This window comes from Pseudomonas sp. LAIL14HWK12:I10 (genome assembly GCF_900184205.1).
Taxonomy (GTDB): Bacteria; Pseudomonadota; Gammaproteobacteria; order Pseudomonadales; family Pseudomonadaceae; genus Aquipseudomonas; species Aquipseudomonas kermanshahensis.
On record NZ_FXWU01000014.1, the window covers coordinates 1 to 53,998 of the forward strand.

General features: G+C 59.9%; 65 protein-coding genes (1 of these 65 cut by a window edge). 50 read left to right on the forward strand and 15 right to left on the reverse strand.

Translation table 11 applies throughout. The annotated features are described in order from the left end of the window. Positions 1-269 (forward strand): transposase (locus QOS90_RS23935; protein WP_283600567.1); only part of this gene is annotated, 269 nt, incomplete at its 5' end. A gap of 270 nt (positions 270-539) precedes the next feature. On the opposite strand, the gene QOS90_RS23940 is transcribed toward QOS90_RS23935, so the two are convergent. From QOS90_RS23940 to QOS90_RS23970, 7 genes are all read right to left on the reverse strand, one after another. Then, on the reverse strand, positions 540-803 hold the full coding sequence (locus QOS90_RS23940) for a pyocin activator PrtN family protein (protein ID WP_056806571.1): 264 nt from the start codon (positions 801-803) through the stop codon (positions 540-542). After that, a complete protein-coding gene (locus tag QOS90_RS23945; protein WP_056806574.1) occupies positions 800-1,048 on the reverse strand; it encodes a hypothetical protein in 249 nt (82 codons plus the stop codon). Before QOS90_RS23945 ends, QOS90_RS23940 begins: the two co-directional genes overlap by 4 nt. Continuing rightward, positions 1,045-1,542: a hypothetical protein gene (locus QOS90_RS23950; RefSeq protein ID WP_056806577.1), complete on the reverse strand. Its 498-nt coding sequence runs from the start codon at positions 1,540-1,542 to the stop codon at positions 1,045-1,047. Before QOS90_RS23950 ends, QOS90_RS23945 begins: the two co-directional genes overlap by 4 nt. Before the next feature lie 83 nt (positions 1,543-1,625). Continuing rightward, entirely contained in the window at positions 1,626-1,871 is a 246-nt protein-coding gene (locus tag QOS90_RS23955) for a pyocin activator PrtN family protein (protein ID WP_019096608.1), read from the reverse strand. Continuing rightward, on the reverse strand, positions 1,868-2,377 hold the full coding sequence (locus QOS90_RS23960) for a hypothetical protein (RefSeq protein ID WP_070087206.1): 510 nt from the start codon (positions 2,375-2,377) through the stop codon (positions 1,868-1,870). The genes QOS90_RS23955 and QOS90_RS23960 overlap by 4 nt, the downstream gene beginning before the upstream one ends. Beyond that, positions 2,374-2,538 carry a hypothetical protein gene (locus tag QOS90_RS23965; RefSeq protein WP_156676014.1) on the reverse strand — a complete coding sequence of 55 codons (165 nt, stop codon included), beginning with the start codon at positions 2,536-2,538 and terminating at the stop codon, positions 2,374-2,376. The genes QOS90_RS23960 and QOS90_RS23965 overlap by 4 nt, the downstream gene beginning before the upstream one ends. Before the next feature lie 139 nt (positions 2,539-2,677). Beyond that, positions 2,678-3,382, reverse strand: coding sequence for a LexA family transcriptional regulator (locus QOS90_RS23970; RefSeq protein ID WP_056806586.1), 705 nt, complete (start codon positions 3,380-3,382; stop codon positions 2,678-2,680). A 97-nt stretch (positions 3,383-3,479) separates the two neighbouring features. On the opposite strand from QOS90_RS23970, the gene QOS90_RS23975 reads away from it, so the two are divergent. From QOS90_RS23975 to QOS90_RS24000, 6 genes are all read left to right on the forward strand, one after another. Then, the gene (locus tag QOS90_RS23975) at positions 3,480-3,713 is read left to right on the forward strand and encodes a transcriptional regulator (protein WP_082477177.1); all 234 of its coding nucleotides are present in this window, start codon (positions 3,480-3,482) and stop codon (positions 3,711-3,713) included. A 206-nt stretch (positions 3,714-3,919) separates the two neighbouring features. After that, positions 3,920-4,408, forward strand: coding sequence for a phage regulatory CII family protein (locus QOS90_RS23980; RefSeq protein ID WP_056806589.1), 489 nt, complete (start codon positions 3,920-3,922; stop codon positions 4,406-4,408). Further along, entirely contained in the window at positions 4,401-4,604 is a 204-nt protein-coding gene (locus QOS90_RS23985) for a TraR/DksA C4-type zinc finger protein (RefSeq protein ID WP_019096614.1), read from the forward strand. Before QOS90_RS23980 ends, QOS90_RS23985 begins: the two co-directional genes overlap by 8 nt. Further along, the gene (locus tag QOS90_RS23990; RefSeq protein ID WP_085274128.1) at positions 4,601-7,369 is read left to right on the forward strand and encodes a bifunctional DNA primase/polymerase; all 2,769 of its coding nucleotides are present in this window, start codon (positions 4,601-4,603) and stop codon (positions 7,367-7,369) included. The genes QOS90_RS23985 and QOS90_RS23990 overlap by 4 nt, the downstream gene beginning before the upstream one ends. 325 nt (positions 7,370-7,694) lie before the next feature. Beyond that, positions 7,695-8,243, forward strand: coding sequence for a hypothetical protein (locus QOS90_RS23995; protein WP_082477179.1), 549 nt, complete (start codon positions 7,695-7,697; stop codon positions 8,241-8,243). 207 nt (positions 8,244-8,450) lie between these two features. Next, positions 8,451-8,798 carry a phage holin family protein gene (locus QOS90_RS24000; protein WP_044046940.1) on the forward strand — a complete coding sequence of 116 codons (348 nt, stop codon included), beginning with the start codon at positions 8,451-8,453 and terminating at the stop codon, positions 8,796-8,798. 15 nt (positions 8,799-8,813) lie between these two features. Here the strand turns inward: QOS90_RS24000 and QOS90_RS24005 are convergent, their stop codons facing one another. Next, positions 8,814-9,062, reverse strand: coding sequence for a hypothetical protein (locus QOS90_RS24005; RefSeq protein WP_056806593.1), 249 nt, complete (start codon positions 9,060-9,062; stop codon positions 8,814-8,816). Between the two features lie 116 nt (positions 9,063-9,178). On the opposite strand from QOS90_RS24005, the gene QOS90_RS24010 reads away from it, so the two are divergent. From QOS90_RS24010 to QOS90_RS24170, 33 genes are all read left to right on the forward strand, one after another. Continuing rightward, a complete protein-coding gene (locus QOS90_RS24010; RefSeq protein WP_056806595.1) occupies positions 9,179-9,523 on the forward strand; it encodes a hypothetical protein in 345 nt (114 codons plus the stop codon). 166 nt (positions 9,524-9,689) lie between these two features. Continuing rightward, complete coding sequence (locus tag QOS90_RS24015; protein WP_085274129.1) at positions 9,690-10,271, forward strand: terminase small subunit; 582 nt, start codon at positions 9,690-9,692, stop codon at positions 10,269-10,271. Positions 10,272-10,275: 4 nt separating this feature from the next. Further along, the gene (locus tag QOS90_RS24020; RefSeq protein WP_085274130.1) at positions 10,276-12,312 is read left to right on the forward strand and encodes a phage terminase large subunit family protein; all 2,037 of its coding nucleotides are present in this window, start codon (positions 10,276-10,278) and stop codon (positions 12,310-12,312) included. Between the two features lies 1 nt (position 12,313). After that, a complete protein-coding gene (locus QOS90_RS24025; protein WP_039613470.1) occupies positions 12,314-12,520 on the forward strand; it encodes a phage head-tail joining protein in 207 nt (68 codons plus the stop codon). Then, the gene (locus QOS90_RS24030) at positions 12,517-14,007 is read left to right on the forward strand and encodes a phage portal protein (RefSeq protein WP_085274131.1); all 1,491 of its coding nucleotides are present in this window, start codon (positions 12,517-12,519) and stop codon (positions 14,005-14,007) included. Before QOS90_RS24025 ends, QOS90_RS24030 begins: the two co-directional genes overlap by 4 nt. After that, positions 14,004-15,161 (forward strand): head maturation protease, ClpP-related, encoded by a 1,158-nt coding sequence (locus QOS90_RS24035; RefSeq protein WP_085274132.1) that lies wholly within the window; start codon positions 14,004-14,006, stop codon positions 15,159-15,161. The genes QOS90_RS24030 and QOS90_RS24035 overlap by 4 nt, the downstream gene beginning before the upstream one ends. Further along, a complete protein-coding gene (locus tag QOS90_RS24040) occupies positions 15,158-15,505 on the forward strand; it encodes a head decoration protein (protein WP_085274133.1) in 348 nt (115 codons plus the stop codon). Before QOS90_RS24035 ends, QOS90_RS24040 begins: the two co-directional genes overlap by 4 nt. 60 nt (positions 15,506-15,565) lie before the next feature. Continuing rightward, positions 15,566-16,561: a major capsid protein gene (locus QOS90_RS24045; protein ID WP_085274134.1), complete on the forward strand. Its 996-nt coding sequence runs from the start codon at positions 15,566-15,568 to the stop codon at positions 16,559-16,561. Positions 16,562-16,563: 2 nt separating this feature from the next. Further along, complete coding sequence (locus QOS90_RS24050) at positions 16,564-16,878, forward strand: head-tail joining protein (protein ID WP_085274135.1); 315 nt, start codon at positions 16,564-16,566, stop codon at positions 16,876-16,878. Next, on the forward strand, positions 16,875-17,537 hold the full coding sequence (locus QOS90_RS24055) for a hypothetical protein (protein ID WP_085274136.1): 663 nt from the start codon (positions 16,875-16,877) through the stop codon (positions 17,535-17,537). Before QOS90_RS24050 ends, QOS90_RS24055 begins: the two co-directional genes overlap by 4 nt. Beyond that, positions 17,530-18,075, forward strand: a complete 546-nt coding sequence (locus QOS90_RS24060) for a hypothetical protein (protein WP_085274137.1) — start codon at positions 17,530-17,532, stop codon at positions 18,073-18,075. Before QOS90_RS24055 ends, QOS90_RS24060 begins: the two co-directional genes overlap by 8 nt. Continuing rightward, the gene (locus QOS90_RS24065; RefSeq protein ID WP_039613462.1) at positions 18,056-18,622 is read left to right on the forward strand and encodes a phage baseplate assembly protein V; all 567 of its coding nucleotides are present in this window, start codon (positions 18,056-18,058) and stop codon (positions 18,620-18,622) included. The genes QOS90_RS24060 and QOS90_RS24065 overlap by 20 nt, the downstream gene beginning before the upstream one ends. A gap of 85 nt (positions 18,623-18,707) precedes the next feature. After that, on the forward strand, positions 18,708-18,929 hold the full coding sequence (locus QOS90_RS24070; RefSeq protein ID WP_085274138.1) for a hypothetical protein: 222 nt from the start codon (positions 18,708-18,710) through the stop codon (positions 18,927-18,929). Between the two features lie 6 nt (positions 18,930-18,935). Beyond that, positions 18,936-19,262 (forward strand): GPW/gp25 family protein, encoded by a 327-nt coding sequence (locus QOS90_RS24075; protein WP_085274139.1) that lies wholly within the window; start codon positions 18,936-18,938, stop codon positions 19,260-19,262. Beyond that, the gene (locus QOS90_RS24080) at positions 19,259-20,149 is read left to right on the forward strand and encodes a baseplate assembly protein (protein WP_085274140.1); all 891 of its coding nucleotides are present in this window, start codon (positions 19,259-19,261) and stop codon (positions 20,147-20,149) included. The genes QOS90_RS24075 and QOS90_RS24080 overlap by 4 nt, the downstream gene beginning before the upstream one ends. Continuing rightward, positions 20,142-20,780, forward strand: a complete 639-nt coding sequence (locus QOS90_RS24085; RefSeq protein WP_085274141.1) for a phage tail protein I — start codon at positions 20,142-20,144, stop codon at positions 20,778-20,780. The genes QOS90_RS24080 and QOS90_RS24085 overlap by 8 nt, the downstream gene beginning before the upstream one ends. Beyond that, a complete protein-coding gene (locus tag QOS90_RS24090; protein WP_085274142.1) occupies positions 20,777-21,295 on the forward strand; it encodes a hypothetical protein in 519 nt (172 codons plus the stop codon). Before QOS90_RS24085 ends, QOS90_RS24090 begins: the two co-directional genes overlap by 4 nt. Further along, on the forward strand, positions 21,285-24,125 hold the full coding sequence (locus tag QOS90_RS24095; RefSeq protein WP_085274143.1) for a phage tail protein: 2,841 nt from the start codon (positions 21,285-21,287) through the stop codon (positions 24,123-24,125). The genes QOS90_RS24090 and QOS90_RS24095 overlap by 11 nt, the downstream gene beginning before the upstream one ends. Positions 24,126-24,175: 50 nt before the next feature. Then, positions 24,176-25,750, forward strand: coding sequence for a phage tail protein (locus QOS90_RS24100; RefSeq protein WP_085274144.1), 1,575 nt, complete (start codon positions 24,176-24,178; stop codon positions 25,748-25,750). Between the two features lie 71 nt (positions 25,751-25,821). Then, the gene (locus QOS90_RS24105) at positions 25,822-26,982 is read left to right on the forward strand and encodes a phage tail sheath subtilisin-like domain-containing protein (RefSeq protein ID WP_085274145.1); all 1,161 of its coding nucleotides are present in this window, start codon (positions 25,822-25,824) and stop codon (positions 26,980-26,982) included. A 12-nt stretch (positions 26,983-26,994) separates the two neighbouring features. Then, positions 26,995-27,504 (forward strand): phage major tail tube protein, encoded by a 510-nt coding sequence (locus QOS90_RS24110; RefSeq protein WP_085274146.1) that lies wholly within the window; start codon positions 26,995-26,997, stop codon positions 27,502-27,504. A gap of 11 nt (positions 27,505-27,515) precedes the next feature. Continuing rightward, entirely contained in the window at positions 27,516-28,103 is a 588-nt protein-coding gene (locus QOS90_RS24115; protein WP_085274147.1) for a phage tail assembly protein, read from the forward strand. A gap of 150 nt (positions 28,104-28,253) precedes the next feature. Continuing rightward, on the forward strand, positions 28,254-31,043 hold the full coding sequence (locus tag QOS90_RS24120) for a phage tail tape measure protein (protein WP_085274148.1): 2,790 nt from the start codon (positions 28,254-28,256) through the stop codon (positions 31,041-31,043). 12 nt (positions 31,044-31,055) lie between these two features. Further along, on the forward strand, positions 31,056-31,934 hold the full coding sequence (locus QOS90_RS24125) for a phage tail protein (protein ID WP_085274149.1): 879 nt from the start codon (positions 31,056-31,058) through the stop codon (positions 31,932-31,934). Further along, the gene (locus tag QOS90_RS24130; protein WP_085274150.1) at positions 31,909-32,115 is read left to right on the forward strand and encodes a tail protein X; all 207 of its coding nucleotides are present in this window, start codon (positions 31,909-31,911) and stop codon (positions 32,113-32,115) included. Before QOS90_RS24125 ends, QOS90_RS24130 begins: the two co-directional genes overlap by 26 nt. 24 nt (positions 32,116-32,139) lie before the next feature. Then, positions 32,140-33,183: a phage late control D family protein gene (locus QOS90_RS24135; RefSeq protein WP_085274151.1), complete on the forward strand. Its 1,044-nt coding sequence runs from the start codon at positions 32,140-32,142 to the stop codon at positions 33,181-33,183. Positions 33,184-33,218: 35 nt separating this feature from the next. Then, on the forward strand, positions 33,219-33,788 hold the full coding sequence (locus tag QOS90_RS24140; protein ID WP_085274152.1) for a glycoside hydrolase family 19 protein: 570 nt from the start codon (positions 33,219-33,221) through the stop codon (positions 33,786-33,788). After that, a complete protein-coding gene (locus QOS90_RS24145; protein ID WP_085274153.1) occupies positions 33,788-34,342 on the forward strand; it encodes a lysis system spanin subunit in 555 nt (184 codons plus the stop codon). The genes QOS90_RS24140 and QOS90_RS24145 overlap by 1 nt, the downstream gene beginning before the upstream one ends. Before the next feature lie 151 nt (positions 34,343-34,493). Next, positions 34,494-35,288 (forward strand): DNA adenine methylase, encoded by a 795-nt coding sequence (locus tag QOS90_RS24150; RefSeq protein WP_085274154.1) that lies wholly within the window; start codon positions 34,494-34,496, stop codon positions 35,286-35,288. 109 nt (positions 35,289-35,397) lie between these two features. Further along, positions 35,398-35,643 carry a hypothetical protein gene (locus QOS90_RS24155; RefSeq protein WP_085274155.1) on the forward strand — a complete coding sequence of 82 codons (246 nt, stop codon included), beginning with the start codon at positions 35,398-35,400 and terminating at the stop codon, positions 35,641-35,643. 675 nt (positions 35,644-36,318) lie between these two features. Further along, a complete protein-coding gene (locus QOS90_RS24160; protein WP_085274191.1) occupies positions 36,319-36,606 on the forward strand; it encodes a type II toxin-antitoxin system TacA family antitoxin in 288 nt (95 codons plus the stop codon). After that, the gene (locus QOS90_RS24165; RefSeq protein ID WP_256577531.1) at positions 36,564-37,085 is read left to right on the forward strand and encodes an N-acetyltransferase; all 522 of its coding nucleotides are present in this window, start codon (positions 36,564-36,566) and stop codon (positions 37,083-37,085) included. Before QOS90_RS24160 ends, QOS90_RS24165 begins: the two co-directional genes overlap by 43 nt. A 381-nt stretch (positions 37,086-37,466) precedes the next feature. Next, positions 37,467-37,754, forward strand: coding sequence for a hypothetical protein (locus tag QOS90_RS24170; RefSeq protein WP_085274156.1), 288 nt, complete (start codon positions 37,467-37,469; stop codon positions 37,752-37,754). Positions 37,755-37,844: 90 nt separating this feature from the next. On the opposite strand, the gene QOS90_RS24175 is transcribed toward QOS90_RS24170, so the two are convergent. Continuing rightward, positions 37,845-39,098, reverse strand: a complete 1,254-nt coding sequence (locus QOS90_RS24175; RefSeq protein WP_143491103.1) for a hypothetical protein — start codon at positions 39,096-39,098, stop codon at positions 37,845-37,847. A 155-nt stretch (positions 39,099-39,253) separates the two neighbouring features. Continuing rightward, positions 39,254-39,460, reverse strand: a complete 207-nt coding sequence (locus QOS90_RS24180; protein WP_085274158.1) for a hypothetical protein — start codon at positions 39,458-39,460, stop codon at positions 39,254-39,256. A gap of 466 nt (positions 39,461-39,926) precedes the next feature. Between QOS90_RS24180 and QOS90_RS24185 the strand changes: the two genes are divergently transcribed. Beyond that, the gene (locus QOS90_RS24185; protein ID WP_218190608.1) at positions 39,927-41,723 is read left to right on the forward strand and encodes a DUF262 domain-containing protein; all 1,797 of its coding nucleotides are present in this window, start codon (positions 39,927-39,929) and stop codon (positions 41,721-41,723) included. 1,048 nt (positions 41,724-42,771) lie between these two features. On the opposite strand, the gene QOS90_RS24190 is transcribed toward QOS90_RS24185, so the two are convergent. From QOS90_RS24190 to QOS90_RS24210, 5 genes are all read right to left on the reverse strand, one after another. Further along, the gene (locus tag QOS90_RS24190) at positions 42,772-43,287 is read right to left on the reverse strand and encodes a hypothetical protein (RefSeq protein WP_143491104.1); all 516 of its coding nucleotides are present in this window, start codon (positions 43,285-43,287) and stop codon (positions 42,772-42,774) included. Positions 43,288-44,396: 1,109 nt separating this feature from the next. Beyond that, complete coding sequence (locus QOS90_RS24195; protein WP_085274160.1) at positions 44,397-44,834, reverse strand: acetyltransferase; 438 nt, start codon at positions 44,832-44,834, stop codon at positions 44,397-44,399. Positions 44,835-45,047: 213 nt separating this feature from the next. Beyond that, positions 45,048-45,749 carry an arsenical resistance protein ArsH gene (gene arsH, locus QOS90_RS24200; protein ID WP_027596595.1) on the reverse strand — a complete coding sequence of 234 codons (702 nt, stop codon included), beginning with the start codon at positions 45,747-45,749 and terminating at the stop codon, positions 45,048-45,050. Between the two features lie 9 nt (positions 45,750-45,758). Further along, positions 45,759-46,229: an arsenate reductase ArsC gene (locus tag QOS90_RS24205; RefSeq protein WP_027596594.1), complete on the reverse strand. Its 471-nt coding sequence runs from the start codon at positions 46,227-46,229 to the stop codon at positions 45,759-45,761. 28 nt (positions 46,230-46,257) lie between these two features. Continuing rightward, positions 46,258-46,605 (reverse strand): metalloregulator ArsR/SmtB family transcription factor, encoded by a 348-nt coding sequence (locus QOS90_RS24210; protein WP_027596593.1) that lies wholly within the window; start codon positions 46,603-46,605, stop codon positions 46,258-46,260. A gap of 440 nt (positions 46,606-47,045) precedes the next feature. Here QOS90_RS24210 and QOS90_RS24215 point away from each other — a divergent pair, with 440 nt between their 5' ends. The 9 genes from QOS90_RS24215 to QOS90_RS24255 all read left to right on the forward strand — a co-directional run. Continuing rightward, positions 47,046-47,303 (forward strand): hypothetical protein, encoded by a 258-nt coding sequence (locus tag QOS90_RS24215; protein WP_085274161.1) that lies wholly within the window; start codon positions 47,046-47,048, stop codon positions 47,301-47,303. Between the two features lie 115 nt (positions 47,304-47,418). Next, positions 47,419-47,706 carry a DUF3077 domain-containing protein gene (locus QOS90_RS24220; RefSeq protein WP_027596591.1) on the forward strand — a complete coding sequence of 96 codons (288 nt, stop codon included), beginning with the start codon at positions 47,419-47,421 and terminating at the stop codon, positions 47,704-47,706. 249 nt (positions 47,707-47,955) lie between these two features. Next, positions 47,956-49,050: a dimethylsulfone monooxygenase SfnG gene (sfnG, locus tag QOS90_RS24225; RefSeq protein ID WP_085274162.1), complete on the forward strand. Its 1,095-nt coding sequence runs from the start codon at positions 47,956-47,958 to the stop codon at positions 49,048-49,050. A 130-nt stretch (positions 49,051-49,180) separates the two neighbouring features. Then, positions 49,181-49,780, forward strand: a complete 600-nt coding sequence (locus tag QOS90_RS24230; protein WP_085274163.1) for a DUF2491 family protein — start codon at positions 49,181-49,183, stop codon at positions 49,778-49,780. 12 nt (positions 49,781-49,792) lie between these two features. Further along, positions 49,793-50,218, forward strand: coding sequence for a DUF350 domain-containing protein (locus QOS90_RS24235; protein ID WP_027596588.1), 426 nt, complete (start codon positions 49,793-49,795; stop codon positions 50,216-50,218). A 16-nt stretch (positions 50,219-50,234) separates the two neighbouring features. Next, on the forward strand, positions 50,235-50,963 hold the full coding sequence (locus QOS90_RS24240; RefSeq protein ID WP_050580804.1) for a DUF1190 domain-containing protein: 729 nt from the start codon (positions 50,235-50,237) through the stop codon (positions 50,961-50,963). A gap of 2 nt (positions 50,964-50,965) precedes the next feature. After that, positions 50,966-52,123, forward strand: a complete 1,158-nt coding sequence (locus QOS90_RS24245; RefSeq protein ID WP_085274164.1) for a glutathionylspermidine synthase family protein — start codon at positions 50,966-50,968, stop codon at positions 52,121-52,123. A gap of 264 nt (positions 52,124-52,387) precedes the next feature. Beyond that, a complete protein-coding gene (locus QOS90_RS24250) occupies positions 52,388-52,870 on the forward strand; it encodes a formate dehydrogenase subunit gamma (RefSeq protein ID WP_027596585.1) in 483 nt (160 codons plus the stop codon). Beyond that, a protein-coding gene (locus QOS90_RS24255) for a formate dehydrogenase beta subunit (RefSeq protein ID WP_085274165.1) crosses the window boundary here: on the forward strand, positions 52,864-53,998 show its 5' portion. It continues 425 nt past the right edge of the window; the window shows 1,135 of its 1,560 coding nt (coding positions 1-1,135); it begins with the start codon at positions 52,864-52,866; its stop codon lies off the right edge, out of view. The genes QOS90_RS24250 and QOS90_RS24255 overlap by 7 nt, the downstream gene beginning before the upstream one ends.

Genomic DNA, 53,998 nt, shown 5'->3' on the forward strand with positions numbered 1-53,998 from the left:
ATCTGCGAGTGAGTGACTCTGGGCAGAAAACAGGACGACGCCGACTGACAAAACGGGGTTGCTCAGAAATCCGTCGCTTGCTGCACAATGCAGCGATGGCCGCTAGCAAGTCTACGGCCTGGAAAGGCATCTATGAACAACACCGCAACAGCGGCAAGGCAACGACCCAGGCCCTCGTGATCCTGGCAAGAAAGCTTGCTCGCGTAGCATTCGCCCTGATGAAAAATCAGGACGAATATGTCACCAAAGCGAGCAAACCGGCTTGCTGAAAACCATAGAGTCTCCCACAAAGATCACCTCAGACACGACTGGCAGCTATGGGTCGAAAGCGGTCACTACCACATAATGGATTTGGGCATTTTCAGCCGTTCTGATCCAGCCGATTTAGGGGACGGGTCGATAGCCGCCATCGCAGGCGGCCATCGACGCAAGGTAGCTAAGCCGTATTCGACTGGGTGAAGAGTCGGATGCAGCCAGATGTTCCGTGCGGCCGGTTGACACTGATCAAGTGGGGTGAAATCTCCGTATAAGCGTGCCCGTCACCTCTTATTCAATTGCGCACACTCTTTTCGCGCAGCATCCCGCTGCTGGTCCAGGTAGAGAGCCAGATCAGCAATGTGTATGCCTCGGGCGCTCTTCTGGCTCGGTTCAAGCCGGGTGATCGGCAGCTTGATCTCTCCGGCCAGCACCTTGCGTTGGAATACAAGCGGCGTTAGGTGCGTGAAGTAGTCAGCGCATACCTGTTCGAGCGAGATAATCGCCGTGCCGTTGTACTGCGCCATCAAAACAAAGGCTGTGTTCACGCATGGCCCTCCTGTTCCAGCGAATTCGTCTCTGTGTTGCTGGGCCGAGCGGATTGCCTACCCTCACTGAGCTGGGTTAGCACCTGCTTGCTGGCAAGGTTAAACAACTCGTCGGCGCTAACTGGCGCTATGGACTGCTCGAAGTTGCGCACGGCCTCAAACCGAGTTCGATACAGCCCGGCCTGGCCGAGCCAAGCGGCTGCGTTGGGGGTCGCGGTCGGTGCGGGATCGTCGTGCTGGCTCATGCCGCCTCCTCCGCGCTTGTGGCACCGGCAGGGGTTTCGCGCAATTGGGTGTGAATCCGTTTAGCCAGGCTTCCCAGTTGGGTGGCTTGCAAGCTCGCGCGTGATGCCTGCTGAGTTGCCTTCATTGCGGTTAACGTCCGCTCGGTGAGGCTCAGGGTTTCCAAGGCGCTGATGAGCAGCTCGTAATCCGCCCTGGTCACTGCCAGTCCGGTATACGACATGATTCTGGCTTCGAGCTCGCGGACGTTGCCTTTGAGATGTGCTACAGCCATGTGGTGCTTGCGCTGGCTCGCCTCGGCTTGAACTCGGGCTTCGTCCAGGTCCACTTGCAGGCTTTGTATCTGCAATTTCAGATCGGCTTGCAGACGCTGTTTCCCGATTTCCAAGCCCCTGTTGAAGGCACGATGCCGAGCTTTCGCGAACAGGAAAGGCAGGATGGCCAGGGTGACTAGGAAGATGATGCCCAGGGAAAGAACTTGTTGATGCGGTTGCATGTGCTGTGCTCCAAAAGTAGCCCTCCGCCGTTGGTGTGAGAGTCGGCGGGGGCTATAAGCCCCTGATGGCCGGGGCCGCCTGGTCAAGCAGATTGGGTCGAGCGTTCGGCCTGCCGGTCGAGATATGCGGCAAGGTTGTGCAGGTAGATCACGTGCTGGGCTTTCTTCGAGCTGTCGATCTTGCTCAGCTGAAGGTCAATACGGCCTTTGTTGATCAGCTCTTTGAACCGCCTGTCTGACCCGATGTGGGGGAAATATCGCTCTCTGACAGCAGTGAGCGTTGGGCAGGGGGTGGTCCACTCGCTGCGGAGCTGTTCCAGCGTACTCATGCGCATTTCCCGATACTGTCAGGGCTGGGCCGAAGCTTCGCGCGGACTGCTGCTGCGAGCTGCTCTTTACTGGCTCCCGTAACTGCAGCGCAGACATTGCCCTGGTCGTCAGTCACGACAGCGCCAAGGGGAAGCTGTCGGTTGACGGTGGCGATAACGTAGGCTGTCTGACCTGTCTGCAGGACCTCTTCAACGCTGACTTGCGCCTCCATGAGAGCAAGCGCTTCTTCCGTCTGGGCTGCGGAGTCAGCTCGGCCATTCGCGATGTCCTGCACAAAATCTCTTAAGGACTGGCACTTGGTGGAGAGGGCGCGCGGAAGTTTCAGGCTGCTGCAAAGCGGACCAAGGGTCACCTTGATGCTGTGATGGGTGCTGTCATTTTCGATCTCGATCTGTGCATCGACCGAGGCTTCAGGGCGCTGCAATTTGCAGGTCGCAGTGCCGCCGTTATCCAAGGTGCGTTGCAGCAGCATGATCTGGCGAAGGGAGATCCTGAATTCGCTCATGCAGCACCCCCATTGGCAGGTACAGCATGGGCTTTACCTTCGAGCGTGACGACCAGCTGCAAGCCGGTGCTGCGCTGGAATGCCTGTATTTTCGCCACGCTGCTGCAGGCGGTTGGATGGATCAGAATTGCCACCGATCCGTTGTGCTGTGCTGATTTCATTCTTCGTGTCCTTGATGTGAGAGAGGGGCACGAAGTTGAAATTAGCAAAAGCTAAATAATTGTTCAATAGCAGATGCTAAACTGTATGGGCGTGGTCGCGCCCCGGCGGATGGCCGGTAGGACACAACCCGAGGAGGCGTTAGAGCTTTTTCGCGTTCCAGGCCAGTAGGACACGGGCCTGGATATGCATCCGCTCGATCATCGACTCGTCGATGGTAATCGGCGGGTAGACAGGATTATCGGAGATCATTCGGAGCTGGCCTCCAGTCAGACGCTGCAGGCGTTTGATGTAGAGATCGCCGTCGAGGGTGAAGACATAAATTGCGTCTGTCTTCACCTCGGTGATCCCGCGATCCACAAGCAGGGCATCGCCGTCAGCGAATGTGCCAGACATGCTGTCGCCATCGCCAGTGATGATCGCCAGGTTATCGATGTTGGAAAAACTAAGGCCCTGCATCCTGAGCCAGTCTAGGTGAACCGTCATGTCGCGGATGACTTCAATGTGCATTTCCGGGGCTGCCTTGCCATGCCCCATAGAAGCCGCGACATCGAGATGCGGAATCAGAACGTAGTTCTTGTCCTTTGCTGCCCTGGTGGGCAGGCGAACCACGTTGGTTGGGGCTGCGATGGAGGGTTCCTCCATTGGAGGAGATGTCAGCGTCCCTGCTACAAGCCCAATCTTGAGCTCGAGATTAAGCGCAGCCTTTTCCCCCAGCTTGCGGTGGCCGTTGAGCAGTTGCGACAGGTACGACGCGTCTAGGTCGTGAGCCTCGGCGAATTCCTTCTGGCTCAGGTTCCCCATGATCGTACGGAGGGAGGCGATGCGCCTTTCGTTAATGTCCATCTGCAGATGATTGCTTTCCGTTAGCAAACAGTAAATTACGAGTTGCTATTGCCTTCATAATTAGCAATTGCTAATCTGCTGGGCATTGGAGGTGTCTATGACGCTTAGCGAATATTTGAAAACGATAGACAAGGAAGGGGTCGACGCCCTCGCACGGCACTGCGGAACATCGGTCGGCCAACTGAAGCAAGTGGCTTATGGAAACCGCCGTGCAGGTGCGGGGTTGGCTGTCAATTTGGATCGAGAAACGGGAGGGGAGGTTACTTGTGAGTCGCTGCGACCGGACATTGACTGGGGATACTTAAGGCAAGGAAAGGGGTTAGAACGCTGAGCCAGGACTCTCACCTCCCAGCCCAGCTATGACAGTACGAAGCACCATCACTCTCGTCGGCCGGTGGCCTCTCTCACAAGTTCAGCCGGACGACTATTACCAAATGCCATGCCCGCACAGCACGCAAGGCACAGCACACAGGTCGTGGTCGTAGGATAGGTCTTACATGATCCTATGACTAGGCCGTAAACCGAGGATTTACGGTTATGAGCAGGATTGATCTTTTGCCGGGCGCAGGTCCGGTTCTCACTTTGCGACAAGCGCTCTATCGCGCGGGTCGTGATTATCACGGCGGTATCACCAGGCTGGCCTTTGACATGGGGCTCGAGGTGGATGCCCTGCAGAAGAAGTTGCACCATGCCGACGACCGCCGCTGGCCAACCCCCGACGAACTGGAAGAGATCGTGCAGTGGACCGCTGATCCGCGGCTGCTCGATGCACTGGTTCGTCCTGCCGGTGCGGTCTGGTATCGCCCCAAGCCTGTGCCTGCTACCAACGATGCCTTGCAGGCGGTTGCGAAGCTTCTGGCCGAGTCCGGTCAGTTCGTGGGTAGCCTGCATGATGGTGCCTCGGACAACGTTTGGACCTTGTCGGAGGTGTTGAATCTGGAGCAGCGTGGCATGGAAGTTATTCGCCAAGTTCTTGCCATCATGGCGGGCGCGCGCGAAGCCATGGAGGACGTAAGCCATGGCTGATGCCGTCGATTTTGCCAATGACCGCGCTGAGTATTTCCTCCAGTTGTCGCTGCAGCGTCTTGCGCGGCTCCCGGTCAAGCCAAGCGCGCAAATCTGCGAAGACTGCGATGAGCCCATCCCGCTGGCCCGTCAATTGTCAGTCTCCGGTTGCGAAACCTGCATCGATTGCCAAGAGTTGCGGGAGCGCCGGAGATGAGCGACCGCCCAACTCCTACCACAGCTGATTGGGCGCGGCGTTACATTGAAACCTTCGGTCTGGCTCTGGTTCCTATCGAACCGGGTGAAAAGGGGCCGAAGGGGGCCGGATGGAACAAGCCTGGTGGCTATTTCACGAATGCCTCGACGGCGGAAGCGTTCTGGACCACGAGTCCGAATCACAACCTCGGTGTTGTGCTCGGGCCGAGTGGAGTCTGCTCGCTCGATGTTGATGATGTCGAGCTGACCCGACAGGTGCTGCAGCAGACGCTTGGACTCGATGTCGATGCACTCGCTGACGCATACCCTACCTCCGTGGGCAACCCTGAACGATTCCGCGTGATGTTCCGCGTCCCTGAGGGGGTGGAGCTGAGTCGCCATGCCCTGGTTTGGCCAAACAAAAACGACCCGGATGGCACCATCTACAAAGGGCTCATGGCGCAAGTGAAGGCTGCCATGGACGAGGGTGATGCAGACCGCGAGGCCGCCTTCCGCATGGCGGCTGAGCCTTTCAAGAAAGTGACGGTCTTCGAGTTGCGAGGTGGCCTGGTGCAGGACGTATTGCCACCTTCCATTCACCCAGGCACTCGCAAACCTTACATATGGCGTACCCCTCCGGCATCTGAAGGCTTGCCAGAGCTGCCTGCCGACTTGTTGGCCATCTGGCAGGATTGGGATGAGTTCAAGCCGAAGGGGGAGGGCGTTTGCCCGTGGAAACCGAAGGCGGCAACGCCTGCGCCTGCAGCTCGTCCCATGGCCAAGCCATCAACAGCTGCAGCACGATCTGGTGATCGGCTCCCCGAGGTTATCCCTGAATTCAATCGCATCCATGACATCGCAACGATGATTGAGGCGCACGGTTACAAGCGCATCGATGGGAAGTGGTTGAGCCCGCACAGCAGCTCAGGCCTACCCGGTGTGACAATCACGGAGGGCAAGCTCTACTCGCATCACACCTCGGACCCGCTGGCGAACGGACACAAGAACGATGCGTTCGATGTGTTCTGCATCCTGATGCACGACGGCGACCAGAGGGCTGCGACTAGGGCGGCAGCTCGGATCCTAGGTATTGACGCGAAGTCCCGTCCGCCGGCACCGCCGCCATTGGGCGAACTTCCCCGTGCCCCATCGGTGGTCGAGCCGGCCGAGCTGCCTCCGGTCGTCGATCGAAATGCCGAGCATCTTCCCCGCACCCCATCGGACGTCGAGGCCATCAGCCCGGCCGACTCCTCGGCCACCGGGGGGGCGGGGGGAGATACCCTGGACATTGATGCTGCGATGCGCCGATTTGCCCTGGTCGAAGGTTCCACGAACGTATGGGACTTGGACAAGGGACGGTCGATGAAGCGGACAGGCTTCGAGGCCTTGGTCGGCAAGCCACTCTCGAAAGCGTGGATGGAGCGGACCGACAAGAAGCTCATCGCCTCCGAGCAGGTGCAAGAGCTTGAGCAGGCCCGGAAGATGTCCAGCAAGAAGGGTGGAGCGCTGAAGCTTGAACCGCTCGACCGCTACATCTACATCGATGGGACAAAAGAGGCCTGGGATCGCGAGAAGAAGCGTCGGTTGCCCGAGGGCAGCGTCAAGATGGCCTTGGGGGATGCCTATCAGCTCTGGCTGAACAGCCCGGAACGGCGGGTGGTGGACGTCGATCACATCGTGTTCGACCCGACGATGACCAAGGACCCGGCGATCTACATCAACACTTTTGAGGGCTTGCCGCTTGAGCCGGTCCGTGACGATGCTGCGTGCGAGAACCTGCGGTGGCTGATCTCATTCCTTTGCAACAATGACGCCGAAGCGTTGGATTGGCTGGTCAAGTGGCTGGCCTACCCGCTGCAGCACATGGGTGCAAAGATGGACACCGCGATTCTGTTCCACTCAACCATGGAGGGCTCGGGCAAAAGCCTGCTGTTCGCGGACGTCATGGGCGAGCTGTACGGTCGCTACGGTGCCACGGTTGGCCAGGCACAGCTGGAGGGCAACTTCAACGCCTGGCAAAGCGGCAAGCTTTGGGCCGTGTTTGAAGAGGTTGTGAGCCGTGACCAGCGCTACAACCAAGTAGGCAAGATCAAGCACATGATCACCGGCAAGACGGTGCGCATGGAATCAAAGTTCATCAACGGCTGGGAAGAATCCAATCACATGAACTCGGCGTTCTTGAGCAACGAGATCATGCCGTGGCCGATCAGTGAAGACGACCGCCGGATGCTCGTGATGTGGCCAATGGAGACCCTGCCCGCCGAAAGGCAGAAGGCTATCGCCCGAGAACTAGCCAACGGTGGGGTGGCAGCCTTGTACGGGTGGCTGCTCGATGTCGACCTTGAGGACTTCAACCAACGCACTCGTCCGCCGAAAACCGAAGCCCGCCAGCGGCTGGTTGAGCTGAGTCGCACGGCCTGGCAGACCTTCTTCTACCTCTGGCGAAACGGTGAGCTGGGGCACGGCCTGTGGGGCTGCTGCCTGACTTCGGATGTGTACGCCATGTTCCTTGAGTGGTGCTCCCACAACAAAGAGAACTCCATGAGCCACACGAAGTTCTCGCTGATGTTCAGCGCGAAGGTGGAGAAGACGCGCCCTATCCCCTGGACGGATGGCAGTTCTCGCCGATTTGCGGCGTTCTTTGTGCCCTGCGAGGGCGATCCTTCCCTGCCCCCATCCATGAAGTCGGCCGAGCTGGGCAAGACCGTTGTCGAGTGGCGTGCCCGAGCAAAGCTGGCGGGCTGGAGCGTGGACGGTTGGGACCACATCAAGAGGCTTGCGGCATGACTCTGCCATTATGTGTGTTGGGTGTGTTGGGTTTGTGTTGGGTTGGTTTTGGTAAGCCAACACACATTCAGGCCCCGGAATCTGTGGCTTTGCGGGTATGTGTGTTGGGTGTGTTGGGTTTGTGCGCACGCGCGCGCGCGCGATTTTTTTTAATCGCTGAAATCGAAGGGGAAAGAAATCTCTATGCGAACCCTGAAAAACCCAACACACCCAACACACCCAACACAGTTACTTCCAATCCATTGAATTCATTGGGCTTTGAGTGTGTTGGGTTTGTGTTGGGTTTGCCAAATGCGTGTTGGGTACTGGCCGGGGAGGGCTGGCGATGACGAAGGACCAAGGATTGCGCCTACAGCAGCAGGTGGATCACGCGCTGCACCGCATCGATATGGCGGTACTTATCGACCAGTCCGAACGCCTGCGTCTGGTTGCCGAGCTGATGAAGCATTGGGGAGAGCGACGTGGGCAGCTTGGGCTGGATGCCAGCTTGGGCAGTCAAATGGGCAGCATCATGGAATGGAAGGGGGCTGCACCGCGCGGTGGCTCGTCCGGTTCGCGAATTCTGGTCGGCGGTGCAGGCCTTGATCACGCGGCAGCAGAGGTTGACGCGGCAGTGGTCCAGCTGGAGCGGCGTGATCCGCGCGGGGCTACGCTGGCCAAGCTGGCCCAACTGCGCTACCTGTATGGGGCCACAGTGCGCGAGCAGATGCGCGAGGTTGGGCTGGCTGAGGACGCCGACCGCACCTACCGAAACTGGGTTAAGGCCCTTCACCTGCAGGTGTTTGCCATCCTGGCCGCCCGCGCTGGCCGCGTCCGGCAGCAGACCGTTCGTCGGGTGACTATGCGACTTGCGTGCAACATTGATGAGACATAACCACCACATGGCGACGAACCGAAAATAGGCCCTTTTCGGTTTTTCCGGTGGCATGTAAAAAGACGCCACGATATCAAAAGTGCGCTTAGGCGCTTCCCCCACAAGCACTGTGCTGTGCAAGCCGCTCCGAATTGTCGGCGCACCGAGAACCCTGCCAACTGGCGGGGTTTTCTTTTTCCGGCGCCGTGCTTTGCCAATGAGGCTTACATGAACAGCGAGCAACAAACGTTAGCCGAACTGCCAATCTGGATGGTGATCGTGCTGTCCCTGGTAGGCGGTGTTTCGGGAGAGATGTGGCGGGCGGACATGGCGGGCGCTCGCGGTTGGGGGCTGATTCGCCGGTTGGCGTTGCGCTCTGGTGCCTGCGTGACCTGCGGTCTTTCGACCAACATGCTGCTGTACGCCCTCGGCGTTTCGGTATGGGCGGCAGCAGCGGTTGGATGCTTGGCTGCGATGGCCGGCGCCGATGTCGCTATCAACCTCTACATGCGCTGGGCCGCCAAGCGGCTGGGCGTGAGCGAGATGCCACCGCCCAGTCACCCTGGTGCCGGTTAAGACAAGCGCTTCTGTTTAGTCGTCAACCTCATTGATGCTGACTTTGAGCGTCCTCGCGAAGTAGCCGTGATGCTCTACAGCCTCGATAACCTCTTTCCTGTTTAGTCCCAAGGGGAGGCTACCGACTTCGCTATCGACTTGGTTTGGTCGTTCAAGCCCGTTCAGAAAACTAGGTTGGAGATCTTTAAGCTGATTGATGCTTGTGCCGCGCTTCACGATCAGAAGTCTCTCAAGCGCCTGATCGCGGTAGATATCGAACTGCATTTTCAAGTCCTTTTGATGGGGCGTCAGAACGATGCCGCCAACCGGACTTGTTACTACGACTGCTCTTATTTTTACAGCTCACCAATCTGTGAGCTCAACCTACCTGTGAGGTGCTTATGACTCAGAAAACTTACACCGTGTTTCTGCCTGATCGTCCCTTGCCCATTTGTATCGAGGCTGACGATTTCGCGCCTTTGGGTTGCGAGCTGGTTCTGCGTAAGGGCGACGAAGCGGTGGCGCGTACTTCTGATCGCGGTTTTGTGGTTCGTACCGATTTGGCGCGCGAGTCTTGCGCAAATGCTGAACTGTTGCCCTGGGAGCCGAAGCGTTCGACCGTGGAGCCAATTGCGCCTGGCGCCGTTGCGGAGATCAAAAGCCATCCTGCCCCTGTGTGGCCTTTTTTGGCCGGTGTCGGTGCGGCGTTGGCTGGCCTTTATGGGGTCGGCTGCTGGTTGGTGTGATGAAGTACTCCGGTCGTTGCTGGCTAGGGCCGGGGACCCTGGCGATATGGCCGGGGTACGGGGCAGGAAACCCGCGCTTCTTCGTTAGCGGGTGGTTCACCAGCTTAGTGAACTGCGGTGAACTGGTTAACCCCCTGATTTTATTGGATGAACTGGACTTTGCGACATGACGTACCTGACGAAATCGGAGTTCGCTGCCCGTCACGGATGGTCGAAATCCTACGTCTCTAAACTGGCCAAGCAGGAACGGCTGGTGCTGACCGACGACGGAAAGGTCGACGTCGAAGCCACTGAGCTGCTGCTGGTTGAGTCCGCCGATCCGAGCAAGGCAGCTGTGGCTGCCCGGCATGAAGAAAACCGCGTTGAGCGGGATGTCCGAAGCCAGCTCCAGCCCGGCCCCGGCCCACTAGCGGTGTCGCAGCCGGATCCAGCACCTGGCGGGGCTCACAATTTCCAGAAGGCGAAGGCGCACCGCGAGTACTACCTCGCCCAGTTGGCCGAGGCTGAGTTCAACAAAGTCCAAGGCAATCTGGTCGAGCGAAAAGCGGTGGAAGATGCTGCCTACACGGCAGGCCGGATGCTGCGCGACCAGTTATTTGGGCTCGCCCCGCAGCTTGCCGCCGAGCTGGTCGGTATGAGTGACCCGTGGGAGATCGAAAAACATCTCGCGAGCGCCTTCCGCCGCGTTCTAACCGAGGTCAGCAAGATGAGCGATGCCGACCTTAACCTAGCCATCACACAGAGCTGAGCCTATGCCCACCGGATACGCAGACGGTGCTGAGGTGTACCGCGAAGCGTATTGCCGAGGGCTGACGCCTGACCCTGAACTATGGGTTGATGAATGGGCGGACGAGTACATGCGGATCCCGCGTGACACCGGCGCCGCCGAACCCGGCAAATACCGCACCGCGCGCACACCCTACGCACGTGAACCAATGCGCTGCCTTTCTCCCGCGCACCCGTGCAAACGGGTGGTGACCAAGGTCGCCTCGCAGCTGATGAAAACGCAGATCGCCCTGAACTGGATCGGCGCCCTGATTCACATGGCCCCATCCAACATCCTGACACTGCTGCCCAGCCTAGGGCTGGCCAAGCGTGTGTCGTCCCGGATCGGCAAGACAATCGACGCAACGCCCGAACTCAAGGCGCGCGTGGCAGCTAACCGCTCCAGGGATGCCCGCAACACCATGGACACCAAAGAGTTTGAGGGTGGCACGTTGTACGCCACCACCGCTGGCTCGGCGGCGAACCTGTCTGAGCTGTCGGCGCGGTACATCTACGGCGATGAGGTCGACCGCTGGGACGTTGACGTAGACCAAGAGGGCGATGGCATCAAGCTGGCCGAAGCGCGCGGCAGTACCTTCGGCCGTAACGCAAAGTTCTATTTCTCCAGTTCCCCGCTCATCAAGGGGGCCTCGCGGATCGATGACCTCTTCATGATGGGGGATCAGCGGCACTACTACGTACCATGTCCTACCTGTGGGCATATGCAGATCTTGAAGTGGGAGCGTCTGCTTTACTCCGCGGACTTCAGCACGGTGCATTACCAGTGCGAAGGAACTGAGTGTGATGTGCTGATCGATGAGCATCACAAGGCAGAGATGTTGGCCAAGGGTGAGTGGCGAGCCCATGCCAAGGGAGACGGCGAGACAGTGAGCTTCCACCTCAATGCGCTCTATGCGCCTCTAGGGTGGCATTCTTGGACCATGCTGGCCCGCGAGTTCGAGGGGGCAAAGCGCGCCCAAGATCGCGGCGACTTGGAGCCGATGCAGGTGTTCTACAACACCCGTTTGGCAGAGGTCTGGGACAGTGCAGTCGAGCAAACCAAGGCCGAGGTGCTTCAGGCCCGTGCGATGCAAGAGGACTACGTTCTTGGAACCTTGCCCGTGGGGGCGCTTGCCTTAACGGCCTCCGTCGATGTGCAGGCCAATCGCCTGGAGCTTATGGTGATGGCTTGGGGGACAGGCATGGAGCGCTGGGTGGTCGATCACCAGGTAATCCCCGGCGACCCGGCCGACGAGCGTACTTGGTCACTGTTGGACGAGCGGCTGAAAGTCCGGTACCGGCACCCCTGCGGCGTGAGCCTCGGCATCCTGGCTACCGGCATCGATTCCGGCGGTCATCACACCCACGAGGTCTACCAGTTCGCCCGTGTCCGCCGTTGGCGCAACGTGTTCGCGCTTAAGGGCGCAAGCAAGCCGGGGCGGCCCGTAATCGCCCAGCGGCCGTCGCAGGTGGATGTCACCTGGAAAGGCCAAACCGAGCGCAATGGTGCGGAGCTTTGGATCGTCGGCACCGATACGGCCAAGGATTGGATCTACAACCGCTACAGCTTTGAGATAGGTCCTGGTGCGTTGCACTTTGCCAAGGACCTGCCCGACGAGTTCTTCCAGCAGTGCGTGGCCGAGCGAAAGGTCGCCCGCTACGTGAAGGGCTATAAGCGGATTGAGTGGGTCAAGGGCAAGGCCGACCGCAATGAGGCGCTCGACCTGATGGTTTACAACTTGGCCATGGCCAACTTCCTCGGCCTGCACCGCTATGGCGAACAGGACTGGGACAAGCTGAAGCAGGCGCTCGCGCAGGCCAACTTGTTCGAGCAAAACGAAGCGGAGCCAGCCCGGCCCCAGGCCAGCGAGCCGGACGACGACCAGGACGACGAGATCGATTCGCCGGCTCCTGTACCAGCTCCGGTCAAGCGCAACGATCCGCCACTACCGCCGGCTCCACGAGTCGCACCCCAACCCATGCAACGCCGCAGCTCCAGCAGCGGCTATCTCAAGAGACGCTGACATGGCATACACGAAAGCACACCTCGACGCTGTCGAGCGGGCGATTGCGCGTGGTGAAAAGACCGTCCGGTACACCGACCGCACCGTTGAATACCGGACGGTCGACGAACTGATAAAGGCTCGAGACCTGATCCGTACTGAGCTGACCGCTGCCGCAGGCCCCCGCTCGCGGGTGACCCGTATCTACCACGGGGGCAAGGGGCTGTGAGCGGACGCTACCTGTCCCTCGGTCGTTCAGGCATTTTGGTGCCCGAGCGGATTAAGGCCAGCTACGAAGGCGCCGCCGAGGGACGGCGCTCATCAGGATGGGATGCGCCTGACACCGGCGTGAACAGCTTGATCATGCCGGCCTTGCGTAACCTGCGCTCACGCTCCCGCAGCGCGGTGCGCAATGACGCTTATGCTGCCAATGTCATCGACAAGCGCGTCAGTAACCTGATCGGTACCGGCATCACGCCGCACCCTCGGCTGCTCGACAAGGCGGTCCGCAAGGTGATGCAAGAGCTGTGGGAGGACTGGGTTGATGAGGCTGATGCCGATCAGCTCACGGACTTCTATGGCTTGCAGGCGCTGGTGGCCCGCACGGTTGAGCAGTCGGGCGAGTGCTTCATTCGTCTGCGTCCGCGCCGGCTGGAGGACGGCTACGCGGTACCGCTGCAGCTGCAGTGCCTCTCGCCAGAGTTTGTCCCCCATGACAAGTTCGAAGTCACCCGTTTCGGCAACGTCATTCGGGCCGGCATCGAGTTCAACACCCTGGGCCGGCGCGTGGCGTATTGGTGCTACCGCAACCATCCCAGCGACAAGTCCTCTCTCAATGTGGGCTACAACCAGCTGGTGCGGATTCCGGCTGAGCAGATGCTGCATGTGTTTGAGCCCTTAGAACCTGGGCAACTGCGCGGCGTACCGCGCTTGGCGCCGGTCCTGAAGCGTCTGCGTAGCCTGGACAACTTCGACGACGCGGTGTTGTTCCGGCAAGAGGTCGCCAACCTATTTGCCGGCTTCGTTCGTAAGCCAGCCCCGGACGGCCCGCCGCAACTTGACCCGCTTACCGGGGCGCCGGTCAGATACGACCGAGACGGCTTCACCCCGATGGTAGGGCTGGAGCCCGGAACGATGCAGGAGCTGCTGCCTGGTGAGCAGGTCGAGTTCTCGGACCCGCCGGACGCCGGTAACAACTACCCCGACTTCATGCGGCAGCAGATGATGGCCGCTGCCGCTGGCTCGGGGTTGCCTTACGAACTCATGACTGGCGACATGCAAGGCGTGAACGACCGCGCGATCCGGGTGGTACTGACCGAGTTCCGTCGACGGTTGGAGCAGCTCCAGTTCCAGGTGTACGTCCATCAGCTTTGTCGGCCGGTACGTAAAGCCTGGATGGACATGGCTGTGCTCGCCGGTGCGCTCGATCTATCTGACTACGCACAGCGCCGCCGCGAGTACCACCGTACACGTTGGGTACCGCAGGGCTGGGCTTACATCCATCCGGTGCAGGATGTCCAGTCGCGCGGCATGGAGATCGCCGCAGGCTTCGCATCGCGCAGTGAGGTGTGCCTGCGTAACGGTACGGATGCGGAGGTGGTCGACGAAGAGAACGCCGCCGATATCGCCCGGGCGAAGGCCTTGGGCCTCAACTACAGCAGCTTGCCGGTCGTCGAGGATGACCCTGATGAGTCCGGCGACAAGGGGGAGAAATGAAAAAGCTGATGCCGTTTCGTATCTTTAACAAGGCGCCCTCGGTGCAGCAGATCGAAGACCAGCATTGGTACAAGATCAGCGCGGCGGTTGAGGGGCAGGGCGATGCCAAGGCCGATACCACTCCCATCGAGATCTACATCTACGGTGAGATCGGGGGCTGGGGCATCACCGCGAACGAGTTCATTCAGGACCTGAAGGCGATTGATGACGGCGTTTCACCGGTGGTGGTGGCCTTCAATACTATCGGTGGCGATCTGTTCGACGGGTTGGCTATTCACAACGCGCTAAACCGGTTGGGTGAGCGCTGCACCGCGCGTGTTGATGCTCTGGCGGCCAGCGCTGGAAGCGTCGCTGCGTGCGGCGCCCACCGCCTGGTGATGGCTTCGAATGCGATGCTGATGGTGCACAACCCGTGGACCTGGACCAGCGGTGATGCCGAGGACTTGCGCCGGGTGGCCGACGTTCTCGACCAAACCTTCGAGGCGATCATCGCGGCATACAAGGCCAAGGCGCCGGGCATCGAGGATGCCGAGCTGCGCCGTATGGTCAACGATGAAACCTGGTTGACTGCGCAGGAAGCCCTCGCGCTGGGCCTGGCTGACGAAGTGGGCAACGGGGTCGAGGTCAAGGCGTGCCTTGGCCAGGGCGCGGCGATGCAGCGCTACCGTCAGACACCCAAGGCGCTGCTTGATCAATTGGCCGACCTGCCGGAGGCAGCGAGCGGCCAGCCGGCAACACCGCCCGACCCGCCAGCGGCTGACCCTGGCGACTCTACTGCGCTGGCCTTGATGATCGCTCAGGACTGCGCCAAGGCGGGAATCAGCAACTTGGTCGAGCCGTTGATCGCCTCCACCAAACTGGCCGACAAGGCCACGGTGCAGGCTGCTTTGACGCGTGCGAAGGGGGTCCGCGATCTCTGCGTAGCTGCTCGGCTGCCGGAGCTTACCGTTGAATTTGTGCAGGCTGGCTTGGAGCCGGATGCGGTGCGGGCTCGGCTGTTCGAGAAGCTGGTCAGCTCCGGCAAGGGTTTTGAGATCGACAACAGCCTGCCGCCGGCCGATGACGAGCCAGAAAAGGTCAAGGCGCAGTTACCCAATCCATCCAGCATCTGGGCTGCCCGCCGGCAGGCCGCCAATAAAGGAGCACGACCATGAGTAACATCCGCCAGGAGCCGGTTCACACCGGTGAGTTCCTGCTTTCCGAGGGGCCGGGAAAGATCTCTCGCGAAGCCATCAATGTCGCTGCCGGTCCTGGAATGGTCGCTGGCCAAGTGCTTGGTCTGGTAACGGCCAGCAGCGAATTCACTGCCTACGACCCCTCTGCAGAAGATGGCAGCGAAAAAGCTGTATGTGTTCTCTATGCCTCTCTCGGCGAATCCGAAACCGTTCGGCGCGGCCGCGCGGTGGTGCGGCTGGCCGAGGTCAGTGAAGCCCTGCTGACCGGCATAGACGCCGATGCGGAACAGGCATTGGCAGCGCATTTCATCATCCTGCGCTGATCCGACTCTCTTTCACCCCAACCCCGCCCTGAGCGGGGTTCTTACTTTTTGGAGTACCTCATGGCTGAGATTGCCATTTTCCAAGACGACGCTTTCGGCGTTGCAGCCCTGACCGCTGCTATCAACGAGCAGGAGTACGTACCAGGACGCCTTGCGACTCTTGGCCTGTTCCAGGAGGAGGGTGTCGCCACCCTTACCGTACAGATCGAGAAAGACGGTGACACGCTCGCTCTGGTGCCGGCGGGGGAGCGCGGCACGTCTGGCCTGGTGGTGGGTGGTAGCAAGCGCACGCTGATCCCGTTCAATACCGTTCACCTGCCTCAGCGCTTTGCGATCAAGGCGGACGAGATCCAGGGTATTCGCGCGTTCGGCACGCTGACGGAGCTGCAGGCCGTACAGGATGTGGTCAACAAGCGTCTGGCCAGGGCGAAACGCCAACTGGATGCCACTCACGAGTTTCATCGGATGGGGGCCATCAACGGCAAGGTGCTCGACGCAGACGGCTCCTCAGTGCTGCTGGACATATACAAGGCTTTCGGGGTGTCGCAGCAGAAGCAGTCGATGGGGCTGAATGACCCGAACGCCAACATTCAGGTGCAGTGCGTGGACGCCCTGGACATGCAAGAAGATGCTCTCGGCAACGTGACGACCACCGGCGCCCGCGCTTTCTGCGGCAAGACCTTCTGGAAGAAACTCATTGCCCACTCATCGGTTGTTGATACCTACAAGGGTAGCCAGCAGGCCGCAGCGCTTCGTGGCGACGGGCGTGAAACGTTCGAGTTCGGTGGTATCAGCTGGGAGCGTTACCGGGGCAAGGTAGCGGGTGTTCCATTCGTTCCTGACGATGAAGCGCGCTTGGTGCCAGAGGGGGTTTCTGAACTGTTCCTGTCGGTCTATGCGCCGGCAGACTACATGGAAACCGTCAACACCGAAGGCCTGCCATATTACAGCAAGCTGGAGGAGATGCCCTTCGGTAAGGGTGTTGCGGGTGAAGCTCAGTCCAACCCGTTGCACATCTGCACGCGTCCCCGTGCAGTCATCCGCCTGACCGCTTGATCATGGCCTTCCGCGACCTGGTCGATGATCTGGACGGGGTGGTATTCGATGTCCTCGGCGATCTTGCGCATATCGACGGTCGCGAGGTTCTCGGGATGTTCTCGGCACCGTGGCTGCAGCCCAAGCTTGGCCAGATTAATACCGGCCTGCGTGAGCCGCACCTGGTCATCCGCGTTGGTGACACCGCGGGGGTCGATACGCGGCAGAGCGTGATGATCGATCTGCCGCCCGAGGACGGTGGTGGGAATTTCACCATCGCCCGAATTGAGCCTGGTGGCGACGGGCTTGTAACCCTGGTGCTGAGGAAAACGGCATGAGTGTAGGCAGTTACCAGAAACAGTCGTCTAGTTCGGGTCTCATTACGCTGCAGGCGAACGCACAGCAGTCTTCAAACTTCGCTAAGTTCGCAGCCTTGATGCCGAAAGCCATCAAGGCGGCTGAACGACGGGCAATCAATAAAACCATCCGCTGGTTGCGCACGCACATTGCCAGATCGGTGAGCCAACAAGAGCGAATCGCGGTTACGGCGGTCCGTCAGCGCTTGAGAGCTTACCCAGTGGCCAGCAATGGCCAAGGCAAACTCTGGTTCGGTTTGAATCCCATTGAAGCCAGTCGAGCAGGCCGCCCTCGACAATCTCGCTCAGGTGTGTCCGTAGCCGGACGTTCGTATCAGGGGGCTTTTTTCCGGACTGTGTATGGCAGTAAGCCGGATATCTGGATCCGTACTGCCAGTAAGCACTTCAACGCTGATGATTATCCCACCAGTGAAGTCTCTGCTAGAGGCGGTGGGAGTTCAGGGTGGGTCGGTGAGAACAGCAGCCGATTTCCATTGGCTAAGGCGAAGATTTCGCTGGAAGAGGTGAGGCCGCATTTCGAGTCATGGACGAGCAAGGCGCATCAGCGGTTGCTTGTGGTGATGGAGCAGGAGTTGAACTTCGAGCTGTTGAAGTATCTACGGAGATTAGGCAATGGATGATGATCCAATACCTCTTGAGCAGTTATATGCCGCTATCGAGCAACATATCAAAGACGCCATTCCAGGGCTGGCCTACGTCGGTACCATGCCTGACGGGATTGAGGTAGTTCCACCTCCAGCCGTTGTACTCGAACTAGCCGGATTCGACCATGTGGATATGGATCCGGGGACTGGCGAGACCGCCGTGGAGGCGCGTTTTGAGGCCCGTGCAATTGTTCCGGTAGAGGAGAAAAACTGCCTCCACGTTGCTGCCTTCGTTGCCGCGCAGCTTGCGGTTCTACTTCGTGGGCAATCGTGGGGGCTCCCTATCGGCTTTGCTGACTTTGTGCGTGCAGAGCGTGACTGGAGCCGCCCCGAGCTGGATACCTTCGCGGTCTGGGTCGTCGAGTGGACTCAGGTCATCTATCTCGGGGAAGAGGAGTGGCCGTGGCCCACTGAGCTCGGCCCGGCCGCTGCCGGCACTATTGCAGATGTGGGACCGCTTTCCCAAGGTTATGTCGAGATTGGGAGGATTACGGATGAGCTACCCGCTGGCTGAGCATGACCGAATGATCGCCGGCATGATTCGCAAATGCAGGGTCGTCGCGCTTGACCTCGCCGCCGATCCGCCGGTGTGCCGGGTTTCGGACGGCGAATGGACCAGCGCCTGGGTGCGCTGGCATAGCTTGGGGGCCGCCCCTGGTGCGCGGCACTGGCTTGCCCCTGGCATGCATGAGCAGGGGGTGTTGATCAGTACCAGCGGCGATGTAAGCCAGGGCACATTCCTGCCTGGGCTATACAGCGGGCCTGCGCCGGCGCCGGATGACCGCGACCATGTCCAGCGCTGGCTGTTCGAGGACGGCGGTTCGCTTACCTATGACTGGCAAGCCAAGCGCTACAGCATCGAGCTGCCAGCCGGCCAGGTAGATATCAAAGTGGGCGGCTCGGTCGTTACCGTAACGGAATCGGCCATTGAAGCGATGGCGCCCATGCTGCGTTTCATTGGGCCGATGTTGATTCAGGGCGCGTTACGCGTAACAGGTGATATCTACGGTGACGCCCGAATCATCGACACGGCCGGCAACACCGCCAACCACAAGCACTGATTCATAGCGGGCGGGCGCTCATGCGCCGCAGCCCTGATAACCACCAGCCCGCTGCGCGCGGACTTTTTCATGCCTGGAGGAACCCATGGCGACCCCAAAAGCGGCTTCGACCTCTCCGGAGGCCCCTGTGGCCGTCGACCCCCAACGAGTGTTGTACCGAGACGTGGCGTTCCGCTCTCGCTCCATTTTCACCCCCAGCGGCACCCAGTTCGATGTAGTCAATTTCGAGGTGCGAGTGCCGGCCTCGGACGACGAGGCGCTGGCCACCTTCGATGAGCACCCGGATTTCCAGCGCGTGCAGGAGTAACTCCCGATGATCGGAATGGACCGCCACACCGGCGCCGTGCTGTCCGGGGTCGAGCACTTGCGGCAGTCCATCGTGGACATTCTGACCACGCCGGTGGGGTCTCGGCTGATGCGGCCGGAGTACGGCGCCAAGCTGCGCCGGTTTGTCGATCAGCCGGTTAACGCGGGCTGGAAAAGCGCCGTGCAGGCTGAGGCCGCGCGGGCACTGCAGCGCTGGGAGCCGCGCCTGGTCCTGCAGAGCGTGCAGGTGGTTTCTGTGGTGGGCGGCAAGATCGGCTTTCGCATTACCGGCACCTATTCCGAGGACGGCGTGAACCTTGAGGTAAGCATATGAGTACCATCGACCTGGCCAGCCTGCCGGCGCCTACGGTGATCGAGGAACTGGACTTTGAGACGTCCTATCAGGAAGGGCTGACGGGCTTTCGCGGGCTGATGGGCAACAACTGGAACGCCACGTTGCTATCTGATCCGGTGGTCAAGCTGCTGGAGCGCGCCGCTTATGAAAAGGTGATGACCCGTGCCCGTATCAACGACGCGGCCAAGTCGCAATTCATTGCCTTTGCCCAGGGCGCTGACCTCGACCAGCTGGCCGCCAATTACAACGTTAAGCGCCTGGTGATCGTCGCGGAGGACCTGAGCGCAGTCCCGCCGGTGACTGAGCAGCTGGAAAGCGACGAATCGCTGGCCGAGCGCACATTGCTGGCTTTCGAGGGCATGGCGGTGGCTGGGCCGGCCGGCGCGTATGAGTTCCATGCACGGTCTGCTGATGGGCGGGTGGCTGACGTTAAAGCCAGCAGCCCGTCGCCGGCCACCGTGCTGGTCAGTGTCCTTAACCGGGTCAATGGCGGGGTGGCCACCCAGGACTTGCTCGACAAGGTAGCCAAGGCGCTGACCCCTGAGAATATCCGGCCAGTAGGCGACCGGGTGCTGGTGAAGTCTGCCGAGCTGGTCAACTACGAGATTGAGGCGGTGCTGTACATGTTCCCTGGCGCCGAAAACGAGCTGGCCTTGGCGCAGGCCAAGACCTCCTTGGACACCTATATCAATGCGCAGCGTCGGCTGGGCCGGGACATTCGCCGTTCGGCCATCCATGCCGCGCTGCATGTGTCGCGGGTGCAGCGGGTGGAGCTGGTCAAGCCCGCTGCAGATTATGTGATCGAGGACCACCAGGCATCCAACTGCATCGGCTCCAGCGTCGTGATGGGTGGTACCGATGAGTGACACCAGCCTGCTGCCGATCAACCGCACCGCGCTGGAGGATGCCCTGGCGCAGGTGGGGCTGGAGCCGGCCGACCTGGCCAACGTGCTGCGTTCGATGAAGCGGCCAGAAACCTGCCCGGCCGAGATGCTGCCGTGGCTGGCGATTGAGCGCAGCGTGGACCGCTGGGACCCGGCATGGTCCGAGGAAATCAAACGCAAGACAGTGCGCGACTCGTTCGAAGTCCACCAGCGCAAAGGCACCATCGCCTCGCTGCGCCAGGTCATTTCGCCGTTTGCCGACATTATCGACATTGTCGAGTGGTTTGATCTAACCCCCATGGGGCCGCCCGGCACTTTCAGCTTGAGCCTGGCGCTACTGAATACCGGCCTCAGTGACCGTGGGATTGCAGAGCTGGAGCGCATGATTCTGTCGACCAAGCCGGTTAGCCGGCACCTGGTCGGTTTAAGCATCACCTACAGCCCCAACGGCCAGTTCTACGTTGGCGCGGCCGTGTCCTCGGGTGACGAAACCGAGATTCTATCGGCCGACCTGCAGGCTGAGGCCTTTGCTGACCTGGAGCTGATGATGCTGGCCAATGACCTGCATTACTTCGCCAACCACCGAATGCCTGAATTACTGGAAAAGCCATGAGCGAACTATCCGACCGCCAGGCGGCCGCCATCGCCTTGATGGAAGCCGCCGCACAGACGGCCCATGACATTGTGCATGGCGCGGCTGACGCCACGGTTGAGACGGCTTCGGGGCCGTCTCCGACCTACTTGGCGCTGGCCAAGATGATCACCGACCTGACCGGCGGGCTGCTACTGCCGCGCCGCAAGGCCATTGCCGCCGCTGGTAGCGCCTTGGCGCTGGATGTGGCGTATACCGCCGGGGTGTCCTTTTTCGATGTGACGCTAGACAAGCCGCAGTGCGCGCTGACCTTCACCAACTCGGCAGTGCCGCCGGGCTATACCTGGTCGTTCTCGGTGCGCCTGCAGCAGGGTACCGGAGCCAACCGGGTGACGTTCCCGAACAACGTCCGCTGGCCGGCCAACCGCCCGCCGGTGCTGTCGTTCGAAAAGGGCTCGGCCGACCTGTTGACGTTCCTGTGGGACGGGGTGCGCTGGTCCGGGTTCTATGACGGGGGGTGGCTCAATGTTTCTTAATCCGCTCAACAGCCGGCGCCCGGTCAGCCAGCGCACGGCGCTGGCCAATGCCGTCAGCCTGATCGAGGGCCATCACCGCTTTCTGCGCAACAACACCGGCGACACCGTCGACGCGACGGTGCAGCACTATGTGCAGAACAATCAGGGCGTGCTGGCGAACAACCGGCATTTCATCGCCCATTCGCAGATGGAGTACCAGCCGAACGGCGACGGCACTACCGAGGGCCAGGCGCTGCATGTGCTGGGCTATGCCCATGCCTACCTGGCCACCCAGGACCCGCGCTATCTGGAGGCCGCCATATGGCACTGGGAGGCCTACGAGAAGTATTTCTATGCCGGCCAGCCGATCCCTGACACGCCGCAGCGGCGTATCTGTAACTGGATCATCAATTCAAAGGAGCCGGTGCTGGCCAACTGGCCGGTGGACCCGGTCGAGCCGACGCACAGCGGCTTTAAGGGCGTGCCGTTCGCCTTCACCAATGGCGCCCTGTCGATTCCGCATGGTGCGCCGCACTGGGGCGAGTACCTGGACAAGGCGACGTTTGCCTTTGACGGTGCGTTGGCCTGGGGGGCGATCAATGCCGGCGTGCGAGCGCTTCGCGAAGACGGCTCGACCGACTGGGACAAGGACGGCACGGTGTATGAGGTGGATTGGATCATTGCCCACACCGGCCAGAAAATCACCGTCGACGGCAAGGTGCTATCAGAAGGGCATACCGGCGCCGATATCGGCCGGGTGCAACTCAAGGACACCAGCCTAAACGGTACCCACCTGTTCAACTACGCCACCCGGCAACCGGTCGAGCATGGCGGCTACCTGATCCCGCGCAACGCGGTGCAACACAACCGCCCGTTGCATGTGCCGCTGCTGGGCGGGGTCAACCAGATGGGCAACGCTGCAGACGGCGAGCTGTGGTACATGGACGCCTGTTATCTGCTGTGGCGTATTACCGGCGAGGAACGCTTTCAGAAAGCCATGGATGCCTGCCTGTATACGGCGCATGAATACACCCTGATCGACTCGACGGACCGGTTTTTCCGGCAAAGCACAGTGGCCGCCACGCCGTTTACAGACGGCATTTCTTACGAGTTCGCCTACCCCAGCGAGGCAAAGCGGGAGTACGGCCGCGACTCGCAGGGCTACATCACGCTGCAGACCGATGTAGGCGCCCAGGTGTCCATCGAGCAACAATCGGTATGGTTCCGCGTCGGCAAGGATTCCAAGGTGCGGACCAGCTTCGGTGGGGTCGACCGGGCTAACGGCGCGCTGACTGCCAAGGTCGAGGTCACGATTGCCCCGGAGAAAGTCGAAAATACCGGCACCCGTTACTGCTACATGCTGCCGGAATCGACCTCCAGCTGGCAGGTACTGCAGCACGATATCCCGCTGTCGCAGTTCTACCGGGTGGCCAAGGATGATGGGTCCGAATACATCATGGCGGACCTGCGCGCGGTGGTGCATTCGGCCGACATTACGTCGCAAGAGCGTCATGTGCCGGTGATCTTTCCCGGCCGGGCGGGCAACGTGGTGCGCTCGTTCTTCCCAGGTGGCGGCAATGGCGGGTGGTATGTGATCGGCAACTACCTGCAGCCGACTAAAAAGGCGCCGCTCAAAAGCATTACTTACCGGGCGGACGGCAATTTCAACGTCCGTATTCAGGATAAGGACGGCTGGCGGTGGTGGTGGATGCTGCCGGCCACCGACGGCGCGTTTTCCACTGTGCAGATCCGCCCCCAGGACGGCACGTTGTCAGGCTATCAGCCCAACGCGGCCGGCCGGCCGAACCCGTCAGCACCGAACTACGGCGAGCTGGCGGAAATGGACATTCTGCTGGACAACGATGCCGACACGAACCTGACGTTTGAGTATTACTGCATCAACGAGCTGCCCGACCTGTACGACGGGGTCGACGGCTACACGATGCTGTACCGGCTGACCCTCAACGGTCAGCAGGCGTTTCGCGGCCTGGTGGGCGATTGCACAGTGGTTGGCTATCGCAACGACTCGTTGGCCTACAGCCCTGGGGTGATTCCGTTTTCTAATATTTACTCGGACGGCACCGAGCAAATCGGCGCCTGGCACGGCATGCCCTATCCCGGCTATCAGTACCCGCTGATCTTTTGCCTGGACCCGGAGACGTACAGTGTCGAGCTGGGGAACATGATTGATTTCCTGTACGACTCGCAGCAGTGGTACCAGCAGAAATTCGGCGTCCTTGGACCTGGTGCAGCGGCGTACATCTGGAACCGATGGGATAACTACCGCTATGGCCCGGCCGACACTTGGACCCAATACCACTGGGGTGATGGCAATGCCTGGGCCGGTTACCAGCCCAGGGCGATGATGGGCGCCTGCAGGGCCTGGTACGAGCTTGTGCACCGGGGCAAGCCCGTGCCCCCTAAGCTGGTCGCCTACGCCGAGAACTGGCTGCGCTGGCTGGTGAAGTTCGTCAAGGACTCCAAGGGCATCTTACCGACCGACTTCCCGACCAACAGCGTGCCCAAGCCGGTGGAGGATGACTTCACCGGGCACATGACTGGGCTGTGGCTGGCCGGTGCTTGCCTGGCGGCGATGGCCGGCAGTCAGGTGGCCGACCTTGATGTGCTGATCGAGGCGTGCATGGACGAGCTGCAGGCGTACTACACGGTAACGCCCATTCCTGGTCATGCCATGAATGGCAGCTGGACCCCCGACCCGCGCCTGGGGACCGATAACGGCATGTTCTTTGGCTTTTGGGCCGGGGAAATCCTGCGCGGGCTGGGCCTGTACATCCAGTACCGGACCTTGGGCGTCGGGGCCAACATCTACGGCGGGCCTGTGCCCGCTTAGCGCTTCACGGCCTGCCGCGAGGGCAGGCCCCTTACTTCAAGAGCGAACCAATGGCAGATACAGACGCGATTTACGTCGCCATGCTGACTGACGCGGGCGCGGCTGCGCTGGCGAAAGCCATCGCCACCAAGACCACCCTCAAGATCAACCGCATGGCGGTAGGGGATGGCAACGGCAGTACGCCGCTGCCCTCCAAGCTGCAGAAGAAGCTGATTCACGAGGTTTTCCGGGTCAACCTCAACCGCCTTTCGGTGGAGAGCGGCAAGCCGGTGATTGTGGCCGAGGGCATCCTGCTGCCGGAGGTTGGCGGCTGGTGGGTGCGTGAGGTCGGCCTGTACGACGACACCGGCGTGCTGGTCGCGGTGGCCAGCTACCCCGCGACCTACAAGCCGCTGCAGGAGCAGGGCAGCGGGCGCACCCAGGTGATCCGCCTGCTGATTCAGGTCAGCAGCACCGCCAATGTGCAGATTTTGCAGGACCCCAACACGGTGACCGCCACCCTGGCGGTGGTGCAGGAAGCCATCAGCCAGGGCGAGGCCGCCACGGCCCGCGCACTGGCCACCGAGCGCACCATTTCGCTCAAGGGCGATGCCACCGGCTCGGCCAAGTTCAACGGCGCCGGTGACGCGGCGATCAATGTCACCCTGGCCAACTCGGGGGTGCTGGCCGGTGCCTATTCCAAGGTGCGAGTCAGTGCCAAGGGCCTGGTGCTGGAGGGGGCGGCGCTGACGGCTGCCGATATCCCCAGCCTGGACGCCGCCAAGATCACCACCGGCACGCTGAGCCGGCCGACTACGGGCAACGCCGGCAGCGCGACCAAGCTGCAGGCGGCGCGTGTGTTCACCTTCACGGGTGATGTGGGCGGTCAGGGCCAGTTCGATGGCGCTCAGGATGTGGCGATTGCCCTCAGTCTGGAGAGCACGGGGGTGCGGGCTGGTACCTATCCCAAGGTGCGGGTCAGCGCCAAGGGCCTGGTGCTGGAGGGTGCGGCGCTGACGGCTGCCGATATCCCCAGCCTGGACGCCGCCAAGATCACCACCGGCACGCTGAGCCGGCCGACCACGGGCAACGCCGGCAGCGCGACCAAGCTGCAGACGGCGCGCGCGGTAGGCTTCACCGGCGATGTGACCGGGCAGGGTGTATTTGACGGCTCGCAGAATCTGTCGATTGCCCTGACCCTGGCGGGTATGGACGTTAGCAAACTGGTTAGCGGCATTCTGCCTGTCCACCGAGGCGGTACCGGGGGCAACACGCCTGACGGTGCGCGTAACGCGCTGAACGCGGCCGTTCGCTCGCAGTTCTCAGGGGCGCAGAACGGTTTCTACTGGGACACCGACAACGGCTTTATGGCCCAGTGGGGGCGCTTGAACGTGGGTGACTTGCCCAACCAGTTCACCGAGTACCAGGTGGGATTCCACTCTGGTGGGTTCTCGGCGGCGCCGTTCATTGTCATTCCGGTGATTTATCACAAGAGCAACCCGGGGGTGCCGGCGGCCACGCTGACCCCGGCGATCATGGAGGGTAAAACCACGGGGCAAAGCTTCAACATCATGATTGGCGAGTGGGCGAATTCGGTACAGGACTTCGCGCTGTACTGGTTCGCCATCGGCTTCCGAGCGGGCTAACGCTCATCACATTTCAAGCTGTTCAACACGACCGCCCTTTGGCGGTTTTTTCGTTTCTATGGGGAGCATTTATGGCTAACTTTTTCCATGGCGTGACCACTTCGCTGGTCACTTCCGGGGCGCGCACTATCAGCGTGCCCTCGTCGTCGGTGATTGGCATCGTCGACGTTTACACCCCTGGGGTGGGGCTGGCTGAGCCCAACACGCCGGTGCAGATCGTCAGCGACCGCGAGGCCGTGGCGGCGTTTGGTGCCGCCTCGCCGCTGACCAAAGCCTGCCTGCAGATCCTCGACCAGGCCAAGGCCGTGATCATCGCGGTGGGTGTTACGTCCGCCGGCACGCCGGCCAGCATCACCAGTGCCGTGATTGGCGGTGTGGCGGCCGATGGCAAGCGCAGCGGCCTGCAGGCCTTGCTCGATGCCAAAAGCCTGTTCAACCAGCACCCACGGCTGCTGCTGGCACCCAAGCACTCGGCCACCAAGGCGGTGGCCACCGCCATGGACACCCTGGCGGACAAGCTGGAGGCCCTGGGCCTGATCGACGGGCCGGGTACCACTGACGAGGCGGCTATTGCCTATGCCACCGGGTTTGGCAGCAAGCGGCTGTACATGGTCGACCCCGGCGTTAAAAAGTGGAGCGTTACCAGTAACGCCGACGAAGACCTGGCGGCCTCGCCAGTGGCGGCCGGCCTGTTCGCGCAGACCGACGCCAATATCGGTTTCTGGGCTTCGCCGTCCAACAAGGAAATCAAGAACGTTACCGGCACCGTGCGGGCCGTCGAGTACCTGGACAACGATCCGACTTGCCGGGCCAACCTGCTCAACAACGCCAATGTCACCACCATCATTCGCGACGGCGGCTATCGCCTGTGGGGTAACCGCACGCTGTCGACCGATAGCAAGTGGGCATTCGTCACGCGGGTGCGCACCGTCGACATGGTGATGGCGGCCGTGCGGGCCGGCATGAAATGGGCCGTCGACCTCGGCATTACCAAAAGCTATGTCAAGGATGTGACCGAGACGGTGCAGGCCTTCATGCGCGACCTCAAGGCCGCCGGGGCGGTGATCGACTTCGAGGTTTACGCCGACACCGAGCGCAACACGGCCAGCCAGCTGGCCCAAGGCAAAATCATTTGGGTGATCCGCTTCACCGATGTGCCGCCTGCTGAGAACCCGATTTTTGAAATCGAGGTGACCGACGAATACCTGACTCAAGTTCTCGACGTAGCCTAAGGAGCGCGCGCAATGGCTGTTATTCCAGAAGTATTGTTCAACATGAATGCCTCGGTGGGGGGCGTCAGCCTGCAGGGCGATGTGCCGTCGCTGACCCTGCCCAAGCTCACGCTGAAGACCGACGAATATCGCGCCGGCGGAATGGACGCGCCGATTGAGATGGATATGGGCCTGGAGAAGATGGAGGCCAGCTTTACCTCCAACGGCATGCGCCGGGAAACCCTCAAGTATTTCGGTGACTTTGACCTGTCCGGCTTCAACTGCGTGTTCCGGGGCAGTTTCAAAGGGCGTGGAGGGGCCACCAAGGCGGTGGTCGCCACCTTGCGCGGTGCGCTCAAGGAAGTCGATCCGGGGGACTGGAAGGTTGGCGAGAAGGCCGAAATGAAGCACAGCATCGCGGTGAGCTACTACAAGCTGGAAGTCGCCGGCCGCGTCATCTACGAAATCGACCCGGTGAACTGCGTCCGTGTTATCGACGGTGTCGACCAACTGGCCAGCGTTCGTGCTGACCTCGCCATTTAAGGAGCCTGAGCATGTCCATTACCAACACTACCCCTACCTGGCTCAACATCGAGGGCGGTCGCGCCGTGGTGTCCCTGAGCGTGCCCCTGGACGTTTACGGCGAGGTGCGCAAGGCGCTGACCATGCGCTGTCCGACCATGCGCGAAGACGTCATGGTGGCGCACCAGGCCGGGGACAACGACGAGCAGCGCGAATTGCTCATGCTGGGGTCGCTTTGCGAGCTGACCGAGGATCAGCTGACGGCCCTGCAGGTGCGCGACTACCGCCGCCTGCAGCGGGCCTACAAGGAGCTGCTGGGCGATGACAGCGGCGAGAATCCGGCCTGGCTCAAGTTGACCCTGGAGCATGCGGTGGTGCACCTGGTGGAGCCTATCGAGCGCGACGGCGTGAAGGTCGACCGCCTGACCCTGCAATCGCCTTCGATCCGCCTGAGCCGGGAGGTGGAAGCCGAAGCGGGCGACGACAACAGCAAGCTGGAAACGCTGCTGTTCCAGCGCCTGACCGAAACCACGCCGGCCGAGCTGCATTCGTTGACCATCCGCGATTACAACCGGGTGCGCGCGGCCTACTTTCGCCTGGTCCACCAAGACGGGGTTTAACACCCCCGGATTCCAAAAGTCGCTTGCCAAGCGCCTGGCGCGAGAACTGGGGTTCTCGCCCGGCGAGCTGGAGCAAATGCCATTCGCTCGCATGGTCTGGTGGCTCTCTGATTGAGCCGCCGGGCTGTGCCTGCGTGGGAGTGAGAAACCATGGCCAACAACAAGTTTTCCATTGGCCTTGTGATCGGCGGGGTGGTCAGCGCAACGGTCGGCGCCGCATTCAAAGACGTTGAGGGCCGCATAGGCAAACTCAAGAAGCGCGGCGAAGAGGCCAAGGTGCTGCAGGGCGTCATTGGCGAAACCATGCGCCTGCGCGATGAGTGGAAGAAAGCCAGCGAGGCGGGAGAGGCCAGTGCGCGCGGCCTACGAAACCAGCTCGACCGCAACGTTGCTGCCCTGCGAAAACAAGGTGTCGAGGTCGGTCGCCTGGAGGACCACTACCGCACGCTGGGTCGCACTGCGCAAGCCGCTGCCCGGCAGGCCAAGGGTTTGCAGCAGATCGAGGCGGGCAAAGCCGGCCTGCGATCCACTGCCGTGCAGGCCACGGTCGGCACCGCGGCCTTGGCGGTACCCACCAAGATCAGTGCCGACTATCAGGCCATCGTGCGGGATATCGCCATCAAGGCGGGTGTGGCCAACAAGGCCGAGGAAGTCGAGCTAAACCGGGGCATCATCACCACGGCCAAAGACACCGGCCTGGCGCGCAACGAGGTGGCCGATGTTCTTAACAACCTGGTGGGGGCCGGTATGGACCTGCAGGAGGCGGCGCGTTATTCCAGCGTGGCCGCCAAGTTTGTGGTGGGTCAGGGCGCGGACGGTACCGACACCGCGCGAATGATCAACGCCCTGGGGCAAAACGCCAAGATCACCGACCCCGTGGTGATGCAGCGCGCGCTGGAGGCCATCGCCTACCAAGGCCAGGCTGGTAGCTTCGAGGCCAGCGACATGGCCAAGTGGTTCCCTGAGCTGCTGGCCGGCATGGCGAAGCAGGGCATTTACGGCATGGATGCCGTCACCCAGCTGGGTTCGATCCTGCAGGTGCAGATCAAATCTGCCGGCAGCGCCGATGAGGCGGCCAACAACCTCAAGAACTGGATGGAAAAGATCGGCTCGGGTGAGACGGTCAAGGCGTACAAGGACGCCGGCATTGACTATCAGAAATCGCTCAATTCCGGCCTGCAGAGCGGCATGTCGACGCTGGAGGCCAGCTTTGCACTGGCCCAAAAATACATCCAGAAGACCGACCCGAAAAAGGCCGCTGCCATGGCTGAGGCGGCGGCCAAGATCAACCAGGAGACGGACCCCGAAAAAGCCAAGCGCATGATGCAGGCGCTGGAGGAGGCCATGCGTACCGGCGACTTGTTCGCGGATATGCAGGTCAAATCTGCGCTCATGGCCTACATGCAAAACAAAGCGCTGTACGAGGAACTGAAAACCCAGTCTGCAGACGCGGCGGGCATCCTCGACCAGAACCTGGCAGAGCGCCGCGAAACGTCCTCGCAGAAGTGGAAAGAAACCGCCAACGAGATTGACGACGCGTTCCGCGCCATTGGTGACGGCCTGCGGCCGTTGACGGACGGTGCCGCCGACGTATTGCGGGCGACGGCCACCGGCATTGGCTGGATTGCCGAAAAGGTGCCGTCCTTGGCCCTTGGGGCTACAGCGCTGGCAGCGGGGGGCTTTGCCATCACCAAAGCGGTGGCGGCCATCCGGGTTGCCAGAGGCCTGTACAACGTCGCCAAGGGCGCTGCAGGCGCTGCTGGAGTGCAACGCGTATTTGTCACCAACCCCCAGGCCGGGGCTGGCGATGGCGGCGGCAGTTCGGTAGGCGGCGGGGCTGGGGACACCGCACGGCGCAACCCTCGGCGTAGCCGGTTGGGCCGTGTCGGCGGTCTGCTGGGGCGTGCCGGACGCTTGGCCAGCTTTGGTAAGGGGGTGCCGGTGCTGGGCGCTGCGGTGGCCGCACTGCAGATTGGCAGCGCTGTGGCCAGCGACCAGCCACCCGAGCAAAAAGCCGAGGGTGTCGGCAGTGCGGTGGGCGGTTTGGCCGGAGGCATTGCCGGCGCAGCCACGGGCGCGGCCTTGGGCTCGATCATTCCGGTGGTCGGCACGGCTATTGGTGGTCTGGTAGGCGGCATCCTTGGGAGCCTTGGCGGGGACGCGCTGGGCGCCAAAGTCGGCAGCCTTTTTGCCAGCAAGGCGCAGCCTGATCCAGCGGCTGCGCCGGCGGAACAGGGGGCGCCTGCAGAAGGTAGCGAAGCCGGGGCGGCGAAGGCTGCGCCCTCTGAGTCGCCTGTTACGCGTAACGGCCCTGAGTCGCTGCGGGTGGTGCCGGCGCCTGCCGAGCCGGCGGTTTCCTACGATCCCAAGGACCCTGATTCCAAGGACCCGTTCCTGGTGCCGGCGCTGACTGCTGGCAAGGTGCGTTTCCCTGGTGCACCGCTCACGCGGCCGCCGGCCGAGCCGGTCGTTACGCGTAACGAGCCTGAGCCGTTGCGGGTGGTGCCGGCGCCTGCCGAGCCGGCGGTTTCCTACGATCCCAAGGACCCTGATTCCAAGGACCCGTTTCTGGTGCCGGCGCTGACTGCTGGCAAGGTGCGTTTCCCTGGTGCACCGCTCATGCGCCCGCCGGCCGGCGACCCTGCGGCCTTGCTGGGCAACCTGCAGCCGGCCGGCACGGTGGGGCCTGGTTTGGCTCAGGCGGGGAAGATGCTGGGCGACTACCAGCGTGCAGCGGATAAGCCGGCGCCGGCCAAGGCTGAGCAGGCATCACTCAAGCTGGACCAGCGCTTTGACCTGAGCATACCGGTCACGGTCCAGGGGGACGTAGCGGACCGGCAGAAACTCGCCAACGAGTTGCGCCCCTATTTCATGCAGATGATGCAGGACGCTACCCGCGACATTAACGCGCGTCAGCTGTACGACGCGCCGCACCTGTAGGGAGGATAACCAATGGCGTACATGGAGAAGCTGCAGGGCAGCCTAAAGTCGCTTGCCGCTGCAGGAGAGGCTGGCCGCCGCACGGTGGACGGCATGCTGGGCCCTATGAATGGGGCCGTTACGCAAATGAAAGGGGCTGTTTCCGAGCTGGAAACCCTGCCGGTGGTGGGGGAGCTGATCGGAGGCAAGCTGAACCGGGTCATGGGCGGTATCGCCCAAGCCCAGGCCAAGGTCGGCAAGGTGCTGGCCGTCTACAACCAGGCCAGCAACGCGGTCACGCAAGTGCAGGAGCGGGTGGCCGAGTTTGGCGAGCAAGCAGACCGGGCAAAGAAGGCCATTTCTAACATTGCGGATAAGTACAACCAGGCCGGCGGTATCAGCGGCATGGTGTCCAATTTCTCGCTGTCGGAAATGTTCTCCAGCGCCTCGATCCGCCCCAAGGAAGACCCGCCCAAAGAGGCCATCAAGGCGTTCCCTCATCTGCTGATTCTGCAGCCTCAGAGCGTCAAGGCGGAGCCGTTCTATTTCAACCTGGACACGGCGGCCTTTGACGAACTACGGCGCAAGACCTCGTTTCGCTGGGCGGCTCAGGAGCGCCTTACCCGGCGCTCTGCGCAGCAAGCGGTGGGCATTGGCGATGAGCGCCTGACGCTCAAGGGCGCAATTTTCCCCTCGTTCCGGGGTGGCCTCGGCCAGCTCGACACCTTGCGCAGCATCGGCGGCCAGCTGCAGCCGCTGGGGCTGACCACTGGCTACGGCCAGGTGCTGGGCAATTGGTGCCTGACTGATATCGAGGAAGAACAACCCACGCTGCTGCAGGGCGGAATTCCGCGCAAGCAAGCATTCACCTTGGAGTTCACGCGCTATGGCGATGATCTGTCGAACGTCTGACGGCGATGTGCTCGACGCAATCTGTTTCCACTATTACGGGCACCTGAGCGGCACGGTGGAGGCGGTGCTGGGTGCCAATCCGGGCCTTGCCGTCGAGCCGCAGCCCTACCGTTCCGGGGTGCTGATTACCCTTCCCGAACTGGCTAGAACCGACCAGCTGACCGTCCAGCTGTGGGACTAGTACCCCGCCTTACCGGAGCTTTCCATGAAACCGCAATTTCGTATCGTCGCTGACGGTACCGATATCACGCGCCTGATAAATGACCGCCTGCTGATGCTGCGCACGCTCGACAAGCCCGGCATGGAGTCGGACGAGTTCGAACTGCGTATTGACGACCGCGACCAGGCCGTTTCGCTGCCGTCGCGCGGTGCCAAGATCGAGGTTTTTTTAGGCTATGACGGCACGCAACTGACCCGCATCAACAGCTATACGGTCGATGAGGTTGAGCTAACCGGGCCGCCGGATACGCTGGTCATCCGAGGCAAGGCCAGCGACATGCGCGGCAGTGGCAAGACCACCCGTAACGGCAGTTTCGAGGGCAAGACGTTGGCCGAGATTGTCGCCACGGTGGCCCGTCGTAATGGCTGGATACCGGCCTGTGATGTGCAGACCGTCGTGGACCGGGCGGACCAGCTCGGGGAGTCTGACTACAACTTTATTACCCGCATTGCCCGCCTGTATGACTGTACCGCCAAGGTGGCCAGCGGCAAGCTGATAGTCCTCAAGCGGCAGGCTGGCGTCACGGCCAGTGGCAAAACGCTGCCGGCGGTCACCATTCGGCGCTCGGACGTTGGCCGCTACTCATTCCGCCTCGGGGACCGTTCGACCCATAAGAGCGTCAAGACCACCCACCATAACGCCAAGACCGGCACCCTCGACGTTATCGAACTGAAAAACGACGACGCCCCGGACGGCCTGCCGCCTGTGCATACCGACCGGCATATACACCCGAATAAGAACGCTGCTGAGCAAGCCGCCAAGGCGCGCCTGGCGGCGTTCAACCGCTCGACCGCTGGGGTGCGATTGGAAATGCCGGGCCGTGTCGACCTATTCGCAGAGCGCCAGATCAACGCCCTGGACTTCAAAGACGGCTTTGACGGCGAGTATCTGGTGGATTCCGTGGAGCAGGTATTCACCCAGGCGGGGTGGTCGACCACCTTTGAATGCAATGGCGGTAAGAAAGGCAAGGCCAAGGCTGCTGGTAAGAACAAGAAAACCTCAACACCGCTCGAAGTCGTGCAGCTTTAACCGCACAGACAAACAGACCATCACTGGAGACTTAAATGGCTATCGCTGTACATCAGTTGCAACAGATCCTCCCCAACGCCGGCCGAAAAGCCGGCGTTTTTGTTTCCGGCCTCAACGCAACAATGGGCAAGTACTCGATCATCACCGCTCGGCGTATGGCTGCGTTCCTTGCGCAAGTCGGCCATGAGTCGGGCCAACTGCTGTATGTGCGAGAGCTCGGTAACGATGCCTACCTCGCCAAGTACGACACCGGACGGTTGGCGGAGCGCCTCGGCAACACCCCGGCGGCTGATGGCGATGGCCAGAGGTACCGTGGCCGTGGACTTATCCAGATCACCGGCCGCGACAACTACGAGGCCTGCAGCGAAGCGCTGTTCGGTGACAGCCGCTTGCTCAATACCCCCGACCTGCTCGAGCAGCCCGTCTACGCCTCACTGTCGGCCGGCTGGTACTGGCAGCGAGCGGGGCTTAACACCCTGGCTGACAAGGTGCTGCAGGCCGATGACTCGGTGTTCGAGCTGATCACTCGGCGTATCAATGGCGGCCTGAATGGGTTGAAGGATCGCCAGGCACTCTACAAGCGTGCGCTTGAGGTGCTGCAGTAATGCCTATGAATTGGCGTATCGCGCTTCTGGCTGTTGCGGTCGGGCTCTATGTCGGCGGGCGAGGGGCCTGGGTGTGGCAGGCCAGCGAGTACGGAAAGCAGCTGGCTGAACAGGCGTCAGGTTATGTCCAGCAACTGGCGGACAGTGATCGGGCTCACGGTCGAGAACGTGAGGAGGCTGCAGCTACGGCCCTCCAGCAGCTGGCGGAGCAGAAAAGTCAGCGACAAGCCCTGGAAGATCGCCTGCAGGAGCAGGGGAAAACACATTGGAAGGAAATGAGCGATGCACAACAGACTCAAGATCGCCTGCGTGACAGGCTGGCTACTGCTGACTTGCGGCTGTCAGTCCTTGTCGACGCCGGAGCCTTTGCCACCCCGGGTGGTGACAGTGGGATGCGAGAAGCCGCCGGCACCGGAGGCGTGGTTCATGGCGCCTTACGCGCCCGACTTGACCCAGCGCATGCTCAACGAATTATCGGCATCACTGACACCGGTGATCGAGGACTGATCGCACTGCAGGCCTGCCAGGCCTACGTCCGTGAAGTGACCAAATGAAAAGAGGCGAGCCGGGTAGATGCGTCAACATCTAGCCCGGCCCGCCGAACCCGCAGACCCTTCCTGCAAGTCCAGCCGTAGCCTCTGCCTTGTGCACAAAGCGCGGCGAGCCTAACACCTGTTTATCCATACAGTAAAGACTTGCATACCTATGACCTCTCCAATTATCCCCTGGATGGGTGGCAAACGCCGCCTGGCCGACCGCTTGATCCCCCTCTTTCCCCCTCATGAGTGCTACGTTGAAGTCTTCGCCGGCGGTGCCGCCTTGTTCTTCATGCGTCCCCAGCCCGCTCCAGTGGAGGTGCTGAACGATCTCAACGGTGACCTGGTCACCCTCTACCGCGTTGTGCAGAACCACTTGGAGGAATTCGTGCGCCAGTTCAAATGGGCGCTCAGCTCCCGCCAGATCTTCGAGTGGCAGAAGATGACGCGCCCGGAAACCTTGACTGACATCCAGCGCGCTGCCCGGTTCTTCTATCTGCAGCAGCACGCTTTCGGCGGCAAAGTCACCGGGCAGACGTTCGGTACCGCTACCACTGGGCCGGCCATCAACCTACTGAGGATCGAAGAGAACCTGTCCGCTGCCTGGCAGCGCCTCGCCGGCACCTACGTCGAGAACTTATCCTGGCTCGCTTGCGCCGAACGTTACGATCGAGCGCACACGTTTCTCTACATGGATCCGCCCTACTGGCAGACCGCTGGCTACGGCGTGGATTTCCCTTTCCACGAGTACGAACGCATGGCGGACTTCATGCGCCGCTGCAAGAGCAAGGTAATGGTCAGCATCAACGACCACCCGGACATCCGACGCGCCTTCGACGGATTCCATTTCGAGTACCTGGACATTCGCTACAGCAACACCAACCAGCGTCAGGGTAAAGCTGAGGTGACCGGCGAGTTGGTGATCATGAACTGGCAGCCTTCCTCGCTTGGCGGTTTGTTCTAGATGAACAGTTCAGTCCTTAGCCGATTCACGCTCTCATCGAGGGCGACTCGACTCATCTCAGGAAGTGATTGCACTGGGCCATCATCCACCCATGCAAGGAGCAAGACCAATGCAACTGAGTGACGCGGTAGAAGTGGTGCAAGTGGCTGGAGCGACCCAGGCCAATGAAAAGCTGGCCGAGGGCTGGAAGTTGTTGGCTGTCGTGCCTAATGAAAACGCCAGCGGTAAGGCTTATGTGGCCTATGTATTGGGCAGGTCTGAAGAATCCCAGCCGCTGAACACCGAGGCGGTGCAAGGTGCGGCGAAAGCGATCAAGGAACGGGGCCCTTTGGGCCTGTCCACCCCGCGCCGCTGAAGAGAGTGGCGCTGCCCGGGCAATGTCCATAACGGATTTTCCGTTCAATAGAGGCCCTCATACCGAACGGTACGGGGGCCTTTTTTTGCCCGCGTCACCCAAAAAAGCCGAAATGGGCGACCAAAAATGACAGCTGGCCCAATGTCCTACCGGGGCCGAGCAGACCTGACCCTGATCTACGACGCGGCGGCCTGACTCGGCTGCAGCGCCGAGTGCCAGGGCGTCGATGTGGTGGTGAGCCGGCCGAGTGCCGGCGCTCCGGTATCGATGCTGGTCGGCCGCCAGTTTGGCACGGCGTTGCTTTCCTGGCGCCGGGCGTCACCCGGGCCTCCCTGGTGCTACCCGAAGGTGCTGGCCGGCCAAGTGCAGTCCATCGTCGTGAGCAGCGAGGAAGAGTGGTGTTTTTGTAAGTCAAACTCATACACGGTGTAGACGATTGCTACACAGAGTGGTATATTGGTGGCGTGGAAGGGATTTCCACATCACCTAGAGGAATCGCTAGGTAACCGCGTCAAACCGGCCCCCAATGTCTGGGGATCGGAACTACTTGAGGAGTCGTTAATGTCCGCAATCGCCAAGAAGTTGAATTTCCATCGTGTTCGAAGAATGTCACGTGACATCGGACCATAAGGGGGTGAGGAGCAAAATTACTCAAATCTTTTAGAGGTACTAATGATGTCAGCTCAAATCATAGAGCGAGATAGGCCCGTTCCAATCAACATGCGGGTCGACACAAAAAAACGAAGCCTGATCGATGCGGCAGTGGAACTGCTTGGGACCGACAGAACTAGCTTCATCCTGGATGCTGCCTGTAAGCGGGCTGAAGAGGTGATCATGGATCGTCAGTTATTTCTCCTGAGTGAAGAAGCATTTGACCGCTTTGAGAAGGCACTTGAAGATAATCCATTGAGGGATAATAAGTGTCTACAGAAATTGATGTCCAAGCCCGCCCCCTGGAGCTGAGCAAGCCCGAAAAACTGAACACGTTTCACGATTTCAGTAATTTCGACTGTGGGGAAACCTCGATCAACGAGTACCTCCACAAGTACGCAAGGAAAGGGCAGAAAAACAAGCAAGCGGTGGTCTATGTTGTATGTTTCAAAGGTACGAACCAGGTCGCTGGGTTCTACACGCTGTCCAGCGGTTCGATCGCACGTGACTTCGTGATGCCTAAGAAGCTTCAACGCAACACGCCAGACGTTCATCCAGCGACCATTCTTGGTCGTATGGGGGTCACAATGACTGCCCAGGGGTTCGGATTCGCCGAAGGCCTTCTCCAAGATGCCATCCGTCGTGTGCTCGTGTCTGCTGAAGAGGTCGGGACTGCAGCTCTTTTGGTCCACCCGTTGAATGAGTCACTTGCAAACTTCTATGAGAAGAAGGCAGGTTTCGTACGCTGTCCTGAGCTCTCGCCGCTCACCCTGATGCTGTCCTTGCGGTAGCAGCCCAACCCGCCGGTTCGCCGGCGGGGGTTTCTTTTCTATCCCTCCAATCCCCTCATTCTGATTCCGCTCCATATTCTTTCCAGTTCTTTGATCGACTCACCATCCATCCATTTTGCATAAACTTCCACCAGCATGGTGAAATCTTTATGGCCAATTTGCTTGGTGATGAAAGCAAGGTTGCCTCTTGCTGTCAGGCACCAACATGCGAAGGTGGCGACTGCCCACAAGGTGACTTACCTTCAGTAAAGGCCTCATTCCCTCAAGGACCAGAGGTCTTTCTTGTGCTTGTATCGCTGAAAACCGCAGAAATGGGGACCGAGAATGTCTAAAGTGATTTCGACGTTCCCCAACATTCCGTAGTTAAGGAGCTTTTCAGAGATGACGGATCACACTGACCATGACCTACGCGCCCGCGTTGAAGCCAACTACCGTGCCGATCTGGCGACTCTGCCCACCGCGCTGCTGCCAGCGCTTGAGCGGCTGGCCGATGGTCCGCGTTACAGCCTGGTCGGGCTGCTGGCCAGCGTGGCCCGAAGCCCGGCCGGCGAGCTCTCATATGACCTCGGTCTGGTTCATGGTCATATCTTCGCCGCCCTGCAGCGTAACGAACTGAGCGAGGCTGAGACCGATGCACTGTTATCCTTCGTCCGGGAGTTGACGATATAAGTACCGTCCTACTCTACCGTGGCTCGGCCGATGTGGTCGTCAGCTACGGAGAGGTGAAGGGTGAGTAGGCACAGCAACGCCACTCCAGAATTAGTCCCCATTTCTAAAGCGAACAGCTTTTTTTAACAAATAGATCTTTCTGTTTATATCTCCATCAAGAATGGGTGAGTCTAGGAATGTGTTGGCTTCTTTAAGGCTCCTAAAATCTTTATTGCCAACATAGAAAAAGATGAGCGCTCGGAATATTCGATGTATTTGGTAAGCGATTTGATCTGCAGCAGCTGAGCTGATGCCAGCATGAACGTTACGGTTTCTGTAGACTTTAGAGATCTCCAGTATTTGCCTGATAAGCTCATGATCTTTGTATAGGTATGAGCAGCGACGTATGATGATGTCGCTGTTGTCGCTCTCGTTAACAGTGGACTCCAATGCGCCCCAGAGTTTAATTATCGAATAGTCGCTATCAGCTTCGTCGAGCGCTCTGGTGTAACGGATTATACCATCTCGTATTCTCTCTCCGCCCGTGATGGAATCTATCCGGCGTAAGATTTTTCGAATTGCGGCGGCTGTTTTTTTCAAGTTATCCTGTTTGAAGACAAAGGTTTTCTCAGAGATTTCAGTATGTTCATACCAATAATCCTCGGATGCTAACGATCCATCAGTATTATGACCTGTATGCATGCCTCCAAGTCGTATTTTGTTGATTGCTCCTTTCCGCCGTCCCCACAACGAAAAGCTCATCCCTGGATTGGCGTAGAAGGACAGAACGCCTCTTAGGAAGTCTAGGTGTTCCATTGAAGAATAAAATGCATCCGCAAGTGATCGTGCCTCTAAGCTGATGATTACGCCCGAGAAATTCTCTGGTGTATGGGAGTGTGGTTTAGTCCAAGTTTCATCAAGCTGCTGTCGTGTGCTGTATTTTTTTGGTAGCCCTGAGGGATAGAAGCTTATTTCCGCGTCGTGGATTTTAATTCTCTTGATAGGAGGGTGGCCCGATATTGAAATGGATGTCGCTATGTGAAAATTTTTGGTGGGCTTTTTGAAGTGGCTTACTATATTTGAGTTTAAGAATTTCAATAGCTTTTCTTTGTTTTTTTGTTTGGTGGTCAATGCCTCTTTCGTATATGTGTCAAGTGCGGAGTCAATAAGTGAGTCTAGCGTATCGGGTGATAGGGATTCACATCTTGAAAATTCGAGCATGCTTTTGAGTGCGGATTTATACTCAAAATATTCGGCGCCGTAACTAGCGCGCCCATCTTTAGTGAGTGTGGCTGATTTTAGTATCTGCTCGATGATTATTTCGGGCTTAAAGTTTTTGCTCTTTGTGCTCCAGAGGGCTGGCATTGATTACTAACCTATCGCTGACTTTTGATTAGATTTCGGATGATGGATCTAGTTGGATAGATCTGAGAATAGACTTGATAACGCTTGGTCGCTGACCGTAAAAGATCCCGTAACGTGAGCTCATGTGTTAAGGCCGCCACTGCCTCTGGGATCGCTCATGCCCGCAGGCGTTCTACCCCAGATAAAATTGCGTCGGCATGGGTATCGAGGGTCGCTAACACGGCCATGACGTTTTCATGTATGTGGACTGAGCCGCGATGGCTCACCCATAGCGAAAGCTCCTCCAGAGCTGCTCTGATGGCGACCTGGTTCAGATGCAACAGCTCAAGGGTGTCAGCTGTGGTCGAGGCTTGGTCATCCATGTGCATGCTCCAGGTACGAGAATTTTTAGGGCAACTTTAGGGCAAATCCTAGGGCGTGTTAGGCCTATGCAGGCCATCCGCTAAAGTCAGAATAGCCATTTATGCTGGTCTCCGGAGGCCTATTGAGACCATCGGGCGGGTTCAAATCCCTATCCCTTGTTTAGCCAGGATCAGTGCTCGGCGCGGCTCGGCCTCCGTGGGCGAACTCGGGTCTATCCTTGGGGCAAAAATGGGGCAAACTGTGCGCCATTCAATGCCAATCTATGCCAATGCGCTTGTGTATGCCAAGACGAAAAAAGGCGCCCAAGCCCTCATACTGTGGGGCTTGGGCGCCTTTTCCTGTTCCTACTGCAGCACAATCGGGGTGTGCATCGGTAGATTTCAAGTTTCAAATAGGTCGGGTATGGTCGGGTGACGAGGCAACCCTTAGACTGGAGGTATGACGAACAAGCCTAGGAGAGGCCGAGTGGACGAGTCAAAGAGGCAGGATCTCACGGTGAAAGGTGAGTCTGTGGAGAGGGTGTTTGGTAATTATCAGGCCCGCCAGTACATGGTCAACCGTCGGTACCAGCGTAAGCTGGTTTGGACGCTCGAAGAAAAGCGTCGTTTTATTGACTCGCTACGCTCAGGCTATCCTGTCCCTATCGTCCTCCTAGCCGAGCGTCAAGGTGCTTCGGGTTTCGGCCAATTTGAAATTATCGATGGGATGCAACGACTCAATGCAATTTTCGGTTATATCGAAAATGAGTATTCAGTTGATGGTATGTATTTCGATTTAAATACCATGGCAGAGACGAAGGCGTTGCTGGATGCGGGCACCGTAGGGCAGCGGGAACCTGTTCTGCCGCGCGATGCTTGTGTTGCTATTGCTTCCTATACCATTCCCCTTTCAATTTATGAGTTTTCGGGTGATGGCGAGGTCGACGAGGTTTTCCGTCGAATTAATTCCGGCGGTCGGAAACTGTCCCGTCAAGAGTTGCGAATCGCTGGTAGTACAGGGCACTTTGCGCAAGCTGTCCGCTATGTCGCGTCCAAGGTCCGTGGAGACGTTTCTTCGTCCGATGAGCTTCCTCTTAATGAGATGAAAAAAATCTCGATTACGAATAAGGAGTTGGATTACGGCATCGATGTCGATGAGATGTTCTGGATCAAACAAGGAGTGCTGACAAAAGAGCAGGTTCGTGAATCCCGTGATGAAGAGATTGTGGCCGATGTATTAGCCTTCATGCTGTTGGACGTTAAGCCACCATCTCGGAGCGAAGTTTTAGATGATTTCTTTGGATACAGTGAGGGTGAGAACTCCCAAGCACGCTATGACCAAGTAGAGCTTGCAGTACAGAAAAACACCATAGAAATAGTTACTCTTGACTTTCAGCGCGTACTAGATCAGCTGAAGCTTACTCTGGGTAGGAGCGGGAAATCGCTTGGGCAGTTGCTTTTCGGAGCGCAGCCACCCCGCGCTCCGCGTTACTTTCAAGTGGTGTTCCTCGCATTGCATAAATTGATTGTAGTCCAAGGGCAAGAGGTGGTAGATCAAGATCAACTTATTAAATTGATGGAGGGTAGTGGTAAACAGATCAATGTCCCCGAAGGCGGGCGATGGGGAGCCGAGGATCGCTTGAATTCTGTCAATGCGGTCGCAGGTATTTATGGTGCTGCATTTGGTCCGTCTCAAGGATATGATCCTGGGAAAGTCCGATGGATCACCCAGATGGAGAATATTCTGACACAGTCATACACTGAGCAAGCGTGCTATGACTTCAAACAGGGTTTTTTGCGTTTGGATGGTAAACACACGTTCGATGAAGATAGTTTTGAGAAAATCTTGAAAACGCTTGTTGGTATATCTAACCTGCGGAAGGGCGTTCACGGCTATGTATTAGTTGGAGTGGCAGATACCGACGCAGATGCCCAGCGAGTCAATGCTTTATATGGTGTGAAGCCAACGCCGTTTGATCGCTTCTTCATTACGGGGGTGGAGCATGAGGCTGCAGCCTTGGGGAAAACTCTGGATGAGTTGTTCATGGAGTTGACCACAAAGATTAAGCATTCTGCATTGTCTGAGCCACTGCGGGACTACGTGGCTCGGAATATAAAGTCAGTACGCTATTATGATAAGACTATCTTCGTGTTTGAGGCTTGCGCTCAAAACGAGCCATCCAATTACGGTGGGCAGTTTTATATTCGTCACGGAAATAAACTTGCAGAAATTCCTACCGCCCAGTACGGAGAGCTATTCAGACGCTTTCTCGCGGGAATGTGACAATGAGCATTAAAGCTTTTTAGCCTGACCTTTAGAAGCCCAGCCGCGAGCTGGGCTTCTCTTAGCGCTGTTGAGGAGTGGTTGGTACAAAATTGGTACGGGACAACTTTTGTAGCGCTAAGGCCTGCGTAAATAAAGGGTCCTAGAAAAAGTATGCCCAATCCATCATCGGTGCAACGGAGAACCGGCGCGACGGCTCAGGCCTTGTCGCAACTGGGTTAGTGCCTGATTTTGCAGTCATTTCGTTCAACGTGTTTCGTACCGGATTCGGGGTTTTCAGGGCGATTTCAGCAAGCGGTGGCTGCGATTTAGCAACCGGGCGGCGACGTGTAGCAAATTCCCGTGGCAACGAGCAGTGCACACACTGGCGGATTGTTAAGCCTGTTACACAGGCCATGTTCGCTTGAGGAGGGAAGGTAGCTAGTTTACCAAGAGAAATCGCGGTTCGTCCGGAAACAGGTTCTTCGGATGCTATTGGCGCGACATGAGGCCTCCATACCTCAACCTCTGTGAGCCATGGGCACTCATTTAGACCGCCTCACCGAGACTGGCCCGACGTGATCACACTGCATCATAGCGATACTCGATATCGCGCTACCTCCCAGCCAGGTTCGGCCATCGAAGCCCCTATTCCTCTCGACGTTAAGGACCATCGCTGGCACCCAGCACCAGCGTCGGCAACGTAAATCTCAAAGCCTACGCCGCACCTGTAGGAGCTGGCTTGCCTGCGACGGGCTGTGAAGCAGCCCCAATACAGGCAACACTCCTCTCAACCCTGGGCGCGCATATCGCAGCAATCTTGCTCTGATAGATCTGATGGCGTTGGTCGAATATAGCGATAAGCGCTCATTCAAATCACGTCATGTGACAGCCGCGAGCCATGCAGCAAGCTTCGGTTATCTGACGGCTCCTCACGTAATGCCTCGGATCTGCTCAAACAGATGATCTACTTAAATCTCAAGGCCTGCGCTGACCCTTAGTAGCTGATGCCTGCGATGGGCTGTAGAGCCCCCAATACACCATATCTACTTGATTTCATTTCCGGTTTTTAGTCTGGAAGTAAATAGTAATTTTCCGAAAGGCGAGCTTCCAGATAGTCAAAGAGCGCTAACGCATCCCCTGCGTACAAAAAACCATCTTCAGTTCCGTCGGCCAAAAGTTTTGTGCCGTTCAGGGACTTAGTAATCGTATATGAGTCGAACTGAGCTGCTTTTTTTAGTTCTGTTTTTATATTGAAGCGGTTCCCGTGGGCGATGGCGTTCCTAATGTGCCTAAGGAACTCAAGCTCAGGCGCTTTATTTAAATATCCAAAGCGAGAAAAGGCGTCACCTACATGAAGGATTGCAGCCTTAATAGGTAGGGTCAAGAATTCAATATTTTTGTTAGGGTTTTTCTTTATGTGCTCCATAGATGGTTTTAGCGGTAGATGATAAGCCAGGGGGCTATTGATTCTTCCGATGCTGTCAGTGTGTAGTGATGGGCTGGCTTTAGTAGGGATGACTATGTTGTGTGCTCGTTTGGCTAGTTGAGAGTTAGGGTCTGCATATCCTGCTATTCCAAGCATGAATGCTCCAATTGGTGATCGTGCAGTATTTATCGCGTCTATGAGCTCGAGTTGTACCGAATTAACCATTTTTAAGGACCTGCTCTGGCGGGTTGCTGTGTTCGACTATGTAGGGTTTGAGCAACCAGCTACCAGCCTTTGGGAGATCGCTCAGCTTAGCCTAATTTCGTTCAATCGGGGTTAGCAGTCACTGAAACTTGCAGCAATCACGCCCATGAACTAAATATACATCGATTTGCAACCATCTGCACCCGCATCATCAAGCGTGGTTAACCCGAGTGTATGCGGGCACAGTCACAGCCTTTTCAAACAATTAGAGCATAATGTCAGTGCCCAACCCTGTCCCTGGATTTGCCTCACCCACCGCGGTCATGATCACCTGGGCACCCGCAAGATGTGGGGGCTGGTTCTTCTTCGATAAGTACTGCAGGCACGCATTGTTCAGTGATGCAAAGTCTATGGTCATGAATGCAGCCAGATTTTCAGTATCGTCGAAAATGCCCGTGGCATGTAGCTTTACCTCCTCCAAAGCTTCATTCAGGTTCATTCGCGCGTAGATGAGTTTTGGATTGTCATTTCTACTTCTGAATAGTTTGTCTAGATTTCATGGGTCGTAGGAGATGCTTCGCTTTCCTCGCTCAGCGCGTGAACCCTCGCAAAGGCTGTCTCGGAAAGATCAATCGTAAGTATTCATCTTCACTTCAACTTTTGCGAACGTGGAGGCGAGAATGAAAGAGATCATATCAAGGTCGGAAATGGTTGGTGTCTTGCGAATGAGTTCTTTTGCAGACTTGGTTGTTTTACGATCAGGTTTTGCAGTTTTGCAACGTATAAAGTCTCAGTGGTTGTAGGCATGATGCTGTTTCTCATAGGTGTTGCCTATGTACATTTGCAGCAGGGTAATTCAAGTGTTTGTCAGTAGGTAGATTCGGCTGGCCGTCATGTTGTGCAGTACGCATGATAGCCCTACTCATAAAGGCCTAGCCATACAGTGAAGGCCTGTCAAGGAGTACGGCTATCATACGTTTGGAGCGCTAGGGATGCCCAGTAAACGGCATGGGGCGGATGCCTTAGCTCCGCGAGCCCAACTGCCCATCAAGCTCGACCGTTTAACTCGGCAAACTCATATGCAACAACGGAAACGGCCGCCCCTCACCATCCACCTCAGAGCGCCCCGTCTGCACAAACCCATAATGCAGATAAAACCCCACAGCCTCAGGGTTCTGCTCGTTCACATCCACACTCAGCGTGTGCCGCGAACCGCGTGCGTAATCCAGCAGCGCACGCCCAATCCCACGCCCACGCAGGTCGGGGTCGATGAAGAGCATTTCCACATGCTCCTGATTCAGCCCCATGAAGCCTAACGGGCAATCTTCAGCATCGACCGCGACCCACAACTCGACAGCGGGAAGGTAAACATCGCGCAACTGCGGCAGCAGCGCGTCTATGTCGGATGCCTGCAAAAAATGGTGAGTGGCGCGAACGGCGCGCAGCCAGATGTCGAGCAGCAGTGGATGGTCTGCGGCGTTGGCCTGACGAATGATCATGTAATCAACCTTGTTCACTTGATAACGGAGTAGCGGCACGCCATCGGGCGACCGTATAAGTGTCGGCATCTTGAATGCCCGCTTCGCGAACTAACGCCTGGGCGGTGCACTGCAGAGGGGGCCGAAAAGGAAGGGGCTGAAAACGTACTGATACCCGCAGGTTGCGTCAAGGGCCGGGGACGGCTTCAAAGCCGCGCCGTCCCCGGTAATCACTCAGATCGAGCGCTGGTTAACCCGCGCCGTAAGCTGCTCGGCGCTTTCTTTGCGCTCGGAATAGCGGTCCACCAAAAACTCGGTGCGGTCGCGCAGCAACAGGGTGAACTTCACCAGCTCTTCCATCACGTCGACCACCCGGTCGTAGTAGGGCGATGGCTTCATGCGGCCGGCATCGTCGAATTCCAGGTACGCCTTGGGCACCGAGGACTGGTTGGGGATGGTGAACATGCGCATCCAGCGGCCCAGTACGCGCAGTTGGTTAACCACGTTGAACGACTGCGAACCCCCGCACACTTGCATTACGGCCAGGGTCTTGCCTTGGGTGGGGCGTACGGCGCCGAGGGCCAGGGGGACCCAGTCGATCTGCGCCTTGAACACGGCCGACAGGGCGCCGTGGCGTTCGGGCGAGCACCAGACCTGGCCTTCGGACCACAGCACCAAATCACGCAGTTCTTGCACTTTGGGGTGCTCTACCGGCACGTCATCAGGCAACGGCAGGCCGGAGGGATCGAAGATGCGCGTCTCGGCACCGAAATGCTGCAGAAGGCGGGCGGCCTCTTCGGTCAGCAAGCGGCTGAAGGAGCGTTCGCGGGTCGACCCGTACAACAGCAGGATGCGCGGTTTGTGCTCGCTGGCACGGGGCGCGGCTGGGGCTGCGTCGAACAGGGACAGGTCGAGGTTGGGCAGTTGCTCGGACATGGGGCCTCCTTAAAGCGTGCCGATGCGGTCCAGCTCGCGCTGGAGCTCGTCGTGGCCGAGGGTATTGAAGGGGAGGGCGAAGAGGGCGTTGCAGCGTCGCTCGATGATGGCCAGCGTGGCGTTGAACGCGGCGTCAATCGCAGCCTCGTCACCCTCGACCTCGGAAGGGTCTTCCAGGCCCCAGTGGGCTTTTAGGGCCGGGCCGAAGTACACGGGGCAGGGTTCACCGGCAGCTTTGTCGCAGACGGTGATGACGATGTCCGGCGGGTTGGCGGCGAAGGCATCGTTACCTTTGCTGCGCAGGCCTTCTGTGGAAATGCCGGCCTGCTGCAGGGTGGTGAGGCTGCGCGGCAGCACCTGGCCTTTGGGAAAACTGCCGGCACTGACGGCTGCGAAGCCTGGCGGTGCCAGGTGATTGAACAGCGCTTCGCTGAGGATGCTGCGGCAGCTGTTGGCGGTGCACATGAACAGGACTTGCATTGGAAGGCTCTCTCGCGGGGTGGCGGCTTCAGCAGCAGGCGGCTGCGCGGACGGGGCGGTCGGCCATGTGCTGCAGGCGGGCTGTGTTCGCCTGCAGCCAGGTGGCATTGGCCTGCAACGTCACCTGCAGCATGTCGTGCACCCACGTGGGCAGGTTCGGGTTGAGGCGGTAATACACCCATTGGCCTTGGCGGCGATCCAGCAGCAGGCCGCTGCTTCGCAGTTGGGCGAGATGGCGGCTGATTTTCGGCTGGCTGTCGTCGAGGGCGCACATCAGCTCGCAAACGCAGAGCTCGCCCAGGCTGGCGATGAGCAGGGTGGCGCGAGCGCGGGTCTCGTCGGCCAGGTTCTTGAAGACCTCGGGTGGGGTGATCATGGAGGTGCTCTTTACATATGGATAATCGAATATACGGATTTCCATATGTTTAGAGCAAGCGGGAAAATGCGGCACGAAATTGATACAGAGCTACCGGAAATGATCAGATTTTGGCTCTTCTTTGTAGGGCGTTTCTGAATAACTCTTTGCAGGCCATTGCGTCATTGAAGTGAGGGGGAGAGCCTTCTAGTCTGGCCGCGTCGGTGAGAAATCAACGACCAGGTCTGCAAGCCTGTAGGGTCAACTAGGAAGAGTCCACCATCAGCCACAGATGCTCTGCATCCGGCTGCGCTTTATGGTGGCTACGTACGGGTGGTCCTCGGACCAGCCGGGCATTCTCTCTAGTTGCCCCCGGCCTTGCAGGCCTGTATGTAGCCGCCACCCAATCATCTGCAAGTGAGCAGGTGGCGATCTGAATAGTGCAACTAGAGAGACTCGCCATGCTCAAGATCGTCCCCGACCCACCGTGCTCCCCCGATACACCTCATCACCTCGAAGACACCCTGATCCAGGCCTCGGAGTACGTACTCTGCGCCTTGGCCGTCGCCCACCACGCCGTCTCCACGCTTCCCAAGTCGCCTGCCTCCATCATGACCCTGGCCGTCATGCACGAAATGGAAGCGGTGCGCACATTGCTGGAATCGGCGGTTGCGCAGGTGCAACTCACGGCCAGGCCGCACATGCAGACGCTGCATTGACATTCACCGATGCCGGGGCTGCTTTGCAGCCCTTCGCGGGCAAGCCCGCTCCTACAGGGGGCGTCGACGCGCTTGCGAACTTTGTTTTCGGCGCGACAGCGCAGGGGGATATGCAATGGACAAGGTATTACCAGAACGCACCGGCACGCTGGGTTTGACCATAGGCTCCGCGTCGTGCCTGGACGGCGTGATACAGGGCAAGCGCCTGTTTCGCGTAGAACCCGGCAACTGCTGCGACCATGCCATCGAGCAGGCGTCGGTGCTGATGGACTGCTCAAGACGAGCCTCGTTCATCGGCGTGATGGACGACGAACCTGTGTTGGTGTGGGCCTCGCACTTTCTTTGCGAAATGGCCAAGGCGTTGATGGACGATGCGCACATGGGCATGCGCAAGCATCGCTGATGCGTCAGCGCTCAACAGTGAGGATGTAAACAATGAAGATCTTTGCCGAAGGTGATAGCGGCAAGAACCCTCCCAGTCGCTGCTAGCCGTGTTGCCCCCGCAACAGTGTTTCGACAATCTGCTGCGCAGAGGGCACCGCGCCCGGTCTGCGCTGTTGGCTATCCCATTGAGGCTCAACGCTATTTTTTGTTTGGCACGGTTGCTGCGTTGTCTCATTCAACCCTTCGAGGACAGCCAAGGAGCCTCCCCATGAGCCAAGCCCCAATCAAGTTCGCCTACTGGGTCCCCAACGTCAGCGGTGGCCTGGTGGTGAGCACCATCGAGCAACGCACCAGCTGGGACATCGACTACAACCGTAAACTGGCGCAGATCGCCGAAAAGGCGGGCTTTGACTACGCCCTGTCGCAAATCCGTTTCACTGCCGGTTACGGCGCTGACAACCAGCACGAGTCGGTCACCATCAGCCATGCGCTGCTGGCCGCCACCGAGAAGCTCAAGGTCATCGCGGCTATCCTTCCAGGCCCATGGAACCCGGCGCTGGCGGCCAAGCAACTGGCAACCATCGACCAGTTCACCCAGGGCCGGATCGCCATCAACCTGGTGTCGGGCTGGTTCAAGGGCGAGTTCCACGCCATCGGTGAACCGTGGCTGGACCATGACGAGCGCTACCGCCGTTCAGAGGAGTTCATCCGTGCGCTGAAGGGCATCTGGACCCAAGACAATTTCACCTTCAACGGCGATTTCTATCGCTTCCGGGACTACACCCTCAAGCCCAAACCCCTGCAGCAGCCGCACCCGGAAATCTTCCAGGGTGGCAGCTCGCGAGCAGCGCGGGACATGGCGGCGCGGGTGTCGGACTGGTACTTCACCAATGGCAATACCGTGGAGGGGATCAAGGCCCAGGTCGACGATCTGCGTGCCAAGGCAGCCGCCAACGGCCATGCGATCAAGGTGGGGGTGAATGCCTTCATCATTGCCCGCGACACCGAGGAAGAGGCGCGGGCGGTGTTGCAGGAGATCATCGACAAGGCCAACCCTGAGGCGGTGAAGGCGTTCGGGCATGAGGTCAAGAACGCCGGGGCGGCCAGCCCGGAAGGCGAGGGCAACTGGGCCACGTCCAGCTTCGAGGACCTGGTGCAGTACAACGATGGGTTCAAGACCAACCTGATCGGCACACCGCTGCAGATTGCCGAGCGCATTGTTGCGCTGAAGGCGGTGGGGGTGGATTTGATCCTTTCAGGGTTCCTGCATTTCCAGGAGGAGGTGGCGTACTTCGGTGAGCATGTGTTGCCGCTGGTGCGCGAGCTGGAGGCCGGGCTCCGGGTGGAAAAAGCGGTGGCGTGAGGCCTGCCAGGCACGGCCCTACAAGGGCCGCGCCTGACATCAATGCAAACAGTGCTTGGATTGGCTCAATCGGCCAAACCCGTTAAGGTATCGCCCCTCGCAAGGATTGCCCCGCTTCAGGAAAGGTTCGATGCCGCTTTCGCCCAGTACCAACCCGCCCTTCGGCCTGCTCAACGGCCGCCGGTTCATACCCGACGCATCACTCAAGCCCCTGCTCGAGGGTTATTCAGCGTTGCAGGTTCCCGGCCCGGAAACGGTCTGGGCCACCGGCGAGGTCGACCTCGGCGATTCGGTGCACCTGCTGCGGTATTACCTGGACAACGAAGACTACTGGCTGCAAGTGCTGATGAACGGCGACAAGGTGGGCGATAGCGTGCTGTTCGGTTATCACAGCGCCGTAGCCCTCCGCGATGAGGCGCACCTTCAGCGCCTTGTCGGTAGCCAGTCCAAGGTCGGCCTGCCGATCTACGAACACGACGGCTGTCTGTATTCCCGCCAGTGGGGCCGTGAGCCGGGCCAGGCCAGGTTGGTGCCGTTGTATGAGCGGGTGGTCAGCCCCGACGCCCGTTATGGCATCCAGCACCTCTCAATGCTCTACGCCCGCGACACCGGCCTGCCTGAGCGCCGCGAATTTCTGCTGTTGTCGGCGGAGGAAGACGAGGCGGGCAAGGCCACCCTCACCACCTCGCTCGGCATCACCCTGTTCCCCACGGACTTTCACGTAACCTGACAAGGACTCACCATGCTCGACGCGCTACGCCTGTCGCTCAATGCCTCTGCAGTGACCGGCTTCATCCTCTATATCAGCGTGGCACTGTTGCTGTTCTGGCTGTTCCAGTTCATCTACACCCGCCTTACCCCGCACCGCGAGTTCGCGCTCATTCGTGAGAACAACCCGGCCGCGGCCATTGCCTTGGGCGGCTCGCTGATCGGCTTCTCGCTGCCGGCCAGCAATATCATTGCCTACAGCGTTGGCATCCTGGACTTCGTGGCCTGGGTCGTGATCGCCGCTGTGGTTCAATTGATTGCCTTTGGCATTACCAGCCTGGTGCTGCGCGACCTGTCCAGGCGTATCGCCGCCGGTGAGCTGGCCGCGGCCATCTACGCTGCCAGCGTGGCGATCAGCGTCGGCTTCCTCAATTCGGCCTGCATGACCCCGTCGGCCTGACGCCCAAGGAGCTCCCATGAAACCCCCAATGAGACGCAGCTCCGTCAAGCTGGTGCTGGCCAGCTCGCTGCCCTTGGCCCTGACCGCGTGCAGCCCGCAAGAGGAGATCTACACCGTCAGCCAGCAGGTGAACTACGACAGTGTCGAAGCCTGTGTCAGCGACAAGGTGCCGGAGAAGGCCTGCAACGATGCCTACAAACAGGCGCTGGCCGAGTACCGGCGCACCACGCCGACCTATGTGTCCAAGCCCGCCTGCGAAGCAGAATTTTCCCCTGATGGCTGCCAGATCAGCGTCGGTGGCCGGTACATGCCGCGCATGAGTGGGTTCGCGTTGGAGACCACCGGCGAGGTGACCCAGGCCCAGGTCGATGCGGCGCACGCCCAGGGCGGCGGTTATGGCCATGTCGCTACCGCCGTAGTGGCTGGCATGCTACTGGGGCAGATGACCAGCAGCGCCGACCGCCGTTACCGCGCGCAGCCGCTGTATGCGTATCGTGAGGGTGCCGGGCAGCGCAATGGCCTGCTTGGGCAGCGCTACGGTACGGCCGGGGGCATTCAGCGCAGCAACAAAGACGAGCAGAGCAGCAGCGGCGGTGGCTCCGGCGGCGGCGGTAGCTATGGCGCCTCAGGCCGCAGCGCGTCGCGCTCGGCGGTGTCTGCATCCATCTCGCGGGGTGGGTTTGGCAGCCAGGCGACGGCTCGAAGCGGCTGGGGCGGCAAGTCCGGTAGCTTCTTCGGGGGGTGAGCATGCGCAAGGTCGAACTCGCAGAGCGCCCAGGCTGGCGCAAGACAGCCCAGCAAGAAGGCTTTGCCTTCCACACCCTCGACGGCGAGCGTTACTGGGATGAACGGGGTTACTACCAGTTCAGCCAGGCCCAGGTCGAGCGGGACCTGCAGGCTCCGACCGAGGCGCTGCACGCGATGTGCCTGGAGGCTGTCGGGCGCATCGTCGACAGCGAGGCGCTGATGGCACGCCTGGCGATTCCACCGGCATTCTTCGACCTGGTGCGGCAATCGTGGCTGGCGCGGGAGCCGCACCTCTATGGGCGTTTCGATTTCAGCTATGACGGCCATGGCCCGGCGAAACTGATCGAGGCCAACTACGACACGCCGACTTCGTTGTACGAAGCCGCGGCGTTTCAGCTGATCTGGCTGGAAGAACAGATCCAGCGAGGCGTTCTGCCCGCGCAGGCCAGCCAGTTCAATACCCTGGCCGAAGACCTGGTGCAGGCGTTTGCCGCGCAGCCGGGGCAGGGCACGTTCTACTTCTCGACCATCTCCGGCTCGGTGGAAGACCGTGGCACCACGGATTTTCTGCGCAAGATGGCCGTTCACGCAGGTATTCATACCCGGCACATCGACCTGGAGGACATCGGCCTGAATGGCGAGGGGCGTTTCGTCGACCTGGAGGGGCGGCCGCTCCCGCGGCTGTTCAAGCTGCATGCCTGGGAGCATATCTTCCACGAAGACTTCGGCAGGGCTATCCCGGGGTGCGACACGCAGTTCGTCGAGCCGCCCTGGAAGGCGCTGATCTCCAACAAGGGCATCTTGCCGTTGCTGTGGGAGTGGTACCCAGGGCACCCCAATCTGTTGCCAGCCTTCGTCGATGACAACCCTTCGCGGCCAGTGCCTAGAGGGTGGGTGCGCAAGCCGTATTTCTCGCGGGAAGGGGCCAATGTCGATATCCGCACCGGCGCGGGGCAGCGGGTATTCGAGGACGGCCCTTATGACGACGCACCGTACATCCTGCAAGGGTTTGCGCCGCTGCCCAGGTTTGGCGACAGCTACACGCTGATCGGTTCGTGGGTGGTCGGCGACAAGGCGGCAGGGATGGGGATTCGTGAGGATGATTCGCTGATTACCAAAGACAGTTCGCGGTTTGTGCCGCATGTGGTGCTGGGCTGACGGACTGCAAAGCGGGGCAACCGAAACAGCCTGAACCTCACGTCGGTTTCAGGATGCGCCTGGTCGTTCGCATGCAACCCTCCGGCGCCACAAGTGCCATGCTTGCAGGATGCTCCTGGACCAGTGCGCGCAGACGCACGGCCGTGGGCAAGGAGGCTGCCGACACCCCGCAACCGTGACGTGGCCGGCACGCCGCAGCAGAACACGCCGGACACCTGCCCCTACAACAACACAGGCAGGGTCCGTGATGCCGAGGTCCGCTGTATGCCTGATGAACTGCTCCACCTGCCTTTGATCCACAGCATCCTGGCCCGTGAAAAGGACACACCCGGCGCCCTGTTGCCGATCCTTCACGCCATTCAGCAAGACATCGGCTTCGTGCCGGATGCGGCCGTCCCTGAAATTGCCCATGCCCTGAACCTCAGCCTGGCCGAAGTGCGCGGGGTGATCAGCTTCTACCACGATTTTCGCACCACCGCGCCGGCACGCCATACCCTGCGCCTGTGCCGGGCCGAGTCGTGCCAGAGCCGTGGCGCCGAGGCCCTGGCCGCGCAACTGCGCGACCAACTGGCACTGGACGACCATGGCACCAGCGCCGACGGCGCTATCAGCCTGCGCCCGGTGTATTGCCTGGGCGCCTGCGCCTGCTCGCCCGCGCTGGAACTGGACGGCCAACTGCACGCGCGGCTCACGCCTGAGCGCCTGCGTGCCCTGGTGAACGGTTGCCTGGAGGGCGAAACATGCTGAAGGTGTACATCCCCTGCGATTCGGTGGCCCGTGCCGTGGGTGCCGACCAGGTTGCCGAGGCCCTGCAACGCGAGGCCGAGCGCCGGCAGTTGGCGGTCGATATCCAGCGCACCAGTTCGCGTGGGCTGTATTGGCTGGAGCCGCTGGTCGAATGCGACAGCGCCCAAGGGCGCCAGGGTTTCGGCCCGGTGACTGCGGACGATGTGCCGGCGCTACTCGATGCCTTGGCCGGCCAGCCCCAGGCCCATGGCCTGGCCTTGGGGCTGGTTGAAGACATCGCTTATCTGAAATCCCAGCAACGCCTGCTGTTCGCCCGTGCCGGCGTGACCCGGCCGCTGTCGCTGGACGACTACCGCGCCCATGGCGGTTTTGCCGGGCTGGAGCGCGCCGTGGCCTTGGACGGTGCCGAGGTGGTCGCTGCCGTACTTGATTCTGGCCTGCGTGGCCGGGGTGGCGCCGCCTTCCCGGCGGGTATCAAGTGGCGCACCGTGCGTGATGCCGGGGCTGGGCAAAAGTATGTGGTTTGCAACGCCGACGAAGGCGACTCCGGTACCTTCGCCGACCGCATGCTGATGGAAGGCGACCCGTTCCTGCTGATCGAAGGCATGATCATCGCTGGCCTCGCCGTGGGTGCCGACAAAGGCTACATCTACGTGCGCTCGGAATACCCGGACGCCATTCGCGTGCTCGACCAGGCCTTTGCCATAGCCCGCGACGCCGGTTACCTGGGCGATGACGTGGCCGGCAGCGGCCAGGCCTTCGACCTGGAAGTCCGGGTCGGTGCTGGCGCTTATATCTGCGGCGAAGAAACCGCGTTGCTGGAATCGCTCGAAGGCAAACGCGGGATCGTCCGGGCCAAGCCGCCCCTGCCGGCCCTGCAGGGCCTGTTCGGCTTGCCGACGCTGGTGCACAACGTGCTTACCCTGGCGTCTGTGCCAATCATTTTGGCCAAGGGCGCGGCGTTTTACCGCGATTTCGGCATGGGCCGTTCGTTGGGCACCATGCCGTTCCAGCTGGCGGGCAACATCCGCCACGGTGGCCTGGTGGAGCGCGCGTTTGGCCTGACCCTGCGCGAACTGGTGGAAGGCTACGGGGGCGGTACCGCCAGCGGCCGGCCATTGAAGGCCG

Coding starts and splice junctions, on each gene's coding strand:
- QOS90_RS24150 (WP_085274154.1), top strand. CDS start 34,494: ATGACCTCTCCAATTATCCCCTGGATGGGTGGCAAACGCCGCCTGGCC.
- QOS90_RS24135 (WP_085274151.1), top strand. CDS start 32,140: ATGAAACCGCAATTTCGTATCGTCGCTGACGGTACCGATATCACGCGC.
- QOS90_RS24090 (WP_085274142.1), top strand. CDS start 20,777: ATGAGCGAACTATCCGACCGCCAGGCGGCCGCCATCGCCTTGATGGAA.
- QOS90_RS24230 (WP_085274163.1), top strand. CDS start 49,181: ATGCCGCTTTCGCCCAGTACCAACCCGCCCTTCGGCCTGCTCAACGGC.
- QOS90_RS24155 (WP_085274155.1), top strand. CDS start 35,398: ATGCAACTGAGTGACGCGGTAGAAGTGGTGCAAGTGGCTGGAGCGACC.
- QOS90_RS24095 (WP_085274143.1), top strand. CDS start 21,285: ATGTTTCTTAATCCGCTCAACAGCCGGCGCCCGGTCAGCCAGCGCACG.
- QOS90_RS24005 (WP_056806593.1), bottom strand. CDS start 9,062: ATGCAGTTCGATATCTACCGCGATCAGGCGCTTGAGAGACTTCTGATC.
- QOS90_RS24020 (WP_085274130.1), top strand. CDS start 10,276: ATGCCCACCGGATACGCAGACGGTGCTGAGGTGTACCGCGAAGCGTAT.
- QOS90_RS23945 (WP_056806574.1), bottom strand. CDS start 1,048: ATGAGCCAGCACGACGATCCCGCACCGACCGCGACCCCCAACGCAGCC.
- QOS90_RS24075 (WP_085274139.1), top strand. CDS start 18,936: ATGATCGGAATGGACCGCCACACCGGCGCCGTGCTGTCCGGGGTCGAG.
- QOS90_RS24205 (WP_027596594.1), bottom strand. CDS start 46,229: ATGCAAGTCCTGTTCATGTGCACCGCCAACAGCTGCCGCAGCATCCTC.
- QOS90_RS23970 (WP_056806586.1), bottom strand. CDS start 3,382: ATGGACATTAACGAAAGGCGCATCGCCTCCCTCCGTACGATCATGGGG.
- QOS90_RS24170 (WP_085274156.1), top strand. CDS start 37,467: ATGACGGATCACACTGACCATGACCTACGCGCCCGCGTTGAAGCCAAC.
- QOS90_RS24110 (WP_085274146.1), top strand. CDS start 26,995: ATGGCTGTTATTCCAGAAGTATTGTTCAACATGAATGCCTCGGTGGGG.
- QOS90_RS23960 (WP_070087206.1), bottom strand. CDS start 2,377: ATGAGCGAATTCAGGATCTCCCTTCGCCAGATCATGCTGCTGCAACGC.
- QOS90_RS24120 (WP_085274148.1), top strand. CDS start 28,254: ATGGCCAACAACAAGTTTTCCATTGGCCTTGTGATCGGCGGGGTGGTC.
- QOS90_RS24080 (WP_085274140.1), top strand. CDS start 19,259: ATGAGTACCATCGACCTGGCCAGCCTGCCGGCGCCTACGGTGATCGAG.
- QOS90_RS24240 (WP_050580804.1), top strand. CDS start 50,235: ATGAAACCCCCAATGAGACGCAGCTCCGTCAAGCTGGTGCTGGCCAGC.
- QOS90_RS24130 (WP_085274150.1), top strand. CDS start 31,909: ATGGCGATGATCTGTCGAACGTCTGACGGCGATGTGCTCGACGCAATC.
- QOS90_RS23995 (WP_082477179.1), top strand. CDS start 7,695: ATGACGAAGGACCAAGGATTGCGCCTACAGCAGCAGGTGGATCACGCG.
- QOS90_RS24180 (WP_085274158.1), bottom strand. CDS start 39,460: ATGGATGACCAAGCCTCGACCACAGCTGACACCCTTGAGCTGTTGCAT.
- QOS90_RS24175 (WP_143491103.1), bottom strand. CDS start 39,098: ATGCCAGCCCTCTGGAGCACAAAGAGCAAAAACTTTAAGCCCGAAATA.
- QOS90_RS24010 (WP_056806595.1), top strand. CDS start 9,179: ATGACTCAGAAAACTTACACCGTGTTTCTGCCTGATCGTCCCTTGCCC.
- QOS90_RS24025 (WP_039613470.1), top strand. CDS start 12,314: ATGGCATACACGAAAGCACACCTCGACGCTGTCGAGCGGGCGATTGCG.
- QOS90_RS24245 (WP_085274164.1), top strand. CDS start 50,966: ATGCGCAAGGTCGAACTCGCAGAGCGCCCAGGCTGGCGCAAGACAGCC.
- arsH (WP_027596595.1), bottom strand. CDS start 45,749: ATGTCCGAGCAACTGCCCAACCTCGACCTGTCCCTGTTCGACGCAGCC.
- QOS90_RS24085 (WP_085274141.1), top strand. CDS start 20,142: ATGAGTGACACCAGCCTGCTGCCGATCAACCGCACCGCGCTGGAGGAT.
- QOS90_RS24035 (WP_085274132.1), top strand. CDS start 14,004: ATGAAAAAGCTGATGCCGTTTCGTATCTTTAACAAGGCGCCCTCGGTG.
- QOS90_RS23975 (WP_082477177.1), top strand. CDS start 3,480: ATGACGCTTAGCGAATATTTGAAAACGATAGACAAGGAAGGGGTCGAC.
- QOS90_RS24015 (WP_085274129.1), top strand. CDS start 9,690: ATGACGTACCTGACGAAATCGGAGTTCGCTGCCCGTCACGGATGGTCG.
- QOS90_RS24125 (WP_085274149.1), top strand. CDS start 31,056: ATGGCGTACATGGAGAAGCTGCAGGGCAGCCTAAAGTCGCTTGCCGCT.
- sfnG (WP_085274162.1), top strand. CDS start 47,956: ATGAGCCAAGCCCCAATCAAGTTCGCCTACTGGGTCCCCAACGTCAGC.
- QOS90_RS24105 (WP_085274145.1), top strand. CDS start 25,822: ATGGCTAACTTTTTCCATGGCGTGACCACTTCGCTGGTCACTTCCGGG.
- QOS90_RS24040 (WP_085274133.1), top strand. CDS start 15,158: ATGAGTAACATCCGCCAGGAGCCGGTTCACACCGGTGAGTTCCTGCTT.
- QOS90_RS24235 (WP_027596588.1), top strand. CDS start 49,793: ATGCTCGACGCGCTACGCCTGTCGCTCAATGCCTCTGCAGTGACCGGC.
- QOS90_RS24000 (WP_044046940.1), top strand. CDS start 8,451: ATGAACAGCGAGCAACAAACGTTAGCCGAACTGCCAATCTGGATGGTG.
- QOS90_RS24115 (WP_085274147.1), top strand. CDS start 27,516: ATGTCCATTACCAACACTACCCCTACCTGGCTCAACATCGAGGGCGGT.
- QOS90_RS24220 (WP_027596591.1), top strand. CDS start 47,419: ATGGACAAGGTATTACCAGAACGCACCGGCACGCTGGGTTTGACCATA.
- QOS90_RS24190 (WP_143491104.1), bottom strand. CDS start 43,287: ATGCTTGGAATAGCAGGATATGCAGACCCTAACTCTCAACTAGCCAAA.
- QOS90_RS23980 (WP_056806589.1), top strand. CDS start 3,920: ATGAGCAGGATTGATCTTTTGCCGGGCGCAGGTCCGGTTCTCACTTTG.
- QOS90_RS24070 (WP_085274138.1), top strand. CDS start 18,708: ATGGCGACCCCAAAAGCGGCTTCGACCTCTCCGGAGGCCCCTGTGGCC.
- QOS90_RS24045 (WP_085274134.1), top strand. CDS start 15,566: ATGGCTGAGATTGCCATTTTCCAAGACGACGCTTTCGGCGTTGCAGCC.
- QOS90_RS24195 (WP_085274160.1), bottom strand. CDS start 44,834: ATGATCATTCGTCAGGCCAACGCCGCAGACCATCCACTGCTGCTCGAC.
- QOS90_RS24160 (WP_085274191.1), top strand. CDS start 36,319: ATGTCAGCTCAAATCATAGAGCGAGATAGGCCCGTTCCAATCAACATG.
- QOS90_RS24210 (WP_027596593.1), bottom strand. CDS start 46,605: ATGATCACCCCACCCGAGGTCTTCAAGAACCTGGCCGACGAGACCCGC.
- QOS90_RS24060 (WP_085274137.1), top strand. CDS start 17,530: ATGGATGATGATCCAATACCTCTTGAGCAGTTATATGCCGCTATCGAG.
- QOS90_RS23990 (WP_085274128.1), top strand. CDS start 4,601: ATGAGCGACCGCCCAACTCCTACCACAGCTGATTGGGCGCGGCGTTAC.
- QOS90_RS24055 (WP_085274136.1), top strand. CDS start 16,875: ATGAGTGTAGGCAGTTACCAGAAACAGTCGTCTAGTTCGGGTCTCATT.
- QOS90_RS23950 (WP_056806577.1), bottom strand. CDS start 1,542: ATGCAACCGCATCAACAAGTTCTTTCCCTGGGCATCATCTTCCTAGTC.
- QOS90_RS24050 (WP_085274135.1), top strand. CDS start 16,564: ATGGCCTTCCGCGACCTGGTCGATGATCTGGACGGGGTGGTATTCGAT.
- QOS90_RS24215 (WP_085274161.1), top strand. CDS start 47,046: ATGCTCAAGATCGTCCCCGACCCACCGTGCTCCCCCGATACACCTCAT.
- QOS90_RS23985 (WP_019096614.1), top strand. CDS start 4,401: ATGGCTGATGCCGTCGATTTTGCCAATGACCGCGCTGAGTATTTCCTC.
- QOS90_RS23955 (WP_019096608.1), bottom strand. CDS start 1,871: ATGAGTACGCTGGAACAGCTCCGCAGCGAGTGGACCACCCCCTGCCCA.
- QOS90_RS24065 (WP_039613462.1), top strand. CDS start 18,056: ATGAGCTACCCGCTGGCTGAGCATGACCGAATGATCGCCGGCATGATT.
- QOS90_RS24100 (WP_085274144.1), top strand. CDS start 24,176: ATGGCAGATACAGACGCGATTTACGTCGCCATGCTGACTGACGCGGGC.
- QOS90_RS24250 (WP_027596585.1), top strand. CDS start 52,388: ATGCCTGATGAACTGCTCCACCTGCCTTTGATCCACAGCATCCTGGCC.
- QOS90_RS24140 (WP_085274152.1), top strand. CDS start 33,219: ATGGCTATCGCTGTACATCAGTTGCAACAGATCCTCCCCAACGCCGGC.
- QOS90_RS24145 (WP_085274153.1), top strand. CDS start 33,788: ATGCCTATGAATTGGCGTATCGCGCTTCTGGCTGTTGCGGTCGGGCTC.
- QOS90_RS23965 (WP_156676014.1), bottom strand. CDS start 2,538: ATGAAATCAGCACAGCACAACGGATCGGTGGCAATTCTGATCCATCCA.